Origin of the sequence: Streptococcus oralis (genome assembly GCF_022749195.1) — a bacterium.
GTDB lineage: Bacteria > Bacillota > Bacilli > Lactobacillales > Streptococcaceae > Streptococcus > Streptococcus oralis_CI.
Genome location: NZ_CP094226.1, coordinates 1,763,813 through 1,821,483, shown reverse-complemented (window position 1 = coordinate 1,821,483; position 57,671 = coordinate 1,763,813). Strand labels below are relative to the sequence as shown.

Below are 57,671 nucleotides of genomic sequence, written 5' to 3'. Positions count from 1 at the left end.
CTCAAACGAGTTCCTAAAAAGAAACCAAGAAAAACCTATCGATTGAAATAAAGAGGTCGGGACCAAAATCCCGACCTCTTTATTTATCATCATTTTTATGAATGGCTATCTTTCTTAGGATTACTCAACATGTGAGTAAAGAAGTCTTTATATCGATACTTGAGATAGTTCTCGTGCAAAAATAACAAAGCGATATAAACAATCAAAAAGATTGTAGTCAGATAGAAGACATCAAATGCAGTTCGCGCATAGTAAGTGGCTGATTGATAAGAGCCAATAGCTCCCAAAATCAACCAAGGAAGATACTTGTAATACTTATTTAGCATAAGAGTGCACCTCCTATATTCTATTTCAATGTTATTATATTCCTTTATCTAATACAATGCAAGCGATTACACAAAAGCGATGCAAAAAATAGGACTCTAATCTAAGAAATTTTCTATTTTTTCGTTTCAATTACGAATAGAAATAGTAGAGAGAAATTTTTTTAAAATAGTTTCTCTAAATAGTTGACAGATTCAAAGCTCAATGTTACAATTATATTACAAAAAGATTTCTTAACATTTCAAAAATGTTACAAAGGAGTAGAAAAATGAAAAAGAAAACCTATATCAAATTGATGGCAGCGACTGTATTGGCTTCTACCTTGCTACTGGGAGCTTGTGGAAATAAAAACGAAACCACTCAAACCAGCAGCTCTGCCAAGACAAGTCAATCATCAAGTTCTAAAGCAGCTTCTTCTAGCAAAGAAAGCAAGACACAAAAATCTTCAAGCTCAGCTTCATCTGAAAAGGCTCAGGCATCTTCTGGTCAGTCTTCTACAACGGCAGATCAGTCACAAGCGAAACCAGCACCTGAATCAAGACAAGAACAAGCAGCTTCTAGTCAACAAGCCCCATCTCAGGCACCTTCAACTCAGCAAGGTTCTCAAGCCCAGTCTAACCAGTCAGGCTATGATCCAACAACTGACCGCCAACTTCAAGACAAGCAAGCAGAACACAACAAACGCTACAAGGGTGTTTTAACCATGGTCGATGGTGATTTCTCAGCAGCTGCAGGCAACTGGAAGGGAGCAAATGGCGAAACTATTACGGTTTCATCAGGGGGCCAATTTACAGTAGAAACTGCAGATGGAAAGAAAGAAAACTATTCTATCAGAGGCTACTCTTACACCCTTGATGATGGCAAGTATAATGCCAAAATCGGTGGAGGAAAAATCATCCAAATTACAACAGGTGCGGATGGTAAAGTTTCGAGCGTTGCCTTGATTCAATAATAGTACCTAGGTTTTCCTAGGATCTAAAAAACCGTAAACTCCAAGTGAGTTACGGTTTTTTCTATTATGCTTTGTCTAATTGCAAGAGGGCTTCAATCTCTGCTAGGGTGCTAGCTTGTGAAATGGCTCCACGAAGTTTGGCAGCGCCAGATGTTCCCCGAAGGTAGTGAGGAGCGAGGCCGCGGAATTCACGAACGGCTACGTTTTCTCCTTTGAGGTTAATCAAGCGTTTCAAGTGCTCGTAGGCGATTTTCATCTTGTCTTCAAATGTCAAGTCAGGGAGAATTTCTCCAGTTTCAAAGTAGTGGTTGATTTGGTTGAAGAGGTAGGGGTTTCCCATGGCTGCGCGACCAATCATGACAGCGTCAGCCCCGACTTCTTCGATACGCTGTTTGGCTTCTTGGACCGTACGGATATCACCATTTGCGATAAATGGAATCTTGGTCAGAGCTTGAGCAACCTTGTGAAGGGTCTCGAGGTCTGCGTGACCTGTGTACATTTGTTCGCGGGTACGGCCATGCATAGCGAGAGCAGAAACACCTGCAGCTTCAGCAGCGAGGGCATTCTCCACGGCTAGGGATGGATCAGACCAGCCAGTACGCATTTTGACAGTGAGGGGGATATCAAGGACAGATTGGACCTTGTTGATAATAGAGTAGATCTTGTCTGGGTCCTTGAGCCACATAGCGCCAGCTTCATTCTTCACGATTTTGTTAACTGGGCAACCCATGTTGATATCGACGATATCAGTCTTGGTGTTTTCTTGGATGAATTCTGCTGCGCGTGCGAGGCTGTCTTCGTCGCTACCAAAGAGTTGGATAGAAACGGGGTTTTCGCCTTCATCGATGTGAAGCATGTGTAGAGTTTTTTCGTTGTTATATTGGATTCCCTTGTCAGAGACCATTTCCATTACAACGAGCCCCGCTCCGAGCTCTTTTGCGATGGTACGAAAGGCTGAGTTTGTCACGCCAGCCATGGGTGCTAAAACAGTACGATTGGGAATCTCAACATTGCCAATCATAAAAGGTGTATTAAGATTTGTCACGAATGAGTTCCTCCAGGTCGTTTTCATCAAAGTTATAAGTAGTTTGGCAGAATTGACAAGTGATTTCTGCCCCGTGGTCTTCCTCTTTCATTTCCTCCAGGTCTGAATTTGGAAGGCTGGCAAGAGCGTTCAAAAAGCGGTCTTTGCTGCAGTCACACTGGAAACGAATTTCTTCTTCAGATAGGCGTTTGTAGGATTCGTCACCATAGATAGCCTTGAGGAGGGCTTCGATATGGTCATCGCTTTCTAGAAGGGTTGAGATGGCTGGCATTTCTTGGATGCGTTTCTCAAAGCGGGCAATCTCTTCTTCCTTGGCCCCTGGCAATACTTGGAGAAGGAAACCTCCGGCAACTTTGACCTTGTCGTCTTTATCCAAAAGAACATTGAGGCCGACTGCTGAAGGGGTTTGTTGACTTTCTGTCAGGTAATAGGCCAAGTCTTCACCGATTTCCCCAGAGATGAGAGGAGTCATGGAGTTGTAGGGATTTCCAGTACCATAGTCTGTGATAACGAGGAATTGGCCATTGCCGACAAAAGGTCCAACGAGGACTTCACCCGTTGCAGTTTTTTTGATATCTACACCGGGATTTTGCACATAGCCTTTGACGTTGCCCTTGGTATCTGCGACTGTGATGATGGCACCGAGAGAGCTCGTTCCAAGAACTTTAACAGTTAGTTTGGTATTTCCTTTTTCATTGGCTGCGAGAATTTGGCTAGCGATAAGGGTGCGACCAAGTGCGACGGTTGAACTGGCTTGGGTTTGATGTTTTTCTTGAGCAGTGCGGACGGTTTCAGTGCTATCAAGGACAAAAGCACGAAAGGCTCCGCTTTCTGATATTGTTTTAATAATTTTATCCATAGCTACTATTTTAGCATAAAAATGCCCAAAGGGGGAGCTGTGTGTTTGCTGTTTCTGTGGAATAATGACGAGGAAATCAACCTTAAAATAAAATGAGAAACAGATTATTTCAGCATTTGAAAGATTTATGCTATGCTTGTAGGAGAAAATGAAAGGGGTAACAAATGTATTTAGGCGATTTGATGGAAAAAGCAGAATCTGGTCAATTTTTAGTCCTTTCCTTTCTATTACAAGATTCGCAGACAACAGTCAAGAAAGCCATGGAAGAAACAGGTTTTTCAAAGGCGACCTTAACTAAGTACATTTCTCTGATTAACGAAAATGCCTTGGAAAGAGGTTTAGAGCTGACCATCCACTTGGAAGATGAAAATCTGCGCTTGTCGATTGGTGCAGCTACCAAGGGGAGAGAGATTCGGAGCTTGTTTTTAGATAATGCCATTAAGTACCAAATTTTGGTTTACCTTCTCTATCACCAACAGTTTCTAGCTCATCAGTTGGCTCAAGAATTGATGATTAGCGAGGCCACGCTTGGTCGCAACTTAGCTGGTCTAAATCAGATTTTGTCAGAGTTTGACTTATCCATCCAAAATGGCCGTTGGCGAGGTCCGGAGCATCAGATTCGCTATTTCTATTTCTGCCTTTTTCGCAAGATTTGGTCCAGTCAGGAGTGGGAAGGTCACATGCAGAAAGCTGAGAGAAAACAAGAGATTGCTAGCTTAGAAGAAATCTGCGGTGCCAGCTTATCTTCGGGTCAGAAATTAGACTTGGTTCTCTGGAATCATATCAGTCAACAGCGCCTTCGGGTTAACGCCTGTCAGTTTCAAGTTATAGAAGAAAAAATGCGGGGGTATTTTGACAATATTTTCTATCTTCGTTTGCTTCGAAAGGCTCCGTCCTTTTTTGCTGGGCAACATATCCCTCTAGGAACTGAGGATGGTGAGATGATGGTATTCTTTTCATTTCTCCTTTCCCATCGTATCTTGCCCCTTCATACTATGGAGTATATTCTTGGTTTTGGAGGGCAATTAGCCGATTTGCTGACGCAATTGATTCAAGAGATGAAGAAAGAGGAGTTGCTGGGGGACTACACAGAGGACCATGTCACCTATGAACTCAGTCAGCTTTGTGGTCAAGTTTATCTCTACAAGGGCTATATCTTGCAAGATCAGTACAGATACCAGACAGAGAATCGCCATCCCTATTTGCTGATGGAACATGATTTTAGAGGGACTGCAGAGAGAATTTTTCATGCTATACCTGCCTTTCATCAGGGGACGGATTTGGATAAGAAAATTCTCTGGGAATGGCTCCAGTTGATAGAGTATATGGCAGAAAATGGTGGCCAACATATGAGGATTGGTCTGGATTTGACATCTGGTTTCCTTGTCTTTTCTAGGATGGCTGCCCTTTTGAAACGGTATTTGGAATACAATCGTTTTATTGCCATTGAAGCCTATGATCCCAGTCGACATTATGATTTGTTGATTACCAACAACCCTATTCATAAGAAAGAACAGACTCCGATCTATTATTTAAAAAACGACTTGGATATGGAGGATTTGGCAAAGATTCGTCAGATGCTCTTTGCCTAAAAGACCTGAGTTTTCAGGTCTTTTTTGTGAAATTCGCACAATCTCCTCACTTTTTTTTAAAATTTTAAAAAAATTGATAAACAAGAAAGCGCTTTATTTTGTATACTAGTTACTGTAAAGAGGGAACTCCCTCAAGATTTTATCAGGAGGACAGCACATGTCACAAGAAAAATACATCATGGCTATTGACCAGGGAACGACCAGTTCTCGTGCCATCATTTTTAACAAAAAAGGAGAAAAGGTCAGCTCTAGTCAAAAAGAGTTCACTCAGATTTTCCCTCAAGCAGGTTGGGTTGAGCACAATGCCAATGAAATTTGGAACTCGGTTCAGTCAGTTATTGCGGGTGCTTTCATCGAAAGTGGTGTGAAACCAAGTCAAATCGAGGCAATCGGAATTACCAACCAACGTGAAACTACTGTCGTCTGGGATAAGAAAACAGGACTCCCTATCTACAATGCTATCGTTTGGCAATCACGCCAAACTGCTCCTCTAGCTGAACAACTGAAAAGTCAAGGTTATGTGGAAAAATTCCATGAAAAGACTGGTTTGATCATCGATGCTTACTTCTCTGCTACCAAGGTTCGTTGGATTTTGGACCATGTAGAAGGTGCTCAAGAGCGAGCAGAAAAGGGTGAATTGCTCTTTGGTACCATTGATACTTGGTTGGTTTGGAAATTGACTGACGGCGCAGCTCACGTGACCGACTACTCAAACGCAGCTCGTACCATGCTCTATAACATCAAGGATCTTAAATGGGACGACGAGATTTTGGAAATCCTTAATATTCCTAAGGCTATGCTTCCAGAAGTTCGTTCTAACTCTGAAATCTACGGAAAGACAGCTCCATTCCATTTCTACGGTGGAGAAGTGCCAATTTCAGGTATGGCTGGGGACCAACAGGCAGCCCTCTTCGGTCAGTTGGCCTTTGAACCTGGTATGGTCAAGAATACTTATGGAACAGGTTCTTTCATCATTATGAATACTGGTGAAGAGATGCAGTTGTCTGAAAATAACCTTTTGACAACGATTGGTTATGGAATCAACGGTAAGGTTTATTATGCTTTGGAAGGTTCTATCTTTATTGCTGGAAGTGCCATTCAGTGGCTTCGCGATGGACTTCGCATGGTTGAAAATTCACCAGAGTCTGAAAAATATGCTCTCAATTCTCACAACAATGATGAAGTCTATGTCGTACCTGCCTTTACAGGTCTAGGGGCTCCATACTGGAACCAAAATGCTCGTGGTTCGGTCTTTGGTTTAACTCGTGGAACAAGCAAAGAAGACTTTATCAAGGCAACTTTGCAATCTATCGCTTATCAAGTACGTGACATCATTGACACCATGCAAGTGGATGCTCAGACAGCTATTCAAGTCCTCAAAGTTGACGGCGGTGCAGCTATGAACAACTTCCTCATGCAGTTCCAGGCTGACATTTTGGGAATCGATATTGCCCGCGCTAAAAACTTGGAAACAACTGCCCTCGGTGCAGCCTTCCTAGCTGGTTTGGCAGTGGGTTACTGGAAGGATTTGGACGAGTTGAAACTCTTGAACGAGACAGGAGAACTCTTTGAGCCATCCATGAACGAATCGCGCAAGGAACAACTCTACAAGGGATGGAAGAAGGCTGTGAAAGCAACGCAAGTCTTTGCGGAAATCGACGACTAATACTGTTTCTTGATGCAATGATCAGCTTAAGAATAAAGCGACTCAGTTAGAAAGTGTGTAAATATGGAATTTTCAAAGAAAACACGTGAATTATCAATTAAAAAAATGCAGGAACGCACCCTGGACCTTTTGATTATCGGTGGGGGGATTACAGGAGCTGGTGTAGCTTTGCAGGCAGCAGCCAGTGGTCTTGATACTGGTTTGATTGAAATGCAGGACTTCGCAGAAGGAACATCTAGCCGTTCAACAAAATTGGTCCACGGAGGTCTGCGTTATCTCAAACAATTCGACGTGGAAGTAGTGTCAGATACAGTTTCTGAACGTGCAGTAGTCCAACAAATCGCCCCACATATTCCAAAACCAGATCCAATGCTCTTGCCAGTTTACGATGAAGATGGAGCGACCTTTAGCCTTTTCCGTCTCAAAGTAGCCATGGACTTGTACGACCTTTTGGCAGGTGTTAGCAATACACCAGCTGCTAACAAGGTCTTGAGCAAGGATCAAGTCTTGGAACGCCAGCCAAACTTGAAGAAAGAAGGCTTGGTAGGAGGTGGGGTTTATCTTGACTTCCGTAATAACGATGCGCGTCTCGTGATTGAAAACATCAAACGTGCCAACCAAGACGGTGCTCTCATTGCCAACCACGTTAAGGCAGAAGGCTTCCTCTTTGACGAAAGCGGCAAGATTACAGGTGTTGTAGCTCGTGATTTGTTGACAGACCAAGTCTTTGAAATCAAGGCTCGTCTGGTTATCAACACGACAGGTCCTTGGAGCGACAAGGTACGTAATTTGTCCAATCAGGGAACCCAATTCTCACAAATGCGTCCAACTAAGGGAGTTCACTTGGTAGTGGATTCAAGCAAGATCAAGGTTTCACAGCCGGTTTACTTTGACACAGGTTTGGGAGACGGGCGTATGGTCTTTGTTCTCCCACGTGAAAACAAGACTTACTTTGGTACAACGGATACAGACTACACAGGTGATTTGGAACATCCAAAAGTGACGCAGGAAGATGTAGATTATCTGCTTGGCATTGTAAACAACCGCTTCCCAGAAGCAAATATCACAATTGACGATATCGAAAGCAGCTGGGCTGGTCTTCGTCCATTGATTGCAGGCAATAGCGCTTCTGACTACAATGGAGGAAATAACGGAACCATTAGCGATGAGAGCTTCAATAGCTTGATTGCGACTGTCGAAGCTTATCTCTCGAAAGAAAAAACGCGTGAAGATGTTGAATCTGCTGTCAGCAAGCTTGAAAGCAGCACATCTGAGAAACATTTGGATCCATCTGCAGTTTCTCGTGGTTCGAGCTTGGACCGTGATGATAATGGCCTCTTGACCCTTGCTGGTGGTAAAATCACAGACTACCGTAAGATGGCTGAAGGAGCTATGGAGCGCGTAGTCGATATCCTCAAAGCAGAATTTGACCGTAGCTTTAAACTGATCAACTCGAAGACTTATCCTGTTTCAGGTGGAGAATTGAACCCAGCAAATGTGGATTCAGAAATCGAAGCCTTTGCTCAACTTGGAGTTTCACGTGGTTTGGATAGCAAGGAAGCTCACTATCTCGCAAATCTTTACGGTTCAAATGCACCGAAGGTCTTCGCCCTTGCTCACAGCTTGGAACAGGCGCCAGGACTCAGCTTGGCAGACACCTTGTCCCTTCACTATGCAATGCGCAATGAATTGGCTCTTAGCCCAGTTGACTTCCTCCTTCGCCGTACCAACCACATGCTCTTCATGCGTGATAGTTTAGATAGCATCGTTGAGCCAGTTCTGGATGAAATGGGACGATTCTATGATTGGACTGAAGAAGAAAAAGCAGCCTACCATGCGGATGTCGAAGCAGCTCTTGCTCAAAACGATTTAGCAGAACTAAAAAATTAAGAAAAACTAGAAGAGAGGGAGGGCAGCATTCCTTGTCGCTCGCCCCTTCTTTTAAATGGAGACAAAGATATGATGAAAGAATTATTTGGAGAATTTTTGGGGACCTTAATCCTGATCCTCCTAGGAAATGGTGTTGTTGCAGGTGTGGTTCTTCCCAAAACCAAGAGCAACAATTCAGGATGGATTGTGATTACTATGGGATGGGGAATTGCTGTAGCTGTTGCAGCCTTTGTATCTGGCACGCTCAGCCCAGCCCACCTAAATCCAGCTGTGACGTTTGCTATGGCCTTAAAAGGAACGCTCTCTTGGGCTTCTGTTTTCCCTTATATCCTAGCCCAATTCGCAGGAGCGATGGTGGCTCAGATTCTGGTTTGGTTGCAATTCAAACCACACTATGAGGCGGAAGAAAACGCAGGAAATATCCTAGCGACATTTAGTACTGGACCAGCCATCAAGAACACAGTATCGAACTTGGTTAGCGAAATCCTTGGAACTTTTGTTTTGCTCTTGACAATCTTTGCCTTGGGACTCTATGACCTTCAAGCCGGTTTAGGGACTTTTGCAGTAGGGACCTTGATTGTCGGTATCGGCCTTTCACTAGGTGGGACAACGGGTTATGCCTTGAACCCAGCTCGTGACCTAGGACCTCGTATCATGCACAGCATCTTGCCAATTCCAAACAAGGGAGACGGGGACTGGTCTTATGCTTGGATTCCTGTTGTAGGACCTATTGTTGGTGCGGCCCTAGCAGTTCTCGTATTTTCACTTTTCTAAGATAAAAGAGTGATTGGCAACAGAGTTTGAGATGAAAATCTCAGGCTCTTTTTTGATGGGCAAAACATTAATATTTTAACTTATCTTAAAATAAGCTAAAACCAATTTTTAAGTTATGGTAAACAGTTGAAAAAAAGGTTGATAAAGTGGTAAAATGTTAGGAAGATAAGATGCTAACAATACGTACTGATAGTTAATAGAAACAATATATTAATGGATAGCTTATGAAAAAACAACGAAATTTACATGTATTCTTAGGCCGGACGGCTCTATATTTTGTAATCTTACTTGGTTTGCTTTATTTTTTTAGTTACCTTGGTCAGAGCCAAGGCACCTTTATTTATAATGAGTTCTAGTTTAAAGGAGAAGAGGAACAGTGTCTAATAAACCGATAAAAGATATGATTGAAACGATTGAGCACTTTGCTCAAACGCAACCAACATATCCTGTCTACAATGTTTTAGGCCAAGAACATACTTATGGTGATCTGAAGGCTGATTCGGATAGTTTGGCTGCAGCTATCGACCAACTAGGCTTACCTGAGAAATCTCCAGTCGTCGTTTTTGGCGGACAGGAATATGAGATGCTGGCTACCTTTGTTGCGCTGACTAAGTCGGGACATGCCTACATTCCAATTGATAGCCATTCGGCCTTGGAACGAGTTTCTGCTATCGTAGAAGTTGCAGAGCCAAGCTTGATTATTGCTATCTCAGATTTTCCATTAGAGCAAACTAGCACACTGATGCTGAATTTAAAGCAAGTCCATGAAGCTTTTGCTCAAGCTTCCAGCTACGAGATGACCCATCCAGTCAAGGGAGATGACAACTACTACATCATCTTTACTTCTGGAACGACTGGTAAGCCTAAGGGAGTGCAGATCTCCCATGATAATCTCCTCAGCTTTACCAACTGGATGATTACAGATAAAGAGTTTGCGACGCCAAGTCGTCCACAAATGCTGGCTCAGCCCCCTTATTCTTTTGACCTATCTGTCATGTACTGGGCACCGACCTTAGCACTGGGTGGTACACTTTTCGCTCTTCCATCTGCCATTACTCAGGACTTCAAAAAACTCTTTGCGACGATTTTTTCCTTGCCAATCGCTATCTGGACATCAACACCGTCCTTTGCAGATATGGCCATGTTATCAGAAGACTTTAACAGTGAGAAATTGCCTGGCATCACGCATTTCTACTTTGATGGTGAAGAATTGACGGTCAAAACAGCTCAAAAACTACGTGAGCGATTCCCAAATGCTCGTATTATCAATGCCTACGGTCCAACAGAAGCGACAGTAGCCCTGTCAGCAGTTGCCGTGACAGACGAGATGTTGAAGACTCTCAAACGCCTGCCAATCGGCTATACCAAGGCGGATTCTCCGACCTTTGTCATTGATGAGGAAGGTAAGAAAGTTCCGAATGGTGAACAGGGAGAAATCATTGTTTCTGGGCCAGCTGTTTCAAAAGGCTATATGAATAATCCTGAAAAAACGGCAGAAGCTTTCTTTGAGTTCGAAGGTCTTCCAGCCTACCACACAGGGGATGTAGGAACCATGACAGATGAGGGCTTGCTTCTCTATGGTGGACGCATGGATTTCCAGATTAAGTTTAATGGTTATCGCATTGAGCTTGAAGATGTCTCTCAAAACCTCAACAAGTCTCGCTATATCGAGTCGGCAGTTGCTGTCCCACGTTATAACAAGGACCACAAGGTACAAAATCTACTGGCCTATGTCATCCTAAAGGACGGTGTCCGTCAGCAGTTTGAACGCGATATCGATATTACCAAGGCTATCAAGGAAGACCTAGCAGATATCATGATGTCTTATATGATGCCGTCTAAGTTTCTCTATCGAGACAGTTTACCACTAACACCTAATGGTAAAATTGATATCAAGGGTTTGATTAACGAGGTAAACAGCCGATGATGGAGCTTTATAAACAGCTACCTCATTTGGAACCTTATGGTGATCTTCAGTACTTTTTATACGTAATTGCTGCGACTTTACCTATCTTTATTGGTCTTTTTTTCAAGAAACGTTTTGCCTTGTACGAGGTGCTCGTTAGTCTCTTTTTTATCGTCACCATGTTGGTCGGTGGAAAGACGAATCAAATAAGCGCTCTTATCTTTTATGTTATCTGGCAAGTACTTCTTGTATCTTTCTACAGAAGGTACAGGAAACAACGGGATAGTAAATGGATATTTTACCTGGTTAGCTTTCTATCCCTATTGCCTATCGTCTTTGTGAAAGTATCTCCTGCTATTCATGGACCTCAATCTTTGTTTGGCTTTTTAGGGATTTCTTACTTAACTTTTCGTGCAGTTGGGGTTATCGTTGAGTTGAGAGACGGTGTTATCAAGGATTTAACGATTTGGCAATTCTTACGTTTTCTTCTCTTTATGCCGACTTTCTCAAGTGGCCCCATTGATCGTTTCAAACGCTTCAATGAAAATTACGAGACCATTCCTGAACGGGATAAGTTGATGGACATGCTAGAAGAGGCTGTCAAATATATCATGCTTGGCTTCCTCTACAAGTTTATCTTGGCTCACATTTTAGGAGAGACATTATTGCCTCCGCTGAAAAATTTGGCCTTGCAGACAGGTGGTTTCTTTAATCTCTACGCTTTAGCGGTCATGTACACCTTTGGTCTGGAGCTCTTCTTTGACTTTGCGGGCTACTCTATGTTTGCCTTAGCTATTTCAAACTTGATGGGTATTCATAGTCCTATCAACTTTAACAAGCCCTTTTTGTCAAGGGATTTAAAAGAGTTTTGGAATCGCTGGCACATGAGTCTGTCTTTCTGGTTCCGTGATTTCGTCTTTATGCGGATGGTCATGGTGTTGACCAGAAAGAAGGTCTTTAAAAATCGCAATGTGACCTCAAGTGTAGCCTATATTCTCAATATGCTGATTATGGGATTTTGGCATGGTGTGACCTGGTACTACATCGCCTATGGACTTTTTCATGGGATTGGGCTAGTCATCAATGATGCATGGCTTCGTAAGAAAAAAGCACTCAATAAAGAACGGAAAAAAGCTGGAAAGGGTTCCTTACCTGAGAATCGCTGGATTCAGTTGCTTGGCATGGTTGTCACCTTCCATGTCGTGATGGTTTCATTCTTAATCTTTTCTGGATTTTTGAATGATTTATGGTTTAAAAAATAAAAGGATATAAAAAATGGATATCAAATCAGAAGTTATTGAAATTATTGATGAGTTGTTTATGGAAGATGTTTCTGACATGATGGATGAAGATCTTTTTGATGCCGGTGTCTTGGATAGCATGGGAACGGTTGAATTGATTGTTGAGATTGAAAACCGTTTTGACATTCGTGTTCCAGTGACGGAGTTCGGTCGTGATGACTGGAATACGGCTAATAAAATCGTAGCAGGTATTACGGAGTTGAAGAATGCTTAAACGCTTGTGGCTGATCTTCGGGCCTATCTTCATTGCTGGATTTTTGGTTCTTCTACTCATCTTTTTTTATCCAAGTACAACAAGCCATAATCTGACGGAGGAGAAATACTCGGCGGCTTCTGTTAGTGCAGAGAGTTTTAAAGAGAGAAGCCAAAAAGTAAGGGCTCTTACGGATCCAAATATGCGTTTTATTCCTTTTCTAGGGTCCAGTGAATGGATTCGATTTGATAGTGTCCATCCAGCTGTTTTAGCAGAAAAATACCATCGTCCCTATCGTCCTTATTTTCTAGGTCAAGCAGGAGCAGCCTCTCTCAATCAATATTTTGGTCTACAGCAAATTTTGCCAGAAATAGAGAATAAGCAGGCTGTATTTGTGATTTCGCCTCAGTGGTTTACGGAGACAGATTATGAACCCGCAGCGTTTCAGAGATTTTTTAACAGTGACCAATTGACAGCTTTTTTGGGAAATCAATCTGGTGACATTGCTGCAAAGCATGCGGCTATTCGATTGTTAAAGCAGAATCCTAATGTTGCATTAAAAAACATTGTTCAAAAACTGTCAAAGGGTGAAGAATTATCAGATGTTGATCAGGTTGCTATTGATATTTTTGCGCGATTCAACGAAAAACAATCCGCTCTCTTTGGACAATTCTCCATTCGAGGACAACTCAAGTACAAGGAACACGTGGAGAACTATTTAAAAGATCTTCCGGATCAATTTTCTTATGATGAGTTAGAAAAAATTGTTCGTAAGGACGCAGAAGCAAATACGACCAATAACGATATGGGGATGGAAAATCATTTCTATACGAGAGAGATTCAAAAGGATTTAAAAAAATGGGAAGGATATCAAAAAAATTACAACTTCCTCAAGTCCTCTGAGTACAATGATTTGCAGCTGGTCCTCAATCAATTTGCTAAGTCGAATGTCAATGTGCTCTTTGTCATTCAGCCGGTTAACAAGAAGTGGATGGAGTACACAGGGCTCAGCGAAGAGATGTACCAACATGCAGTGGAGAAAATTCGTTACCAATTAGAGAGTCAGGGTTTTACCAATATTGCTGATTTTTCAAAAAATGGAGGGGACCCTTATTTTGTTAAAGATACCATTCATCTAGGATGGTTAGGTTGGCTAGCTTTTGATAAGGTTGTCAATCCTTTCTTGACGGATCCGAAACCAGCTCCAGACTACAAGATGAATGACCGCTTCTTTAGCAAGGACTGGGCGACCTATGATGGGAATATCAAAGATTTCCAATAAAAAGAGTTAAAAGTTTGGGATTTGAACCCAGACTTTTTTGTTTAAATGGCGAATATTTAAGATAAAAATAGGTCAAAAGTTTCAAAATTTTTAGAAATAGCGTATAATATAAAAGAGAAAAAGAAAAGAAAGGGATTTTAAAATGAACAAACGTTCTTTGATACCTGTCTTGTCGACAGCCCTGTTAGCTCCAGCCTTCTTAGCTGGACAAGTCTATGCTGAAGAAGCAACGACTCCTGCAGAAAGTTCAGCTGTTGTAGCGACTCCTGCTACGTCGGCGACTCCAGCTCCTGTTGAGAGCCCTGCGGTACCGGAAACTTCGGCAACTTCAGAAGCGGTTGCACCTGCAGAAACTCCGACAGCTCCTGCTGAATCTCCTAAAAGCGAAGAAAAGGACACCGTTATCTTACACACCAATGATGTCCATGGTCGTATTGTAGAGGAAAAGGGAGTAATTGGAGATGCCAAGTTAGCGACTGTCATTGAGCAGGAGCGTGCAAAATCAAATCAAAATACTCTGGTTGTTGATGCGGGAGACGCTTTCCAAGGTTTACCGATTTCCAACTCTACGAAGGGTGAAGCACGCGCTGAAATTCTCAATCAGATGCAGTATGATGCCATGGCAGTAGGAAACCATGAGTTTGACTTTGGTTTGGACGAAGCTAAGAAATACAAGGAAATCTTGAAATTCCCATTACTTAGCTCAAACACCTATGTCAATGGAGCTCGTCTTTTTGAAGCTTCCACAATCGTTGATAAAGATAAGACAGTGGATGGTGATGAATTTGTTGTAATCGGTGTGACAACACCTGAAACTGCTACAAAAACCCACCCTAAAAACATTAAAGGGATAACTTTTACAGATCCAATCTCTGAAGTCAATAAGGTCATCGAAGAAGTTCAAGCTAAGGCTCGTGCAGAAGGTAAGGACTACAAACACTATGTTGTGCTCGCTCACTTGGGTGTGGATACCACAACTCCAGTCGAGTGGCGTGGTTCAACCTTGGCAGAAGCTCTCTCTAAAAATCCTCGTCTCAAAGGCAAACGTGTGACAGTTATTGATGGGCATTCTCATACAGTAGCTTCCACAACTTATGGCGATAATGTTACCTATAATCAAACAGGAAGTTACCTTCATAATGTTGGGAAAGTTATCTACAAATCACGTCAGCTTTTGGGCAATCCAACTCAGATTCCGGCTGCTGATGCTAAAAAATTACCAGCCAATCCAACAGTTGAAAAACTAGTCAAAGATATTAAACAAAAATACGATGCTGAAAATGCAGTTGAGATTGTTTCAAACAGCCCTGTAGAACTAAACGGTAATCGTGAAAATGTTCGGGTTCGTGAAACTAACCTCGGAAACGTCGTGGCAGACTCTCTCTATCAATATGGTCAAACAGGATTTAGCCATCCGACAGACATCGCTGTGACAAATGGTGGTGGCTTGCGTGAAACCATTGCAAAAGGCAAACCAATCACTAAAGGAAATGTCATTGCCGTTCTTCCATTTGGAAATACCATTTCACAAATCCAAGTGACGGGGCAACAAGTTTTGGATATGTTTGAAAAGTCACTCGGATCTATCTTGCAGGTCGATAAGGATGGCAGGAAGGTCTTGGATGAGAACGGGCAACCATTGTTAGAGCCAAGTGGTGGTTTCTTGCAAGTTTCGGGTGTGAAGGTTTACTATGATACCAACCTACCATCAGGCAAACGTGTCTTGGCCATCCAGGTCAAAAACCGCACGACTGGTCGTTATGATCTCCTAGACCTCGCAAAAACTTACTATCTTGCAACCAATGATTTCTTAGCTGCGGGTGGTGATGGATACACTATGTTGGGTGGTGCGCGTGAAGAAGGTCCTTCTATGGATGCAGCCTTTGAAGAGTATCTGAAGACTGCTGATTTGACCCAGTATGAAAAGATCAATCCGAACTCACGGACGATTTCTGTGGATTCTACAACTTTTAGTCTGCCGGTAGAAACGCCTCAAACGAATGCGGCTGCTAATGATGCGACTACAAATGTACCATTGACTTATGAGGTGGCAGGTCAATTTAGCAAGAAGGCGGTTGTCTCAGAAAAAGCTCTCCCAAATACAGGAAGTGAACAGTCCATCTTCTTGCTCTTGATGGGAATGGTAGCTGGTTTGGCAGGTATCTTATCGAGTCGAAAACCAAAGCAAAAATAGGTTAAATTTTACATCTAGAAGAGTCTAGGGAAACGTTTTTACGCCTTTTTCCCTTGACTCTTTTTTGGTTTATGATATAATTAACCAGTAAAGAATCGGTGGCTATCTAAGTTTTTTATGGAAAAGATAGCTAGGGAAGGAGTAACACATGAGACAGCTTGCACAGGAAATCGATAACTTTTTAAACGAGGTGATCTTGAGATCTGAGAACCAGCATGAAATTCTGATTGGGCATTGCACGAGTGACGTTGCCTTGACCAATACTCAGGAACACATCCTCATGCTCTTGTCAGAAGAATCCCTAACCAACTCGGAGTTGGCTCGTCGCCTCAATGTCAGTCAGGCGGCAGTGACCAAGGCTATCAAATCTTTGGTCAAAGAGGGCATGTTAGAGACATCCAGAGATCCAAAGGATGCGCGTGTGATCTTTTATCAACTGACAGAGCTAGCTCGACCGGTGGCAGAGGAACACCACCATCATCATGAACACACTCTCTTAGCCTATGAACAAGTAGCAAGTCAGTTTACTCCAAATGAACAAGAAGTTATCCAGCGGTTTTTAACTGCTTTAGTAGGAGAAATTAAATAATGCGGTATATTACAGTAGAGGACTTGTCTTTCTATTATGACAAGGAACCTGTCCTCGAGCACATCAACTATAGTGTTGATAGTGGGGAGTTTGTCACCCTGACTGGTGAAAATGGGGCTGCCAAGACAACGCTTATCAAGGCGAGCCTAGGCATCTTGCAACCAAGATTTGGCAAGGTAACCATCTCAAAGACAAATACTCATGGGAAAAAACTTAGGATAGCCTATCTTCCCCAGCAGATAGCTAGTTTTAATGCTGGCTTTCCAAGTACGGTTTATGAATTTGTCAAGTCGGGTCGCTATCCGCGAAAGGGCTGGTTCCGTCGCTTGAATGCTCATGATGAGGAACATATCAAGGCCAGTCTAGACTCAGTTGGTATGTGGGAACACCGTGACAAACGAATTGGCTCCCTCTCAGGAGGGCAAAAGCAACGAGCAGTGATTGCGCGGATGTTTGCTTCTGACCCGGATATCTTTGTCCTGGATGAGCCAACGACAGGGATGGATGCTGGAAGCAAAAATGAATTTTACGAACTCATGCACCACAGCGCTCATCATCATGGCAAGGCCGTTTTGATGATTACCCATGATCCTGAGGAGGTTAAGGACTATGCGGATCGCAATATTCATCTAGTCCGTAACCAAGACTCGCCATGGCGTTGTTTCAACGTTCACGAAAGCGACCAGGAGGTGGAACATGCTTAGTTTGTTATCTTATGACTTCATGCAGCGTGCCTTCTTGGCGGTCATTGCCATGAGTCTCTTTTCTCCAGTTCTTGGAACCTTCCTTATCTTGCGTCGTCAGAGTCTCATGAGTGATACACTCAGTCACGTTTCTCTATCGGGGGTAGCCTTTGGTCTGGTTTTGGGGATTTCTCCAACCATTTCAACCATTGCTATCGTCTTGATCGCTGCGGTCTTTCTAGAGTATCTCCGGACAGTCTATAAGAACTTTATGGAAATCGGAACTGCCATCCTCATGTCTACAGGGCTTGCAGTCTCCCTTATCGTGATGAGTAAGGGTAAAAGTTCTAGTTCCATGAGTTTGGACCAATATCTCTTTGGTTCGATTGTGACCATTAGCCAGGAGCAGGTGATTTTCCTCTTTGCCATTGCGGCGGTCGTTTTACTCTTGACTTTCTTGTTCTTGCGACCGATGTATATCCTGACTTTTGATGAGGACACGGCCTTTGTAGATGGGTTACCTGTCCGCACTATGTCCATCCTCTTTAACATGGTGACAGGGGTGGCCATTGCCCTTATGATACCAGCAGCAGGAGCTCTTCTGGTGTCGACTATTATGGTCTTGCCGGCTAGTATTGCCCTTCGTCTGGGGAAAAACTTTAAATCCGTTATGTTACTAGCCAGCGCTATTGGTTTTTTGGGAATGGTGGCAGGACTTTATATTTCCTACTATGCGGAAACCCCTGCCAGCGCTAGTATCACCATTATCTTTGTAGCTGTCTTTTTGTTAGTCAGTCTATTGAAACGTTTTATCAAATAGGAGAATGAAATGAAAAAACTGAGCTTACTACTAGCTAGTCTATGTGCCCTGTTTTTAGTGGCTTGTTCCAATCAAAAACAGGCAGATGGGAAGCTAAATATCGTAACAACCTTTTACCCTGTCTACGAATTTACCAAGCAAGTCGCAGGAGATACTGCTAATGTAGAACTTCTAATCGGTGCTGGTACAGAACCCCATGAGTATGAACCATCTGCCAAGGCAGTTGCCAAAATCCAAGATGCAGATACCTTCGTTTATGAAAATGAAAATATGGAAACTTGGGTTCCAAAATTGCTAGAATCCTTGGATAAGAAAAAAGTGAAAACCATCAAGGCGACAGGTGATATGCTCCTCTTGCCAGGTGGTGAGGAAGAAGAGGAAGGGCATGATCATGGCGGTGAGGGTCACCATCACGACTACGATCCCCACGTTTGGCTTTCACCAGCACGCGCCATCAAACTGGTAGAGCATATCCGTGACAGTTTGTCAGCAGATTATCCTGATAAAAAAGAGACTTTTGAAAAGAATGCGGCTGCCTATATTGAAAAATTGCAAGCCTTGGATAAGGCCTATACAGATGGTTTGTCTCAAGCCAAACAAAAGAGCTTTGTGACGCAACACGCAGCCTTTAACTACCTTGCCTTGGACTATGGACTTAAACAAGTCGCCATCTCAGGTCTCTCACCAGATGCAGAACCATCAGCTGCTCGTCTTGCTGAATTGACCGAGTATATCAAGAAAAACAAGATTTCTTATATCTACTTTGAAGAAAATGCCTCACAAGCCCTAGCTAATACACTCTCAAAAGAAACGGGCGTCAAACTAGACGTGCTCAACCCGCTAGAAAGTTTGACAGAAGAAGCAACCAAGGCTGGTGAGGACTATATCTCCGTGATGGAGAAAAACCTCAAGGCTTTGAAACAAACAACGGACCAAGAAGGACCAGAAATCGAGCCAGAGAAGGAAGAAAACACTAAGACAGTTCACAATGGTTACTTTGAGGATGCAGATGTCAAGGACCGTACCTTGAGTGACTATGTTGGCAACTGGCAGTCGGTTTATCCTTTCCTTGAAGATGGGACCTTTGATCAAGTCTTTGACTACAAGGCTAAGTTGACTGGTAAGATGACCAAGGATGAGTACAAGGCCTACTATAGAAAAGGTTATCAGACAGATGTGACCAAGATTAACATCACGGACAACACTATGGAATTTGTTCAAGGTGGCCAAAGCAAGAAATTTACCTACAAGTATGTCGGCAAGAAAATCTTGACTTATAAGAAAGGCAATCGTGGCGTGCGCTTCCTCTTTGAAGCGACGGATGCGGACGCTGGACAGTTCAAGTATGTTCAGTTTAGTGACCACAATATCGCCCCAGTTAAGGCAGAACATTTCCATATCTTCTTTGGAGGTACCAGCCAAGAAGCCCTCTTTGAAGAGATGGATAACTGGCCAACCTACTATCCAGATAACCTATCTGGTCAAGAAATCGCCCAAGAAATGTTGGCGCATTGATGCAAGAGAAAATCCCGCAAATCTGCAGGATTTTTTGCTAGAAACGATTAGGTTGTTAGGTATTATAGTATCACAGATGTACTGTTCACAATGTGATAAAGAAGTCATTATCTATTGGCTGATTCTCACTAGCTGGCGAATGCAAAAGCTACGATTGTACAAATTATAGAATCTTTTCAGGGGATTTAGGAAGGAATCTTAGTCATATTGACGCTGCTATCGCTTTTTGTTATAGTCAAAGAGAGAGCGGTCTGGAACAATAGTTTATTCACAGTCTGTGGATAAGTCTAGGCGTGAATGACATACAACTCAGGACGTTGAAGTATCCTGATAATAGTTCCGTATATTAGTGACTTGCTAGAGAGCTAGCAGAAACCCTAGTACAGAGCTATTTGACAAAGGTCTGTTTAGGGTGACAGGTGAGCTAGAGACTGAAAAAACTAGTTTTTAGGTATGTTTTCTTATCCACAAGTTGTGGATAACTTTGTGAACAAGAGAAAGAGATACGAGATGATGACGAAAATAAAACCGCATGGACCATTACCAAGTCAGGCCCAGCTGGATTATTTAGAGGATGAACTAGCTGCCTTTATCCATTTTGGTCCCAATACCTTTTATGACCAGGAATGGGGAAGTGGGCAAGAGGATCCTATGCGTTTTAACCCGACTAAGTTGGATGCGCGTGAATGGGTTCGAGTGCTTAAAGAAACGGGTTTTAAAAAGCTGATTTTGGTGGTGAAGCACCACGATGGCTTTGTGCTCTACCCGACAGCCCATACAGACTATTCGGTCAAGGCTAGTCCTTGGAGGGATGGAAAGGGGGACTTGCTTCTCGAGGTTTCTCAAGCTGCAACAGAGTTTGACATGGACATGGGAGTGTATTTGTCTCCTTGGGATGCTCACAGTCCCCTCTATCACGTGGACCGAGAAGCGGACTACAATGCCTACTATCTGGCTCAATTGAAGGAAATCTTGTCAAATCCTGCCTATGGGAATGCCGGTAAGTTCGCTGAGGTGTGGATGGATGGTGCTCGAGGCGAAGGGGCCCAGAAGGTCAACTATGAGTTTGAGACTTGGTTTGAAACCATTCGTGACTTGCAGGGCGATTGTTTGATTTTCTCAACTGAAGGGACCAGTATCCGCTGGATTGGAAATGAACGGGGCTATGCAGGGGATCCCTTGTGGCAAAAAGTCAAGCCAGACCAGTTGGGGACAGAGGCGGAATTAGATTATCTACAGCACGGAGACCCCTTTGGGACGCTATTTTCAATCGGTGAGGCAGATGTTTCTCTTCGGCCGGGCTGGTTTTACCATGAGGATCAGGACCCCAAATCTCTCGAGGAATTGATCGAAATCTACTTTCACTCGGTGGGTCGGGGTACACCTCTCTTACTCAATATTCCGCCAAACCAAGATGGACTCTTTGACGAAAAGGATATCCGGCGACTGTATGAATTTGCTGCCTACCGTGACACACTCTATAGGGAAGATTTAGCTCTGGGAACCAAGGTATCTGGCCCTGCTCTATCACCAGACTTTGCTTGTCATCATCTGACAGATGAACTGGAGGCTAGTTCTTGGGCAAGTGATGCAGAGTTGCCAATCCAATTAGAGCTCAATTTAGGATCACCTAAAACTTTTGATGTGATTGAGCTGAGAGAAGATTTGAAGCTGGGGCAACGCATCGCTGCTTTCCATGTTCAGGTAGAGTCGAATGGTGTCTGGCAGGAGTTTGGATCTGGTTATACTGTTGGCTACAAACGTCTCTTACGAGGATCAGTCGTTGAGGCTCGGAAGATACGCGTGACCATTACAGAGGCACAGGCTTTGCCTTTGTTGACCAAAATTTCACTCTATAAAACACCTACCTTGTCGAAAAAAGAAGCTGTTCAGCAACTAGAGTTTTCAGAAAAAAGTCTAGCTGTGACCAAGGGAGAAAATGTCCACTTTACAGTGAAGCGCACAGAATCTAGCAGTCCTTTAGAAGCTAAGATTTCGATTCAACCAGGGACGGGTGTGCATGGTGTCGCTTATCGGGACGAGATTCAAGTCCTTGCGTTTCAAGTTGGCGAGACTGAAAAAAAGCTAACGCTACCAACCTTGTATTTTGCAGGAGATAAAACCTTGGACTTTTATCTGAATCTGACGGTAGATGGGCAGCTGGTTGACCAGCTTCAGGTCCAAGTTTCATAAAAGAAGAACCTTTGCGCGATGCAAAGGTTCTTTTGGTTATGAGTGATTTGGTAACCAACTGAGGGTGAAGGACAGTTGCTCAGCTTTCAAGAGGTTTTGGTGTTGAATGCTAGATACTGGCACCTTGTCCAATCGGCATTCTTTGACAAAGTTGAAGTGGTTGTGGTTTTGCTCGGCATGGATATCCAGCCATTTACCTTCTTTAGCCAGGTAGATACGGAGATGGTCAAAGAGAGGGATTCCGAGATCATAGCTGGGCTTGCCCGGACAGGTCGGATAAAAACCAAGAGCTGACCAGATGTACCAAGCCGAGAGACTGCCATTGTCCTCATCGCCAGGATAGGCTTGCCAGCTTGGGTGAAAGGCCTTCTGACGTAGGCTCTTGATGAGAAGGGCAGTGTAGTCTGGATAGTTGCTATAGCGAAAGAGATATGGAATTTGGAAGCTAGGCTGGTTAGAGATGGCGAGTTGTCCAAAGGGAGCTGTTGCCATCTCGCTCATTTCATGAATCTCGTAACCATAGCTTGTCGTCTCAAAGAGAGGAGCGTCCTGACAGGCTTTCAAAAGGTAGCGGCTAAAGACTTCTTTTCCACCCATAAGCTGGATTAAGCCTGGGATGTCATGGAGGACGCCTAAAGTCGCTTGAATGGCAGAGCATTCGGCGTAGTCGCGTCCCCAACTATAGGGGGAGAAGTCAGGGCGGAAGTTGCCTTGGCTATCTCGCGCTCGCATGTAACCTGTTTCAGCATCAAATAGATGACGGTAATTTTGAGACGCAACCTTATAAGTCTGGGCGATGTCATTCTGACCAAGCTTTTCGGCACAGCTGGCGATACAAAAGTCACTATAGGCGTAGTCTAGAGTGTGGCTGACGCTTTCGTGGTGGTCGGTAGAGAGGTAGCCAAGCTCTTGGTATTGGGTTAGTCCGTGGCGACCATTGATGCCGAGAGGGTCGGACTTGCTGGCTGTTTCAAGCATAGCCTGGAGGAGTTCTTCTTCTAGGTCGGGGGCCATGTCCTTGCAGGCGCTATCTGCGATAATGCCATCTAGCAGGGTACCAGGCATCATACCACGTTCATCTGGAGCCAGCCATTTTGGAAGGAATCCAGTATCGCGGTAGCTATTGAGGAAACCTTCTAGAAAGCGGTGATAGTGTTCCGGTATGACAAGCGCAAAGAGGGGGAAGGTGGTGCGGAAGGTATCCCAGAAGCCATTATTGCTAAAGAGGACACCGGGCTTTACAGTACCAGTAGTCAGGTCCATATGGATGGCTTGCCCTGACTCGTTTACTTCATAAAAAGTCTGCGGGAAGAGGAAGAGTCTGTAGAGGCAGTGGTCAAAGAAGGTCCGGTCAGCCTCTCCTGTCTCTAGTATGTCAAAACGATGGAGGAGATTTTCCCAGTCCGCTTTCGCACTTGCTTTACAGCTATCAAAGTCCGTTTGAGGTAGATTAAGCAGAGCTTGAGAAGGCGAGATGAAAGAAGTTGCTAGCTGGATTTCAGCATGACTGCTTGCTAAGTCAATTCGCCAGTCTCTACTTTCTTGGCTGATAGCAAGAATATCCGTGTTCATTTGTAGGGCAGTAAACAGTATCAGTGGATTTTTGGTAGTCTCAGTTTCACCTTCTTGTCTTAGGGCAAGCATTCGCTTATCTACTTGCTCCACTGTCAGTTCATCTGCTGCGTGAAGATAGAGGGAGAGGTCTTTGCCTTGCTTTTGCTCCAAACGAATAGAAGCGCCATAGCAAGTCGGTGTAAGCTGGGTTTCAATCTGATAGCGCAGGGAGAAAATCTTCAGATAATGAGGTTGGAAGGAGGCCTTATCCATATCATAGGAGGATTGACGGTGAAAGAGGCTATCTCCCCCAAGCTGGCCGGTGACAGGTGTCAGAAGCAGCCAAGAGTAGTCCCCAATCCAAGGACTAGGCTGGTGGGTTAAGCGAATCCCCTGAAAGATGGGCAGATGCGGATCGAAAAACCAAGCTCCCTCCTGGTCACTGGTCTGAGGCACAAAATAATTCATCCCAAAAGGTACGCCTGTGTAGGGCAGGGTATTTCCTCGAGAAAAGGCATGCTTGCTAGCAGTCCCAAAGCGGGTATCGATGGTTTCAAGTAGTGGTTTCATAAAAAAGCTTTCTGTGGGAGTTTTTGTTTAGTATAACATGAAATTGCCAATAAACGAATTTTAAAAAGTAAATACTCCTATAAATTTCGGTTAATAATTTACAAATATTCATTCTTTTGTTAGAATGGAGACAATAAAAAGAAAAGGGGATTTTTTATGAGTGATTCGGTAAATAATGTGAATAACGAAGAATCTGTAGAGAAGGTTGAAAACGCGCCAGTAGAGGATGTGGAGTCAGTTGTTACTCAAGAACCGGAAACTGTAGAAGAAACTGCTTCTGAGCAAGCAAAAGATGACCAATCTGAAGAAGTGTTGGAAGAGAAAGATTCTAAGCCAGAACAGAAAGAAGATGCAAAAGCTTCAGCTGAGGCTTCAGCTCAACAAGTAGCTGAAAAAACCAAAGGATTGTTTGCAACGAAACGCAAAGAAATCATTGCAGCTCTCGTGGCAGTAGCCGTTATTATTGCGGCATTTGTGGGATACAATGTTATCCAGTCACAACCAAAAAGCTTAATTGGTGACGTCAAAGTTGAGTTTTCAGGTTATGAAGAATCTGGAACGGTAACTTATAATAGTCAAGATATTGCTGAGAAAGTAGCAGAAATAGCATACCAAAAAGTAGGCTTTAATAAAGATCAGGCAGCTGGTTTGGCAAAAAAAGATCCTATTATTTACGCAGAGGTATCAAGAGATGGCAAGTTGGCGTCTAAATTGATACAAGCAGAAGCGATGATTAGTAGTGTCCATTATGAATTTGACAAAACAAATGGTCTCAAAAATGGGGATGAAGTTACGTTCACTGTAACAACAAGCTCAAAAAACTCACCATTTAAAGCTGAAAAGAAAACTTTCAAAGTTGAAAACTTGAAAGAATATGAGAAGGTATCAACGGCTGATTTGCTTAAGGAAACACCAGTAACCTTCTCAGGATTTAATGGTTACGGTACCATTTCTATTGCCAAAAACTCTAAAGACGACACGTATTTCGGTTTTGAAAATGCTGATCGTCCAACTAATCTCAAAAATGGCGATAAAGTAACCTTGCTTGTCAGCCCAGCCTATATCAATACTTTGAAAGCATCAGGGAAAATGGTTGATAGTGAGAAAGTTGAAGTAACGGTCGAAGGTTTGAAAGAGTTGAAAGATGTGAAAAACTTTGGGGATCTTTTGAAGAAGAACGAAGATTTCAGTAAGTCTCAACATAAGAGCGACTCCTATAATACTTATGCCTTGGAATCACAAGGTAGTTACTTGAAAGTCATTCCAGCAGAAGATAAAAAATCAAGCGGGAAAGTTGCCCTTGTCACTGTTTATAAGGTGACACACACTGGAATCGGTGGCTCAACTGATGTCCGTTACAGATATTATGGCTATGAAGCGTACTTATTGAAAGATGGAAACTTAGACCTTGAAACTGCAGGTAAAATTTCTAACTGGGGAACTCAAGATTTTGAAGGTTTGAAAGCAGAGCTTGCAACTGAAGGATACAAAGAATATTCGGAGAAGAAAAATTAAAAAAGTTGGGGAAAGCCCCAACTTTTTTTCATAAGTTTGTTTCAAAACGCCTTTAGTTTGTGTATATCTTTTGGAGACGTTTTTTTTTATACTGAACATGAAACTTGTTTGAAAGAGGAAATTGCACGATGATTTATTCGAAAGAAATTGTTAGAAAATGGCTAGACGAAGTAGCAGAGCGGGCTAAGGACCATCCGGAGTGGGTGGATGTCTTTGAGCGTTGCTATACAGACACCTTGGACAATACGGTTGAGATCCTAGAAGATGGTTCAACCTTTGTACTCACAGGGGATATTCCTGCCATGTGGCTTCGGGATTCGACAGCCCAACTTAGACCCTACCTGCATGTGGCAAAAAAAGATCCTCTCTTGCGTCAGACCATTGCAGGTTTGGTTAAGCGTCAGATGACCTTGGTGCTCAAGGATCCTTATGCCAACTCCTTTAACATTGAGGAAAACTGGAAGGGGCACCATGAGACTGACCATACCGACCTTAATGGCTGGATTTGGGAACGCAAGTATGAGGTGGACTCACTTTGCTATCCTTTGCAGTTGGCCTATCTCCTTTGGAAAGAAACAGGAGAAACCAGTCAGTTTGATGAGACTTTTGTCGCAGCTACCAAGGAAATTCTTCATCTCTGGACAGTGGAACAAGACCACAAGAACTCTCCTTATCGTTTTGTCCGTGATACAGACCGCAAGGAAGATACTCTGGTAAATGATGGTTTTGGACCTGACTTTGCAGTGACAGGTATGACCTGGTCAGCCTTTCGTCCGAGTGATGACTGCTGCCAGTATAGCTATTTGATTCCGTCCAATATGTTTGCCGTAGTCGTCTTGGGGTATGTGCAAGAAATCTTTGCAGAACTAGACCTAGCTGATAGCCAAAACATCGTGGCAGACGCTAAACGTCTGCAAGCAGAGATCCAAGAAGGAATCGAAAATTACGCTTACACAACTAACAGCAAGGGCGAAAAGATTTACGCCTTTGAAGTGGATGGCCTAGGAAATGCTAGTATCATGGATGATCCAAACGTACCAAGTTTGTTGGCGGCGCCTTATCTGGGTTATTGCGACATTGAAGACGAAGTGTATCAAGCCACACGCAGCACCATTCTAAGCCCTGAAAATCCATACTTCTACCAAGGTAAACATGCTAGTGGTCTCGGAAGTTCCCATACCTTCTATCGCTATATCTGGCCAATCGCCCTTTCTATCCAAGGTTTGACAACAAGAGATAAGGCAGAGAAAAAATTCTTGCTGGATCAGCTGGTTGCTTGCGATGGTGGCACAGGTGTTATGCACGAAAGCTTCCACGTGGACGACCCAACTCTCTACTCTCGTGAATGGTTCTCTTGGGCCAACATGATGTTTTGTGAATTAGTCTTGGATTACCTGGATATTCGCTAATACTCTTCGAAAATCAAATTCAAACCACGTCAGCTTCGCCTTGCCGTACTCAAGTACAGCCTGCGGCTAGCTTCCTAGTTTGCTCTTTGATTTTCATTGAGTATAAGGAGCGCTTTAGTTTCACCGATTCGTGTCAGAATCACACCTTTACATTTAAAACGTTAAAATTTAAATTTAGAATGAGGTTTTACTTCATGGAAAATGTTGTTGTACATATTATCTCACATAGTCACTGGGACCGTGAGTGGTACTTACCTTTTGAAAGCCACCGTATGCAGTTGGTGGAATTGTTTGATAATCTTTTTGATCTCTTTGAAAATGACCCTGAGTTCAAGAGTTTCCACTTGGATGGACAAACTATTGTCCTAGATGACTATTTGGAAATTCGCCCTGAAAATCGCGACAAGGTCCAACGTTACATTGACGAAGGCAAACTCAAAATTGGTCCCTTTTACATCTTGCAGGATGATTACTTGATTTCCAGTGAAGCCAACGTCCGCAATACCTTGATTGGTCAAGCAGAATGTGCAAAATGGGGCAAATCAACTCAGATTGGTTACTTCCCAGATACCTTTGGAAATATGGGACAAGCTCCTCAAATCCTTCAAAAATCAGGCATTCACGTGGCAGCCTTTGGCCGTGGTGTCAAGCCGATTGGATTTGACAACCAAGTTCTCGAAGATGAGCAATTTACTTCCCAGTTTTCAGAAATGTACTGGCAGGGTGCAGACGGAAGTCGTGTCCTCGGTATCCTCTTTGCCAACTGGTATAGTAATGGGAATGAAATCCCTGTTGATAAGGATGAAGCCCTAGCCTTTTGGAAACAAAAACTGTCAGACGTGCGTGACTATGCTTCAACCAACCAATGGTTGATGATGAACGGCTGTGACCACCAGCCTGTACAGCGCAATCTGAGTGAAGCCATTCGTGTTGCAAATGAACTCTTCCCAGATGTGACCTTTGTACATAGTTCTTTTGATGACTATGTCCATGCAGTAGAAAGTGCTCTACCAGAGCAGTTATCAACGGTTACAGGTGAGTTGACAAGTCAGGAAACAGACGGTTGGTACACACTTGCCAACACTTCTTCATCACGCATTTACCTCAAACAGGCCTTCCAAGAAAATAGCAACTTGCTAGAACAAGTGGTGGAACCATTGACTGTCATCACTGGTGGGCACAACCATAAGGATCAGTTGACCTATGCTTGGAAAGTCCTTCTACAAAATGCGCCACATGACAGTATCTGTGGCTGTAGTGTGGACGAGGTTCACCGTGAGATGGAAACACGTTTTGCCAAGGTCAACCAAGTTGGAAATTTCGTTAAGACCAATCTTCTCAACGAATGGAAGGGTAAAATCGCAACCCACGAAGCGCAAAGCGACCATCTATTTACCGTCATTAACACAGGTTTGCATGACAAGGTCGATACGGTCAGCACAGTGATTGATGTGGCGACTTGTGATTTCAAAGAATTGCACCCAACAGAAGGCTATAAGAAGATGGCAGCCTTGACCTTGCCAAACTACCGTGTCGAAGACTTGGAAGGGCATGCTGTAGAAGCGAAAATCGAAGATCTGGGAGCTAACTTTGAGTATGATTTGCCAAAAGATAAGTTCCGTCAGGCTCGTATCGCTCGACAAGTGCGCGTGACAGTGCCTGTTCATCTGGCACCACTTTCTTGGGCAACTTTCCAATTGCTCGAAGGAGAACAAGAACACCGTGACGGTATTTACCAAAACGGAGTGATTGATACGCCATTTGTAACGGTAAGTGTGGATGAAAACATCACAGTCTACGACAAGACAACTCATGAAGCGTATGAGGATGTTGTTCGCTTTGAAGACCGTGGTGACATCGGAAATGAGTACATCTATTTCCAACCAAAAGGAACAGAACCTATCTATGCAGAGCTTAAGGGCTATGAGGTCTTGGAAAATACAGCTCGTTTTACCAAGATCTTGCTCCAGCATGAATTGACAATTCCAGTAAGTGCAGATGAAAAACTGGATGCGGAACAGAGGGGCATCATCGAGTTTATGACGCGTGAAGCTGGGCGCTCAGAAGAATTGACAAGCATTCTTCTTGAAACAGAGATGACCGTCTTTGTTGATAATCCACAAATTCGCTTCAAGACTCGCTTTACTAACACAGCCAAGGACCACCGTATCCGTCTCTTGGTCAAGACTCATAATACGCGTCCAAGCAATGATTCGGAAAGCATTTATGAGGTGGTGACACGACCAAATAAACCAGCGGCTTCATGGGAAAATCCTGAAAATCCTCAACACCAACAAGCCTTTGTCAGTCTGTACGATGATGAAAAAGGGATGACAGTGGCCAATAAAGGATTGCACGAGTATGAAATCATTGGAGACGACACCATTGCTGTGACCATTTTGCGTGCCTCAGGTGAACTAGGTGACTGGGGTTACTTCCCAACACCAGAGGCTCAGTGCTTGCGCGAGTTTGAAGTCGAGTTTACACTTGAATGCCACCAAGCAGGGGAGCGCTTCTCCGCTTTCCGTCGTGCCAAAGCCTTCCAAACACCATTCACTAGTCTTCAGGTTGCTAAACAAGAAGGAAGTGTGGCAGCGACTGGTAGCCTCTTGAGTCATGCGGCACTCAGCTTGCCACAAGTCTGCCCGACAGCCTTTAAGGTAGCTGAAAATGAAGAAGGATATGTCCTCCGTTACTACAATATGAGTCAAGAAAATGTACGCATATCAGAACACCAACAAACCATTTTGGACTTGCTTGAGCGACCATACCCCGTTCATTCAGGACTCTTAGCGCCACAAGAAATTCGCACAGAATTGATCAAAAAAGAAGACATTTAACAGTTTTAAAAAATACTATGAGATAGAAAGGAGGGGCGAAAGAGTAAGGATAAACTACTGATTCGCCCCTTTTTACGGTAAAGAACAATGACCATTGCAACCATTGATATCGGAGGGACTGGGATTAAGTTTGCCAGTCTGACTCCTGATGGAAAAATACTAGATAAGACAAGTACTCCGACGCCAGAAAGTTTGGAGCATTTACTAGCTTGGCTAGACCAACGTCTGTCGGAGAAAGATTATAACGGTATTGCTATGAGTGTTCCAGGCGCGGTCAATCAAGAAACAGGTGTGATTGAGGGAATCAGTGCCGTACCTTACATCCATGGCTTTTCTTGGTATGAGGCCCTTGCTCATCATCAGCTACCTGTCCATCTAGAAAATGATGCCAACTGTGTTGGACTAAGTGAACTGCTGGCTCACCCAGAGATTGAAAATGCAGCCTGTGTCGTTATTGGGACAGGGATTGGTGGGGGCATGATTATCAATGGCAAGCTTCACCGAGGTCGTCATGGCTTGGGGGGAGAGTTTGGCTACATGACAACTATTGCACCAGCTGAAAAACTCAACAACTGGTCGCAACTAGCATCAACTGGCAACATGGTACGGTATGTGATTGAAAAATCTGGTCAGACTGACTGGGATGGTCGCAAGATTTACCAAGAAGCTGCAACAGGAAATGCCCTTTGCCAAGAAGCTATTGAGCGCATGAACCGTAATCTGGCGCAAGGCTTGCTCAATATTCAGTATCTCATCGACCCAGATGTCATTAGTCTGGGAGGCTCTATCAGTCAGAACCCAGACTTCATCCAAGGTGTCAAGAAGGCTGTCGATAACTTTGTCGAGACCTACGAAGAATACACGGTCGCACCAGTTATCCAGGCTTGCACCTATAATGCAGATGCCAATCTTTACGGTGCCCTTGTCAACTGGCTGCAGGAGGAAAACCAATGGTAACATTTACAGGACTTAGTTCCAAACAAGCTCAGGCAATCGACTTGCTGACAAAGCGTATCTCTTTACCAGATGTTGAAGTTGCAGTCACTCAGTCTGACCAAGCATCTATCTCTCTCAAGGGTGAGGGTGGACAGTATCACCTGACTTATGACAAACCTCACCAACTATACCGCGCCTTGTCCTTATTGGCAACAGCTCTAGTAGAAGGGGATAAGGTAGAGATTGAAGAAGAAGCTGCTTACGAAGAGTTGGCCTACATGGCAGACTGTTCACGAAATGCAGTGCTCAATGTCGCTTCTGCCAAACAGATGATTGAGGTCTTGGCTCTCATGGGCTACTCAACATTTGAGCTTTACATGGAAGACACCTACCAGATTGAGGGACAGCCTTACTTTGGCTATTTCCGTGGTGCCTACTCGGCTGAGGAGTTGCAGGAAATCGAAGCCTACGCTCAGCAGTTTGACATGACCTTTGTGCCTTGCATCCAGACCTTGGCCCACTTGTCAGCCTTTGTCAAATGGGGTGTTAAGGAAGTGCAAGAACTCCGTGATGTGGAGGACATTCTCCTTATTGGCGAAGAAAAGGTTTATGACCTGATTGATGGCATGTTTGCCACTCTATCTAAACTGCAGACTCGCAAGGTCAATATCGGGATGGACGAAGCCCATTTGGTTGGTTTGGGGCGCTACCTCATTTTGAACGGTGTTGTGGACCGTAGTCTCCTCATGTGCCAACACTTGGAGCGCGTATTAGATATTGCTGACAAGTATGGTTTCCATTGTCAGATGTGGAGTGATATGTTCTTCAAACTCATGTCAGCAGATGGCCAGTACGATCGCGATGTGGAGATTCCTGAGGAAACTCGTGTCTACCTAGATCGTCTCAAAGACCGTGTAACCTTGGTTTACTGGGACTATTATCAGGATAGCGAGGAAAAATACAATCGCAATTTCCGCAACCATCACAAGATTAGTCATGACCTTGCCTTTGCAGGTGGTGCTTGGAAGTGGATCGGTTTCACACCCAACAACCATTTCAGCCGTCTTATTGCTCTTGAAGCCAACAAAGCCTGTCGTGCTAACGACATCACAGAAGTCATTGTAACGGGTTGGGGGGACAATGGTGGGGAAACTGCCCAGTTTTCTATTCTACCAAGTCTGCAAATCTGGGCAGAACTCAGCTACCGCAATAACCTCGACCGTTTGTCTGCCCACTTCAAGACCAATACAGGTCTATCAGTTGAGGAATTCATGCAGATCGACCTAGCCAACCTCTTGCCAGAGCTGCCAGATAATCTCAGTGGTATCAATCCCAACCGCTATGTCTTTTATCAGGATGTTCTCTGTCCGATTCTTGACAGACACATGACACCTGAACAGGACAAACCACACTTCGCTCAGGCAGCTGAGACGCTTGTTGCTATCAAAGAAAAAGCAGGAAATTATGCTTATCTCTTTGAAACTCAGGCCCAGTTGAACCAGATTTTAAGCAGTAAAGTGGATGTGGGACGACGCATTCGTCAGGCCTACCAAGTAAACGATAAAGAAAGTCTGAGAAAAATCGCAAGACAAGAATTACCAAAACTTAGAAGCGAGATTGAAAACTTCCATGCTCTCTTTAGCCACCAATGGTTGAAAGAAAATAAGGTCTTTGGCTTGGATACAGTCGATATCCGTATGGGCGGACTCTTGCAACGTATCAAACGAGCAGAAAGTCGTATCGAAGCCTATCTGGCAGGGCAGATTGACCGCATCGACGAGCTAGAAGTTGAAATCCTACCATTTACTGACTTCTACGCAGACAAGGACTTCGCAGCCACAACAGCTAACCAGTGGCACACTATTGCGACCGCATCTACGATTTATACGACTTAATACTCTTCGAAAATCTCTTCAAACCACGTCGGCTTCGCCTTGCCGTATAGATGTTACTGACTTCGTCAGTTTTATCTGCAACCTCAAAGCAGTGCTTTGAGCAACCTGTGGCTAGCTTCCTAGTTTGCTCTTTGATTTTCATTGAGTATAAAAACAAGAACAGTGTCCCTTGTTCAGAGTGTTTCTCGTGAAACCTATTTCTTATAAAAAACTTCTCCACAAAAAATAATTTGTGGAGTTTTTTCTATAATTAGTAGTTTAACCTGACCTTCAAATAGGAGTATACTAATAATGTAATCGTTATCAAACCTAAAAATTCGATGAAATCAGTTTTTAGGAATAAAAAGGGAGGAAATTATGAAAAAGTTTTCAAAGACCTTGAGAGATAACTGGATCTTTCTCTTGATGGTTTTACCAGGGGCACTCTGGTTGATTCTATTCTTTTACATTCCAGTATTTGGGAATGTGGTCGCCTTTAAAGACTACCATATGACTAGTAATGGTTTCATAGATAGTATTGTGAATAGTAAATGGGTCGGGTTAGATAATTTCAGATTCTTGTTTAGTTCAAAAGATGCCTTTATCATCACTCGAAATACCGTTCTTTACAATCTCGGGTTTATCTTTATCGGTTTGATTGTATCAGTAGGGATTGCCATTATCCTCAGCGAGCTCCGCTCTAAGAGAATGGTTAAAATTTTCCAAACGTCTATGTTGTTCCCTTACTTCTTGTCATGGGTTATCATCAGTTTCTTTACAGATGCCTTCCTAAACATTGACAAAGGGGTTTTCAACCATTTCCTAACATCCATTGGCATGAAGGAAGTCAACTTCTACGCTGACTTAGGTATTTGGCCATACCTTCTCCTTTTCCTAGGTATTTGGAAAGGCTTTGGATATAGCAGTGTCATGTACTATGCGACGATCATGGGAATTGACCCAACCTACTACGAAGCAGCAACAGTGGACGGGGCTAGCAAGTGGCAACGTATTCGCAACGTAACCATTCCTCAGTTGACTTCACTTGTGACAGTCTTGACCATCCTTGCAGTCGGAAATATCTTCCGTGCAGACTTCGGTCTCTTCTATCAAATCCCACATAATGCTGGTCAGCTTTACAATGTAACCAACGTTTTGGACGTATATGTCTTTAATGGTTTGACTCAGACAGCAGATATCGGTATGGCTTCAGCAGCCGGTCTTTACCAATCCGTAGTCGGTTTGATTCTGGTTATCCTATCAAACTTGCTTGCAAGACGAGTTGATCCAAACTCAGCTTTGTTCTAGAAAGGAGGAGAATATGGCAGAAAAGAAAATTAAAAAAGAAAAAATCGATAATGTCGGCATTCACTCCTTCAGTAAGAAAGCAGATATCTTCTTTAGTATTATCTCTGGTTTGATCGCTCTTTCTTGTATCTTGCCCTTTATCTTCGTTATCATCATTTCGGTGACAGATGAAAAGAGCATCCTCCAGTATGGATATAGCTTTTTCCCTTCGAAGTTCGGTGTAGATGGATTCCAGTTCCTAGCTCAGTTTAAAGATAAGATCCTCCAAGCGCTCTTTATCTCAGTTTTTGTAACCGTAGTCGGAACAGTGACCAACGTCTTCATTACAACCACTTATGCCTACGCCATCTCACGTACAACCTTTAAGTACCGCAGATTCTTTACGATCTTCGCTCTTCTTAGTATGTTGTTCAATGCTGGTTTGGTACCAGGCTATATCGTGGTTACTCGTCTGCTTCAACTGGGTGATACCGTTTGGGCCTTGATTGTTCCAATGCTCCTCTCACCATTCAACATCATCTTGATGCGTTCCTTCTTCAAGAAGACCATTCCAGAAGCTATTCTCGAATCTGCTCGTATCGATGGTGCTAGTGAAGCTCGGATCTTCTTCCAGATCTGTTTGCCATTATCACTTCCAGGTATCGCAACCATCACGCTTTTGACAGCTCTTGGTTTCTGGAACGACTGGTTCAACGCCCTTCTTTACATCAAGAGTGATAACTTGTATCCATTGCAATATTTGCTCATGCAAATCCAACAAAATATGGACTACATTGCAAAAGCAGTCGGCCTATCTGGCCAACTGGGAGTCGCTCTTCCAAAAGAAACAGGTCGTATGGCCATGGTTGTGGTTGCAACCCTTCCAATCGCGATTCTGTATCCATTCTTCCAACGCTACTTTGTTAAAGGTTTGACCATCGGTGGTGTGAAAGAATAGCACTTGCTGAGAAACACTGTTTCTCCCTTCCCAACTTCATCATAGCGATTGAAGTTAAAAATCATTAAATCGTTTATAAGTTTAAAAATAAAAAAAGGAGTTTTTATCATGAAAAACTGGAAAAAATATGCTTTTGCATCTGCTAGCGTAGTCGCTTTGGCTGCTGGTCTTGCTGCTTGTGGAAACCTTACAGGTAATAACAAAAAAGCTGCTGATACTGCTTCAGGTGAAAAACCTGTAATCAAAATGTACCAAATCGGTGACAAACCAGACAACTTGGATGAATTGCTAGAAAATGCAAACAAAATCATCGAAGAAAAAGTCGGTGCTAAATTGGATATCCAATACCTTGGATGGGGTGACTATGATAAGAAAATGTCTGTTATCACATCATCTGGTGAAAACTATGATATCGCATTTGCATCTAACTATGTTGTAAATGCTCAAAAAGGTGCTTATGCTGACTTGACAGAATTGTATAAAAAAGAAGGAGCAGAGCTTTACAAAGCACTTGACCCAGCTTACATCAAAGGGAACACTGTAAACGGTAAGATCTATGCAGTACCAGTTGCAGCTAACGTTGCATCATCTCAAAACTTTGCCTTCAACGGAACTCTTCTTGAAAAATATGGTATTGACATTTCAGGTGTCACTTCATACGAAACACTTGAACCAGTCTTGAAACAAATCAAAGAAAAAGCTCCAGACGTAGTACCATTTGCGGTTACGAAGAACTTTATCCCATCTGATAACTTTGACTACCCAGTACCAAACGGACTTCCATTTGTTATCGACCTTGAAGGAGACACTACTAAGATCGTAAACCGTTACGAAGTGCCTCGTTTCAAAGAACATTTGAAGACTCTTCACAAATTCTATGAAGAAGGATACATTCCAAAAGACGTAGCAACAAGCGACACTTCATTTGACCTTCAACAAGACACTTGGTTCGTTCGTGAAGAAACAGTAGGACCAGCTGACTACGGTAACAGCTTGCTTTCACGCGTTGCGAACAAAGACATCCAAATCAAACCAATCACTAACTTTATCAAGAAAAATCAAACAACACAAGTTGCCAACTTTGTTATCTCAAACAACTCTAAGAACAAAGAAAAATCAATGGAAGTGTTGAACCTCTTGAACACGAACCCTGAACTCTTGAACGGTCTTGTTTACGGTCCAGAAGGCAAGAACTGGGAAAAAATTGAAGGTAAAGAAAACCGTGTACGCGTCCTTGATGGCTACAAAGGAAATACTCACATGGGTGGATGGAACACTGGTAACAACTGGATTCTTTACATCAACGAAAACGTTACAGACCAACAAATCGAAGATTCTAAGAAACAATTGGCTGAAGCTAAAGAATCTCCAGCACTTGGATTCATCTTTAACACTGACAATGTGAAATCTGAAATCTCAGCAATTTCTAACACAATGCAACAATTCGATACAGCTATCAACACTGGTACTGTAGACCCAGATAAAGCTATTCCAGAATTGATGGAAAAATTGAAATCTGAAGGTGCCTACGAAAAAGTATTGAACGAAATGCAAAAACAATATGACGAATTCTTGAAAAACAAAAAATCATAAGATTGATTGATTTCGTGTATTCATTCCTAATTCCTAAAAATGTGATCACTGCCTTCCTTAGTTCTCTAGGGGAGGTAGTGATTTTTGGGATGTAAAAATGAAAACAGTAGTTCTGAGGGGTTATGCGATGTGATACACATACATCTATAGGGGATTTATTATGAAAAAATATCGCCTTCTTTTCAAAATGAGTGCTGTCTTCTCTTACTTATTTTTCGTATTTGGACTTTCCCAGCTGACGCTTATTGTCCAAAACTATTGGCAATTTTCTTCCCAGATTGGCAATTTCTTCTGGATTCAAAATATCCTGAGTTTGCTATTTATCGGAGTCATGATTTGGATTCTGGTTAAGACAGACCATGGTTATCTCTTTCGCATTCCAAGAGAAAAATGGCTTTGGTATTCGATTTTGACAGTATTAGTGGTAGTGCTCCAGATCTCTTTTAACGTTCAGACAGCTAAATATGTTCAGTCAACTGCGGAAGGTTGGGCTGTATTGATTGGTTATAGTGGGACTAACTTTGCAGAGCTAGGTATCTATATAGCCCTGTTCTTTTTGGTTCCGCTGATGGAAGAGTTAATCTACAGAGGATTACTGCAACACGCCTTTTTTAAAGATTCGCGATTTGGTCTTGATTTGCTTCTTCCGTCCATTTTATTTGCTCTCCCTCATTTTTCAAATTTTCCTAGTCTGTTAGATATCTTCGTCTTTGCAACACTTGGAATCATCTTTGCTGGTTTGACCCGTTATACCAAGAGCATTTATCCTTCCTATGCGGTGCATGTGATCAATAATATTGTAGCGACCTTGCCATTTTTGCTGACTTTTTTACATAGGGTATTTGGGTAAAATACTGGCTGGAGAGTTAGGAATTATAGTTTTTCAATTTATAAGCGAATTTCAGGAGAAAAATGAGAATGACACCATTAAAATGGTTCGCTGGAGGTAGAGAAAGGCGTTGTGAAGCGATGACCATCATTGATCATCTATTGGAAGATATAAAGGCTGCGCCTCAACTTACTCCCTTGAAAAATCAGTTAGTGATTTATAAAAAACGATTAAAGGATGATGGAACCTCTACTCCATTTATTCTGAGCCAAATGAACGTTGACATCTCACGTGTGTTGATTGATAATAAGCTGGGTTTGTCAGAAAGTCAAGCTAAGCAAATCAAAAAATTGAGAGAATTATCTGCGATTCGCTATGGTTACTGATGAAGTGCAGGGGTAGGACTCTTTCTACAATTTCCGGTCAAATAAATTGCATTCGTTTTCCCAAGTGGGTATACTAGTATAGTTGAATGAAAAATTCTGAAAATTTAAGAATAGAAAAGAGAACAAATCTTATGGCAAAAGATATTCGTGTCTTACTTTACTACCTTTATACTCCAATTGAAAATGCAGAGCAATTTGCGGCAGACCACTTGGCTTTCTGTAAATCAATCGGCCTTAAAGGCCGTATCCTAGTCGCTGACGAGGGGATTAACGGGACTGTTTCAGGTGACTACGAAACAACTCAAAAATACATGGACTACGTTCACAGCCTCCCAGGCATGGAAGACCTCTGGTTCAAGATTGACGAAGAAAATGAACAAGCCTTCAAGAAGATGTTTGTTCGCTACAAGAAAGAAATTGTCCACCTTGGTTTGGAAGACAACGATTTTGACAACGACATCAACCCACTTGAAACGACGGGTGCTTACTTGTCTCCAAAAGAGTTCAAAGAAGCCCTTCTTGACGAAGATACAGTGGTTCTTGACACACGTAACGATTATGAGTACGACCTAGGACATTTCCGTGGGGCTATCCGCCCAGACATCCGCAACTTCCGTGAGTTGCCACAATGGGTTCGTGACAACAAGGAAAAATTCATGGACAAGCGTGTCGTGGTTTACTGTACAGGTGGAGTTCGCTGTGAGAAATTCTCAGGCTGGATGGTCCGTGAAGGCTACAAAGATGTCGGCCAATTGCACGGAGGAATCGCAACTTACGGTAAAGATCCAGAAGTTCAAGGTGAGCTTTGGGATGGGAAAATGTATGTCTTTGATGAGCGTATCGCAGTCGATGTCAACCATGTTAACCCAACCATCGTAGGGAAAGACTGGTTTGATGGAACACCATGTGAACGCTATGTCAACTGTGGAAATCCCTTCTGTAACCGTCGTATCCTAACATCAGAAGAAAATGAAGACAGGTACCTTCGTGGATGCTCACACGAGTGTCGTGTTCACCCACGCAACCGCTATGTTTCAGAAAAAGAATTGACACAAGCAGAAGTAATCGAGCGCCTAGCAGCTATCGGTGAAAGCTTGGAAACAGTGGTAGCTCAGTAATAAGGAGAGATCCTAATGGAAAAATTTTGTGTTTATGGGAAATTAATGGCCCAAGAAGGAAAGGTGCAGGAACTTACTGCTTACATGCAAGAAGTTGTCAAAGAAATGCAAAATCTTGACACTTGTTTCTGCTATATCTTAGGTGAGAAGGCAGATGAACCCAACAGCATCTATATTTACGAAGTTTGGGAGAGCGAGCAAGCTCACAATGACAGTCTGACCTTGGAAGTTTTTCAAAATCTCATTGCAAAAGCTAGACCCATTATTGCAGGCATGGAAAATTTACATAAGCTGACAATTTTTGATGGTAAGGCAAGTTTCTAAATTCCTAAGAAAAACTAAAAACTTTAGGCGATTCAAACGTCTAAAGTTTTTTTCATCATTTATCTACAGGTAAAAGTCTTGTTGGACAGAGATTTGGGAAAGCAGACTATTTCTGTCGATTCTTGGGACATCTCGCGGAGTATCACTTGATTTCTGCTGTTTCGATGTTTTGTCCTTTCTTTTTGATTTGATATAATGAGCTTAAATAAATGGGAAAGGAGCAAGTCTATTTCTAAAGCTATCATGGAAAAAGTGGCAACTTATCTGCGTCAGCATGCAGATGAAGAACTGAGTCTGACTGATTTGGCTCAGTATTTCTATTATAGTCCTTCCCATCTATCCAGAACTTTCGAGAAAAAGATGGGCTTTTCTATCAAGCAATATGTGGAAGCTCTTAAGATGGAAAAAGGGATTCAGGAGATTGTAGAAAGCCGGCAAAATGTGACCGAGACCTCTATGGAAGCTGGTTATGATAGTCTAGGCAGTTTTTCCAATACTTTTAAGCGGCATACTGGACTTTCGCCTAAAAAATATTATCAGGAATCAACCAAGGTTTATGATTTTATGGTCAAACAGTTGGATGAAAAGGGAGCTTTGTTGCATCAGGATCCTGACCACAAAAGTGGCAATCGGTTGACTGCGGCGCTATCTTATCCTGAGGGGTATGAACCACGCCTTAGCTGTGTCGGGTTGTTTAAAACCCGAATACCCAAAGAAGAGCCGGTTATCGGAGTAGCACTGAGTCAGGAGAGCCGGTTTACTTTTGAAAATGTACCAGATGGCCACTACTATCTTTTGGCCTGTGAATTGCTGGAGGATTTACGCCTAACTAAAAACTATGTTTTGAAGCATAACTTTCGCTGGGGCAGCGATGAGCCTCTCACTTTTGCAGGCGATAGCATCTATCAAGAGGAAATCAGCATGCGGAGGCCATTGCCCAGTGATCCACCTATTACAGTTAATCTTCCAGTTTTAATCATGCGTTCCCTAGCCAAACAAGTGCAATTGAGAATAAGAAAATTTTTATCCTAATTGATAAACTGATACTAGAGATTTATTCTCAGATATAAAAAATTGGAGGAACAATAATGAAATTAGACGTGTTTTTAAGTTTTAATGGTCAGGTCGAAGAAGCTTTTCGTTTTTATGCTGACCTTTTTCAGACAGAGATTAAGGGACTTGTCCGAGCCAGTGAGATGATGGATCCAGCTGACCTTCCTGCAGAAAAACGGGATAAGCTTGCTTGGATTGCCTTAGATACGGAAAACTTGACCCTGAATGGTGAGGATGTAGGCATTTTTAACGACCTATCTATTCCCAGCAATCATCAGCCCAATCAATGGTTAGTTCTGAGCCCAGACAGTAGAGAAGAAGTCGATGAGCTCTTTGCTAAGCTTGCTGAAGGTGGGCAAATTCTCTATCCTTTAGAGGAACAAGCTTTCGCAGAGTTTTATAGCCGCTTGATTGACCGTTTTGGTATCGGCTGGGATGTGATGAAATGAGGTAGAAGGATGGCATATAGTGAATCCTTAGCCCAGCAAGTCCGTGCCATTTTAGCTACTGAACTTCCTCCTCATATTTTTGAAGAAGAGGTAGAAGAGAAGAAGATGTTTGGTGGTTTGGCTTTTATGATCCAAGGTAAGATGACAGTGACTGTGAGTTCAGAAAAGGGTCAAGAGCTTGTCATGGTCCGCATCGGTAAGGAACTGGAAAAGCAGACTCTGCCTAAAAATGGTGCCAGTGTGACTTTAATGAAGGGTAGGCTTTATCATGGCTATATTGATTTAGATGGTGAAGCACAAAAAGAACTGTCTTACTGGATCAATCTAGCTTTGTCCTACAATCAGGAGATGGCACAGCAGGATAAAAAGTAAGAAGAGCTCAGAATGAGTTTTTGCTTTCTTAGAAGTTCATTCATTGCTTTTCTATGAAATTCAGATATATTCTCAGAATATGTATTGATTTTGTGACTTTAATTAGAAAGATTTTATGAAAATAAATCCTATACGAAGAAATGATGCTAAGAAGGAACATGTAGGCAATTAAATTGATAGGCAAATTCAAAAGATATATGAGATTATAAAGAAATACTTACCCTTAGTTATAAGCGTAATATGGACGAAATGCTTGAACATCTAAGTTACGATTCCAATTATTCGTGTAGATACTTTGATAATAAGGAAGAAAAAATAAAATTTTCAAAGATCCAATTTGTAATAATTGATAAGGAAGAGGTTATTTTTGTCTCATCATCTTATGCGTCTTATCCATATTCTTTGAAAGGAATTGGTGGGGCTATTTAGAAAATATTTTGAACAAGCATGGCAGTTAGCTACAAATTAAAGTCGGATAGCAATATAGATCAGGACAGTATAAGCTATATAGAATTTACTTACAGAAAATAAAGACGATTCCTTTGGTCGTCTTTATTGCATTTCTAGGGTATGTGAATACCGATTACTTTTAGTCTGCTGAATGTCAAGCAATTTTCAAGGGCTGTTTTTCTATGCTTTTTACCAAAAAATCTAAAATTTGTTTCTGTATCTTTCAGGAAAATAGGGTATACTATGTGTAAACGATTTCAAAGGAGGCCAGTTATGGCGAAAACATTTTTTATCCCAAATAAAGAAAGCATTCTAGGACAACAGGAGGTCTTGACTGCCAAGTCCATCTTGGCCTTGGTGGAGGGCTTGGAGTCGCATAGTTATGATGCCGTCTATCTCCGTCAGCCCCTCAATCGTCTCGAGTACATGGAGTGTGGGATTGTAGGTCAGTCGCAATTTCTCTTCAAGGTCAACTATGCGGATAGTCGAAAAGGCTATCAAGTGGTGATTCCAGACTTCCTTACCAGAGCAGACTGGGAGATTGTAGAAGCTCTCCTCCAAGCCCTATCAAACAAGTTGTGGCAAGTGGTAGAAGGGTTAGAAGGATTTGACTTTGAAGCTTATTTCCGAGAAACAGTCAAGAATTATCTAGCTGATAAAGCGACTCGTCTAGTCTATTGCCAAGGGCTCTTGTCCCTTATCTATCTCAACAAGGAATACCTCGAGAGCTTTTTGGCTGAGGATGGATTGGCACGTTTTGAAGAACTAGTCAAGAAGGTTCAAGGATCTGATGCCTACCTTGCCAGTGTAAAATTTTACCCAGACGCCCAAGGCAAGGTACACGGTATCTATCACCTAGCCCAGGGAGTCAAGACGATTTTGCCAAAGGAACCCGTTGTACCAGCTCCTTATACCGAGCAGCTGGCAGGCAAGGAGCTTGTTTGGGAGATTGACCTAGTGACGATTTCTGGTGATGGCTCAAAAGCAGAGGACTATGAAGCCATCGCTCGCTTGGATTATGAAAAATTCCTAGAGTCACTACCAACAGCATTTTATCAGCAACTAGATGCTAATCAATTAGAAGTACAACCCATCCTAGGACAAGATTTTGAGGAATTGGCAAGCATCGAGTAGGCCTTGTTTAAAAAATAGTTAGTATAAAAAATCCCTGTCATTAATAAATGGCAGGGATTTTGATTAAAAGAAGGTCAGGATGCGAAGGTAGTCTACTGTTAGCGCAAGCTCTGCAATGAAGAAGGGTAAGAGAATAGCGCCATCAAGTAAGACAGCTAGCAAGAAACGATAAAATGGGTCAAGGCTACTGGTCTTACTTGGCTTGCTAATCACAAAGAGATTGCCGAGGGCAAAGATGGCCATGCTTAGAAGAGTGAGGATACCAGCAAATCGTAAGCCACCAAAGAGTGCAAAGAAACTTGCTAGAGCTGTTAGGACAAGTGGGATAGCAAAGAGTCTGCTATACCGATCGCAAGCTTCTTGTAAGGTGAAGTCGCTCTCCTGGTCCAGTACACGTCGGACAGTAAAGCCTCCCAGAATGATAGAAAAGTAAAATAGAGCGCTAGCGACCAAGATAGAAAGTCCAGCAAAGAGATCTAAAGGAGGGAGCTGGTTAGGTAAACTATTGGCAATAGAGGCCATATAGCCGTAGTAGAGGTGCTTGATATGATAGATACTAAAGAAAAGGTTAATCGAGGATAGCAAGGTGAGTAGGGCAAAGACACTATAACGATGCCTTTGGTCCGTAGTTTTGCTGGTAGTTGGTTCTTGGATAGCATCCAGCAGCCAAGTCCAAAATAGTGCGATTTCTTCTTTGAATCGGGCTGTTTTACGAGGGTCAATATCTGGGATATAGGGGCTTTCTAAAGCCTTGCTGAGGATACTTTTCTCTTTTGCAGGGGTTTCTTGCTTGTGTTCCTCTTCAGCTTTCCCTTCTCCCTCTTCCTTGGTTTGGGCTTCCTCAATCATTTCGGGAGCTTCCTCCTCATGTATTTCTAACTCTTTAGGTGAGACAGAAGTTTCTTCGCTTACTTGTGGTTCATCTTCCACAGTTTCCGAAGTCTCTGGCTCGTTGGGCTGGATTTCTGATTTTGTCTGAGGTGATTTCTTCTCAAGATCGGCACTTTCAAACCATTCTTGTGTCATGGTGGAACCTCCTTTTTTATGGTCGTTTTCTATCTTTAGACTAGCAGATGAAAGCGTTTTTGTCAATGGTTTCTAGACGGAGCAGAGTGCTCCTCTTTAGGTAGGTAGATATCCTGGTTGGCTTTTGCAATGAGTAAATCCTTGATATCTGCTTTTTCGGTTTTATAAGGGTTGGCAAGTACATTCTCTTTTTGTCCACGATGTTCTTCTTTGGGTTGACGATAGATACCACCATGCTGAGAAGAAATTTCTAGATTGATACGGTCGGTCTCTTTCTGGGAGAGAATGAGTGTTAGAGTGGAATGGGCCTCTAGCTCAACCTTGCCGTGGACCTTGATATTCTCAGCATAGATGTGTTCCCTTTCCGTCTTGACCTGGCTATCTGTAAATTCGGTATCAAAGATATTGATGATATGAGGTGTCGTTAGTGTACTATTCTTGATAGAGCTTTCTGTTATTCTTAAGAGGTAGCCTTTTGTTTTGATTGTCGCATTTTCAAGATTGGCTTGACGAATATTGGTTTGTCCACGATTGGCTGAAACGGTGATTGCTTGCAGCTTTCTTCCTTTAGGTAGGGAGAGAATGACTTCGTCAAAACGGTGAGAATAACTGCTGGCAATACGAAGTAGACCTTCGATTCCTGAACCTAGAAAGCGATGTTGGGAGGCTTGTTTGTCAGTGACGCTCAGTGTTTTGTCACTCATGCCAGTAGTCAGATCGTGACGACCAGACACGGAAGGATGATAGGTGATATGGATCTTGTCATCTACAGACTCTGTGATGGTTAGGCTATGTTCCTCAAGGGTCAAATCAAGTTTTTCCACTTCATTTCCAAAGGTCACTTCTTCGATACGATTGTCATAGACGGGGTCTTTTGACATGGCAAGCAAACTTTGAATACCATTGGACTGGGCGCCTACAATGATCATGATAAAACCAAGGATTGTAGAAACCACACCAAAAATGAGAAATCCTTTTGTCAATTTACGCATGTCTGTCACCTCTCTTTCCTTTTTTAAGAATCCATTGCACCAAGCGGACGATCAGGAGCCCAAAGAAACGAGCTACATAGGAGATGCCCAGTAGAACAAGAGAAGAAGCACCGATAGAAAGCAAACCGGCCCCCAAAATCAAGATAAAGGCAGATTTGGCTTCGACTAGGACGCTAAAGCTCTCTACGATAAAGAGTCCACCTAGCAGGATACCCGTCACAGAGACGGTAAAGAAGGCTAGAATGACGGAGGCAGCCGCGATAAAAATACCGATGATAGCCATGAGGATGCCAATCCCGACCGGAATTCCGATAGGAGCTACTAGCAGGGCCAGGAGGGCAATGTGTAGCAGTTGACGGCCATTCTTTTGAGCAGGGGCTTCATTGACTTTTTTATCGAGAAGATCAGAGAGGACATCATGGGCAGCTTCTTTTGGTGTTCCTAGACTGGCAATGAGTTCTTCTTCGCCCTCTGGACCTGCATCGTCAAATAGTTCCTTAAAGTAGTCCATGGCTTCGATGCGGTCAGCTTCAGGCAGTTTATTGAGATAGGTTTCTAACTGAGTCAGATAGTCAGTTCTTGTCATGGCGGATACTCCCTTCTATAATGCCGTTGACGGTGTCGGTATAGAGCGTCCACTCTTCCTTTAGAGTAACGAGCTGCTCTACGCCCCGATTGGTCAAGGAGTAGTATTTGCGCATACGCCCCTGAAACTCTCTAGAGTAGGTGGTCAGAAAGCCACTGGCTTCCAATTTTTTGAGAATGGGATAGAGCGTAGATTCTTTGATATTGGCGATGAGTTTAATGGTTTGGCTAATCTCATAACCATAAGAATCCCCCTGCTCCAGTACAGCCAAGATGAGAAACTCAATCAAGGCAGAGGATGTTGGGAAGTACATGGGAAACCTCCTTTATATTATATAAAAATTTTATATATACTCTTTTCAAATATATTGTATCTCAAGTTGAAAGCCCTGTCAAGAAATATGTGTAAAAATTTTATATATAAAAAAACTCCTAGTAAAAACTAGAAGTTTAGAGGATTTTATCAGCTCGATCCACCATAAAGAGTGAGATGGTCATGAGGATATCGATGACTAGAAGGGCAAGGACAGCTGGGATCCAAGATTGGAAAAGGTCAAAACTATAACCAAACAAGGCAGGACCAAAGGCCGCCAAGATGTAGCCCCCTGTTTGCGCTAGTCCTGATAGCTGAGCGGTCTTTTCAGGAGAACTGGTTTTAAGAGAAAAACAAACCATGAGGTAGGGGAAGAGGGCACTGCATGCCGTTCCAATCAAGAGATGGACGACTAGCCAGTAGAGGAAATTATTGGTTGGATACAAGAGCATGGCAATTCCTGTCATCCCAGCGATAGAGATAATTGCCAGCATGATTCGACGGTGGGCATCTGATAGACGAGTCGTCAGACTTGGAACAGTCATTGAAAAAGGAATGCTGATGAGTGAGAAAATAGAAGCGAGGAGAGCCGCATCACTATTAGAAATACCAGCACTAACAGCCATAGTTGGCAACCAAGTCATACTTGTATAAAAGAGTAAGGACTGAAGCCCGCCAAAGATAATGATAGCCCAGACATCTTTACTTTTTAGAATATTCTCTTTGACTTGCTTTTCTTTTTGGCTTTCTAGGTGGTGGTTGTGGCGATGATTTGGCAACCAGACTAGCAGAGTGACCAGACAGAGAAAGCTGAGAACGAGGATGAGTCCCTTCCAAGAACTAGCTTGGGTGATAGGGACCGAAAGATAAGAAGCGATGGCTGTCGAAATTCCCATGGCAGTGACATAGAGAGTTGTTAGGAAACTAATCTTTTGAGGCTGATTTGCCTGGATCATACTTGGGAGGAGTACATTGAAGATCGCAATGCTTGCTCCCACAATTAGGGTCCCTAGATAGAGAAGGGGAAGATTGAAAATCCGAATGACAGAGCCAACAGTTAAGAGGAGGAGACAGTATGTAAAGAGGTGTTCCAACCCGATTTTTTGTGCCAAGCGGCTTGCAAAAGCAGAGAAAAGAGCAAACATCAAGAGAGGGAGACTGGTTAAAATCCCAAGAGAGCTAACCTCCACTCCTAGTCCCTGAGCGATATCTCCTAAAATAGTTGGAAGAGCAGTAAAAGGAGAGCGTAAAACAGTTCCGATTAAGACAATTCCTAGAACAAAAAAGAGTGATTGTTTTTTCATAAAAACCTCGATAGGATGATTTTAATAACAGCTTATTTTAAGGTTTTTTCCTTATAATGTCAAGTAATGACAGCCAAGACAGATCAATCAATGAAAGTGAAAATAAAGTGAAAAGGGACGGATTTCTTTACTAGAATTTTCCTTGATTTGATATAAAAATAGGAAACTAGGAAATTTTGTGATAAAATAGTGGAAGGAAATCTATACATTGGAGAAAAACTGTGCCTGAAAAGCAAAAAATCAGCGTCTTGATGTCGGTCTATGTAAAGGAAAATCCGACGTTTTTAAGAGATGCTATCAAAAGTGTTCAAAACCAAACCTTGAAACCGAGCGAACTTGTTCTTGTTGAGGACGGCCCGCTCACACCCGAACTCTATCAGGTGCTAGATGAAGTGGAAGCTCAGTCAGACATTCCAGTTAAACGATGCCCCTTAGAACAAAACCAAGGTTTAGGCTTGGCTCTTCGATACGGTGTTTTACAGTGCCAGTATGACATTATTGCTCGCATGGATACGGATGATTTAGCTGTTCCGGATCGTTTTGAGAAACAGCTTCAGCTAATGGAGAAAGAAGATCTCGATCTCTTAGGCGGCCATATCGCAGAGTTCATTGACAATCCAGATGAGATTGTATCTTATCGTCGTGTTCCAACTCAGCACGCAGACATTGTGGCTTATCAGAGAATGAGAAGCGCTTTTAACCATATGACAGTCATGTTTAAAAAGGACATGGTCCTCAAGGCGGGCAACTATGAAGATGGCCTTTACATGGAGGATGACCTCCTTTGGCTCAATATGATTGCTGCAGGTGCCAAGACTGGGAACCTAGATCAAATCTTGTGTAAGGTTCGTGTCGGTGCAGGGATGTTTGAGCGTCGAGGTGGCTTGCATTACCTCAAACTCTATCGTCAAGCTCGCCAACGGATGCTTGAGCGAGGGCAAATTTCTTACATGGAATATGCTAAAAGTGTAGCCATTCAGGCAATTGTTGCACTTTGTCCAGGCTTTGTACGTCAGTTTATCTTCGTCAAACTTTTAAGAAAGAGAAAGTAAGCCCCGATAGACTGAATGATTCAGGTTATCATAACAACAGTATCATCTGACTCTTTTAAGGGGGAGTAAATTCCTATGAATAAAAAACTAACAGATTATGTGATTGATCTGGTTGAAATTTTAAATAAACAGCAAAAACAAGTGTTTTGGGGGATATTCGATATTCTGAGTATGGTGGTTTCCATCATCGTATCTTATATCTTGTTTTATGGCCTTATAAATCCTGCGCCTGTGGATTACGTGATCTACACTCTTTTAGCCTTCCTCCTCTATCAAATCATGATTGCTTTTTGGGGGCTAAATGCTAGTATCAGTCGTTATAGCAAGATTACGGATTTTATGAAAATCTTTTTCGGAGTGATGCTCAGCAGTGTTCTTTCTTATGGAATCTGCTATGCCTTCCTTCCATTGTTTTCTATCCGTTTCATCGTACTCTTCATTTTGTTGAGTACCTTCCTCATCTTGCTTCCTCGTATCACTTGGCAGTTGATTTATTCTAAACGTAAAAAAGGTAGTGGAGATGGAGAACACCGTCGGACCTTCTTGATTGGTGCTGGTGATGGTGGTGCCCTCTTTATGAACAGCTACCAACACCCAACTAGCGACCTTGAGCTAGTGGGGATATTGGATAACGATGAAAAGAAAAAGGGACAAAAACTAGGTGGCATCCCAGTTTTGGGTTCTTATGATAATCTGCCTGAATTAGCTAAACGTCACCAAATCGAGCGTGTCATCGTAGCGATCCCTTCGCTCGACCCATCAGAGTACGAACGCATCTTGCAGATGTGTAATAAGCTAGGCGTCAAATGTTACAAGATGCCTAAGGTTGAGACAGTCGTTCAAGGACTCCATCAATCAGGCAGTGGCTTCCAGAAAATTGATATCACAGACCTTTTGGGCCGTCAGGAAATTCGTCTTGACGAATCGCGTCTAGGTACTGAGATTACAGGCAAGACCATCTTGGTGACAGGAGCTGGTGGTTCGATTGGCTCGGAGATTTGTCGCCAGGTTAGTCGCTTCAATCCCGAGCGTATTGTCTTGCTTGGACATGGTGAAAACTCAATCTATCTCGTTTATCATGAATTGATCCGTACATTCCAAGGGATTGATTATGTTCCTGTTATTGCAGATATTCAGGACTATGACCGACTCTTGCAGGTGTTTGAGCAGTACAAACCAGCCATTGTCTACCATGCTGCAGCCCACAAGCACGTTCCGATGATGGAGCGCAATCCAAAAGAAGCCTTCAAGAACAATATCCTCGGGACTTACAATGTTGCCAAGGCTGTTGATGAGGCCAAAGTACCTAAGATGGTCATGATTTCGACTGACAAAGCGGTCAATCCACCAAATGTTATGGGTGCGACTAAGCGCGTGGCAGAATTGATTGTCACTGGCTTTAACCAACGTAGCAAATCAACCTACTGTGCAGTCCGTTTTGGGAATGTTCTCGGTAGTCGTGGTAGTGTGATTCCTGTCTTTGAACGTCAGATTGCTGAAGGCGGTCCTGTAACGGTGACAGACTTCCGTATGACACGTTACTTCATGACCATTCCAGAGGCTAGCCGTCTAGTAATCCATGCTGGCGCTTATGCCAAGGACGGAGAAGTCTTTATCCTTGACATGGGCAAACCAGTCAAGATCTATGACTTGGCTAAGAAAATGGTTCTTCTAAGTGGGCACACGGAAAGTGAAATTCCAATCGTTGAGGTCGGTATCCGACCCGGTGAAAAACTCTATGAGGAACTCTTGGTTTCGACCGAATTGGTTGATAACCAAGTCATGGACAAGATTTTCGTTGGTAAGGTAAACGTCATGCCGCTAGAAGCCATCGATCAAAAGATTGAAGAATTCCGTTCACTCAGTGGAGATGAGCTCAAAGAAGCGATTATTTCCTTTGCAAATGAGACAACCCATGCTGAGTAAGAGTGTCCATCTACCTTCATAATGAAACAACTATCGCCAGTTTTCTGAGAGAATCGGAAAGCTGGTTTTTAGAATAGCAAACTAGAGATGGATCCACCTACCACATGAAAATTTCCCTCATTAAAGAAATCCGTGGCAGTTGGAAGATGTATAGATATGCGACAGTGTGATAAAGCGTTTTCTAATTCGAGAAAAATTATAGAATAGTAACTGTTGAGATCGAGAGAAATCCTTGCATACTCCATTGACTTGGTGTCCCAATAGACCTTGTAAATTATGATAAATTATGATAAACTATACAAATAAAAATAAAGGAGATTATTGTATGTTTAATGCTTATAAGAACTTTTGGAAGGGTTATGTAAACTTTACTGGTCGTTCGACTCGTTCGGAGTACTGGTGGATTTATTTTACGAACTTATTAATCTGTCTTCCTGCTTATACGAAATATCATGCTGCAGTGTCAACTCGTCCGTATAACATGGAGGCAATTCGTAGTTTACAAGCTATGGGTGGTTTTTACCTCTTTTTAGCGGCTATTCTCATGTTGCCTTCTATCGCTGTGACTGTTCGCCGCTTACGAGACGCTGGTTTCCACTGGGCCTTTATCTTCATTGCTTTGGTTCCTATCGTTGGACCGATTGCTCTTATTGTGATGCTTGCTTGGCCAAGTAAGAAGGATGAAGATGCAGATACTGAAGAACAGGATCAAATTACTGCTTAAGCATAGAGTTGATTCCTTCTGATAGTAACAACATATAAAAAATACTCCTCAACCTAGTTCACTAGTGTTAGGAGTATTTTTGTATGGTTAGAGCTGGCTAATGATATCGTCAATGGTACGGGCAATCCAGTCAGGCTGATAGCTGAGTAAATCATCCTCTTCTCCAAATCCCCAAGTAACAGCAAACTTTTTAATGCCAGTTTCTTGGGCTCCGATCATATCAAACTTGGTGTCGCCAATAATGAGAACTTGGTCTGCATGGAGTTGATGCGTTTGCAAGGCGTAACGGATGACATCCGCCTTATGTAGCGTTTCAGGACTAGAGCCGTAAATGCCGTCAAAGAAATGATGAATTCCCAGATTTTTAGTCATATCATGAGCAGTAGGAGTATTCTTTGTTGTAGTGATGTAGAGAGGGTAGTTTTGTGAAAGTTCTCGGAGTAATTCCGTTATTCGGGGGAAGAGTTGGGCTTCGTGAATCCCTTTTTCCTTGTAGTAAGAACGATATATTTGGACAGCTTCTGAGATTTGTTCCTGGGGAAGGCATGTTGCAAAACTACTTTCAAGGGGCGGTCCCATAAAACCACGAATGGTTTTGGCATCAGGGCGTGGAACTCCTAGCTCTTTAAAGGTATGGGTAAAGGCATTGTGGATCCCGAGGGAACTGTCAACCAGGGTTCCGTCTAGATCAAAAAAGATTGCTGAGATAGAGGGCATAGTTTCTCCTAATAGATAAGCTTATTCTCCGAAGATTTCTTTTTGTAGGCGGCGACCAGTAGGTGTAGCGGCGAGTCCACCCTCAGCCGTTTCACGAAAGGCAGTTGGAAGGCTCGATCCGACTTGGTACATGGCATCGATGACTTCGTCAACAGGGATCTTAGACTCGATACCTGCCAAGGCCATGTCTGCTGCGATAAAGGCAAAGCTGGCTCCCATGGCATTGCGCTTAACACAGGGAACTTCAACCAAACCAGCGACGGGGTCGCAGATGAGGCCCAACATATTTTTAATGACAAAGGCGATGGCTTGGCTAGCTTGATAGGGCGTTCCACCTGCAGCCAAGGTCAAGGCTGCGGCACTCATGGCAGAGGCAGAGCCAACCTCGGCCTGACAGCCACCTTCAGCACCTGAGATAGAGGCATTGTTTGCGATAACTAGTCCAAAGGCACCAGCAGCAAAGAGGAAATCCAGCTGTTCTTTGTGGCTGAGGTCTAGTTTTTGGATAGCAGCAGTGAGAACGGCTGGCAAACAACCAGCACTTCCTGCGGTTGGAGTAGCGCAGACCAATCCCATCTTCGCATTGTGTTCATTGACCGCGATGGCATTACGGGCTGCTGATAGGATGGTAAAGTCCGACAAGGCCTTGCCACTTTTGAGATGGCGGTCTAGTTTGGCTGCGTCTCCACCCGTTAGGCCACTACGGGATTTATTTTCACTGAGACCGAGCTCGACAGAGGCTTTCATAACTTCTAGATTGCGTTCCATGAGGAGGAGAACTTCTGGCCGTTCTCGACCGGTTAGTTGATATTCTGTCGCAATCATGAGTTCGGCGACATTTCCTTGGAAGTCTAGATCTGCTTGCTCAACCAATTCTTTGATAGAATAAAACATGTTTCCTCCTACTTAAAGAAATTGACATTGTGGAGATGAGGGATTTTTCGGATTTCTTCAATCGCCTCTTCGCAACTTCGACTATCGACTTCGATAATCATAATGGCTTTTTCTCCAGCTTTTTCTCGAGTCACATTCATCTGAGCGATGTTGATATCGAAACGAGAGAGGGCTTCAGTAACATGGGCAATCATACCTGGGACATCCTGATGCACGATGATAATGGTTGGTGTGTTCATGTTGAGAGAGACAGCAAAGCCGTTAAGCTCCGTAACTTGGATATTTCCTCCACCGATGGAAATTCCTGTCACACTGATGGACTTGTGTTCATTTTTCACAGTAATTTTAGTGGTGTTAGGATGAGGAGCGTTGCTGTCCTTCTGAATGGTCCAGACAATCTTGATACCACGTTTATGGGCAATCTCTAGGCTATTTGGAATATCAGGATCATCCGTATCCATACCTAATATACCAGCGACGAGAGCAAGGTCAGTTCCATGACCACGGTAGGTTTTGGCAAATGAGTTAAATAATTGGAATTCGACTTCTGTCGGCGTATCATCAAAGATGGAAGAGACGATTTTCCCGATGCGAACAGCTCCAGCAGTATGGCTACTTGATGGCCCAATCATAACTGGTCCGATAATGTCAAAGACAGATTGAAAACGAAGTGAGTGCATCTGTTTCCCCTTACAAAGATTCTTATATCTATTATATCAAAGAATGGACCTCTGCGCTTATTTCCCTTATCAAAAGCTTAAAATGATTAAAGATAGTATAAAATAAGGTCTTTTGTGACAAAAATCTACTTAAAACGGTAAATATAAAACATTTTTGTAATATTTCTACATAAAACCGTTAAACAACGGTAACATTTAAAAGGTATCATAGATATATCCAATGGAAGGAGAATTTTTAGATATGTCATTAACAACTAAAAAAATTAAAACAACTATCGCAGGAGTAGCAACTTTGCTTGCTTTCTTTGCTCCATCACTTGCATCTGCCCAAGAAACTGTAACTTACACAGTTAAATCAGGTGATACTCTTTCAGAAATCGCTGAGAAGTACAACACAACTGTTGAAAAATTGGCAGCAAAAAATAACATCAAAGATATTCACCTTATCTATGTTGACCAAGTTTTGGTTATCGAAGGAACAGCTTCAACTGTAGCTCCAGCAGCAACAACGGAAGAAACAGCTCCAGTAGCTACAGAAACAGTTGAAGAAGCTCCAGCAGCAACAACTTATGAGGCCCCAGCTGCACCTGCAACTCCAGCAGCTCCAGCAACAGAAAGCAACACTGCAGCAGCTTCTACTGTAAGTGGTTCTGAAGCAGAAGCCAAAGAATGGATCGCTCAAAAAGAATCAGGTGGTAGCTACACTGCTACAAACGGACGTTACATCGGACGTTACCAATTGACAGATTCATACTTGAACGGTGACTACTCAGCTGAAAACCAAGAACGTGTAGCAGATGCCTACGTTGCAGGACGTTACGGTTCATGGACAGCTGCCAAGAACTTCTGGCTTAACAACGGTTGGTATTAAGAACTAGCTAACAGAAAAATATGTAAAAGTCGAGGAAATCCCTCGACTTTTTTATATTTCCTTTGGTTGATGATAGGTCTCTACTTCTTTTTTGAGATGAGATAGCATGGAGGTTTCATCGGTTAGTTCCAGAAGGGAGAAACCTTTTTGGATAAGTTTAGAATCATCCGTACAAATCCCAATACGGACATAGCAGATAGCAAGCCTATCGTAGCTTTTCTTGTTCTTGGCATCCTCCAGTAAAGTGTAGCAGATTTGTTGGCACATGTTTTTATCTTGATTGTATAAGTAAATGGTAGAGAGGTTGAGTAGGATTGCCATTCGCAAGTCATATAAATGTTGGTAGTTTTTATAGACTTCTAAGCGTTGCAAGATTTTTCCAGTGATGAGATGGATATGTTCTATAGGAAAGGTAAAGAGAACGGTATTGAGAATTTTTAAGTCATTCTCGTACCAAGTGTCCTGCTTTTCTATCTTCTTCCATAGCTTCTTTACAGTATTGTTAACTTCGATTGACAGTTTTTTAGTCCCATTTTGGCGGGTATAGATAACAATTTCCAGCATATCTCGTATCTCTTTGATGGGGAGGTCGTGGTGAGTTTTGAGGTAGTCTTGACATTTTTGAAATAGTTTTTCGAGTTCACTAGTCCCTAGGATTGAGCTCATATTGAGATAGGTTTGCATAATTTCTGTGCGTTGACTTGGTTGATAAAGTTGACAGATATATTCAAACTCTTCAAAACTCATATTGACTTGTCGGAGAAGAAACTCCATATTTTCATATTTAGGAGTTGTTTTTCCACTTTCGATTTTTGATAGGCTGGTTCTTGAAAGGACGCTACCACAGACATCTTCTTGGGTTAATCCTTTTGACTCACGGATTTCTTTATAAACATTTCCAAAATCGTAGCGCATGATCTCCTCCTTGTTCGTGAAAAAAGTTAACAGAAAATAGAAACTGATTAAAAATATTGTATCATAGTAGTATAAAAAGTAAAAAAGAAATCTAAAATAAATTTGTGAAAAAAGGGAATAAATTCTACGACTAAGATGATAAAGTACTAAGGAGGTACTTTTATGAAAAAAATCAGTAATTTCTGTATGTTACTCCTGCTTTTGTGTACCACTTTTTTTGTTTTTAATATAAACTACACACGTGAAGTGGTTCGGATTCGGGAAATGGGAAAGACTGTAGATTCTTTGGATTTGTATTTGAAAGATATTAACGAACCTGAAGCATCTGTACTTCGATTTTTTGAGGATGTATCAAAGGAGTATAAAGTCTCCATCATCAAAACAGACAGTGGTGATGAGGTGGTCAAGTCTGGTGTTTTTGATAAAGATACCTTCCCCTACCAAGAGTTTGGGATTTCTTCTCTTGATTTTACCACAGATGGTGAGGGAGTTTACAGTAATAAAGAAATTTCCAATAAACTTGGTACGATTCCGACTTTTCTAAAAGCCAAGCCTATTCAGCTTATGACTTTTCAAACCTATATCAAGGATACATCTCGTAGTTTAAATGGTCGCTATACGATAACTTCTACACAAGAGATGGACAAGGATAGGATTGTACAGAAATGGAGCGATTTTTTCAAGATAGACCAGGCTACCTTGCTAGAGCCGACCTACAAAAGTGCAGTGGAAGTCATAAATCGAGATTTGCTTTTATCTGCCGTTGTTTTTGTCTTGGCTATTTTACTTCTTGTGTTAGTGACAGTGTATCAACCGATGATGGAGATGAAAAGAGTTGGGGTACAAAAATTACTTGGTTTTCAAGATAGGGCTGTTTTAGCTGATGTTGTAAAAGGCAACCTTTACCTCCTCCTAGGTGGGACGCTTGTGATCAATCTAGGAGTGTTTTTCTTGCTTGATTACAAGCCAAAAGATTTGTTCCCTATGTTATGGTTGTCGCATTTTTTGCTTTTGCAACTTTATCTCTTTATCAGTTGGTTGACCTATCTCTTGATCCAAAAAATGACAATCAGCTCTCTGCTGAAAAGTTTTTCATCTTTCAAATTTGGTCTACTCTTTAATTATTTGATGAAAATTGGAACTACTATTTTACTGACAGTCTTGCTAGTTGGGGTAGGAAAAAGTTTGGAGCAAGAAAACAAAGAGTTGGATTACCAGAAACAGTGGATCAGTCAAGGAAATTATCTGACCTTGGAAACTTTCCAACTCAATGATAACTTGTGGCAAGAGCAGTTGGCAGGCTCAGGGCAGGCAGTGGATTATTTCTATCGATTTTATCTGGATTTGGTAGAAAAAACGCAGGCGGGCTATGTGCAAAGTAGCAGTCTTCCTGTAAAAAATTTTGTCAAATCAGAACAGATTCAGCGATATCAGTTAACAGATACAGTGGATGTTTACTATGCTAATCGCAATTTTCTAAAGAGCAAGGGATTCAAGTTACCCGATACCGGCACTAAAAAAGTTATTTTGATGCCAGCAAGTACGAAAGGTGAAGAAGATAAAAATCAGCTCTTGGGGAAATTAATTGCCTATCTTTCTATGAAGTATGAAGAGCAGCAAAAACGAACGATAGAGGAGATGGATATCGAGATTGCTTACTATGAAGGTGATTGGTCATTCTTCCCTTATAACGAGAAACGAAAGGAAAATCTCTACAATCCAATTATTAGCTTGGTCAATGATTCCGATATGATGTGGGATGAAAAAGCCTCCCTGTCTACAACAGGTTTAAATAATCCGATTAAAATCGAAAATACGGCTCAACATCAAAAAGAGGTGACAGCGTTAGTTGAGAAATTATCAGATGGGAATTATTTAAAATTTTCATCTATTCAAGTCATTCAACAAGATAAAGTAGATTCTTATCGAGATGCTGTTCGGAATTTCAATATACTCTTTGCTTTGGTTGGTCTTCTTAGTATGATGATTTCCTACTTCTTACTAGTAACAACTTTCTTATTGAAGCGAACAGATATTATCACCAAGAAGTTTATGGGCTGGAAATTGATAGATCGGTATCGCTCCTTGCTGGGTCTTCTATTAGCTGTTTATAGCCTTCCTTTTATGGTTTTGCTATTCTTTACACAGGCACTTTTCCCGCTCCTACTTTTTGCAGGATTTACAGGCTTAGATATCCTGTTTGTGCTTTTCTTGGGTTCTAAGATGGAAAAACGAAATGTAGTGCAGTTATTGAAAGGGGATCACTTATGATAAAGTTGGAAAATGTTACGAAAACCATTGGGAAAAAAGTTATTTTGGAGAACTTATCTCTAAGAATTAACCAAGGAGATTTAGTTGCCATTGTTGGAAAAAGTGGCAGTGGCAAGTCAACCTTGTTAAATCTCTTGGGTTTGATAGATGGCGATTACAGTGGACATTATGAAATTTTCGGTCAGCAAAATGTACCTGTCAATTCTGTTAAGTCGCAAGCGATTATCCGCGAACATATCTCCTATCTGTTTCAAAACTTTGCTCTGATTGATAATGAAACGGTAGAGTATAATCTCATGCTCGCTCTAAAGTATGTAAAATTATCCAAGAAGGACAAAGTCAAAAAGATAGAAGAAATTTTAGAGAGAGTGGGGTTGCCATCAATTCTACATCAAAAGGTTTCAGAGTTATCTGGAGGGGAACAGCAGCGAATCGCAGTTGCTAGAGCCATTTTAAAACCCAGCCAGCTCCTTTTAGCAGATGAACCAACCGGTTCTCTAGATCCTGAAAATCGAGATTTGGTTTTGAACTTTCTCTTAGATATGAACAAGGAAGGTAAAACGGTCATTATCGTTACCCACGATGCCTATGTGGCTCAACAATGCCATAGAGTTATTGAATTGTGAAAGAGAATGTGGAGAGTTCGTTGATCTCTTCATCTTACCTGTAATTGGACAATTGTATTTTTAAAACTCAAATAGTATAAATAAGCTTATTATGTGTAAAAATATATCATATAATAAGCTTTTTCTTGATTTAAATGAAATAAAATACAGTTTTTCCTTGACAAACGAGAATGAGAAGAGTATTATTTATACAATAATACAGTATAAAAATAAAAGGAGGCTCTTCTATGAATAAAGTGAAGAAGGTGTTGATGACGATGTTTGGTTTGCTTATGTTTCCCTTATTATTTGCTTGTAGTAACACTCAATCCCAAGGTGTTGAAGCCATTAAGGCTAAAGGAAAATT

Annotated in this window: 53 protein-coding genes (2 of these 53 running past the window's edge); 40 read left to right on the top strand and 13 right to left on the bottom strand. The window is 42.4% G+C overall.

The features are described from left to right. Window positions 1-51, top strand: the final stretch of a protein-coding gene (locus MP387_RS08865) for an NUDIX domain-containing protein (protein ID WP_242746512.1). 723 nt of this gene lie to the left of the window's left edge; 51 of the gene's 774 nt are visible here — the last part of the coding sequence; the start codon falls outside the window, past its left edge; its stop codon occupies window positions 49-51. A gap of 44 nt (window positions 52-95) precedes the next feature. Here the strand turns inward: MP387_RS08865 and MP387_RS08860 are convergent, their stop codons facing one another. Continuing rightward, a complete protein-coding gene (locus MP387_RS08860; RefSeq protein ID WP_000933129.1) occupies window positions 96-326 on the bottom strand; it encodes a hypothetical protein in 231 nt (76 codons plus the stop codon). A gap of 266 nt (window positions 327-592) precedes the next feature. On the opposite strand from MP387_RS08860, the gene MP387_RS08855 reads away from it, so the two are divergent. Then, window positions 593-1,276 carry a hypothetical protein gene (locus MP387_RS08855; protein WP_242746509.1) on the top strand — a complete coding sequence of 228 codons (684 nt, stop codon included), beginning with the start codon at window positions 593-595 and terminating at the stop codon, window positions 1,274-1,276. A gap of 64 nt (window positions 1,277-1,340) precedes the next feature. Here the strand turns inward: MP387_RS08855 and dusB are convergent, their stop codons facing one another. Continuing rightward, the gene (gene dusB, locus MP387_RS08850) at window positions 1,341-2,321 is read right to left on the bottom strand and encodes a tRNA dihydrouridine synthase DusB (protein ID WP_000183317.1); all 981 of its coding nucleotides are present in this window, start codon (window positions 2,319-2,321) and stop codon (window positions 1,341-1,343) included. Further along, on the bottom strand, window positions 2,308-3,180 hold the full coding sequence (gene hslO, locus MP387_RS08845; protein WP_139659048.1) for an Hsp33 family molecular chaperone HslO: 873 nt from the start codon (window positions 3,178-3,180) through the stop codon (window positions 2,308-2,310). Before hslO ends, dusB begins: the two co-directional genes overlap by 14 nt. Before the next feature lie 164 nt (window positions 3,181-3,344). On the opposite strand from hslO, the gene MP387_RS08840 reads away from it, so the two are divergent. The 15 genes from MP387_RS08840 (at window position 3,345) to MP387_RS08770 (ending at window position 21,778) form a co-directional block, all read left to right on the top strand. Then, complete coding sequence (locus MP387_RS08840) at window positions 3,345-4,772, top strand: AcpB/EbpR/MafR family transcriptional regulator (RefSeq protein ID WP_242746506.1); 1,428 nt, start codon at window positions 3,345-3,347, stop codon at window positions 4,770-4,772. A gap of 157 nt (window positions 4,773-4,929) precedes the next feature. After that, window positions 4,930-6,438: a glycerol kinase GlpK gene (glpK, locus tag MP387_RS08835; RefSeq protein WP_000076793.1), complete on the top strand. Its 1,509-nt coding sequence runs from the start codon at window positions 4,930-4,932 to the stop codon at window positions 6,436-6,438. 63 nt (window positions 6,439-6,501) lie between these two features. Then, window positions 6,502-8,328: a type 1 glycerol-3-phosphate oxidase gene (gene glpO / locus MP387_RS08830; protein ID WP_242746503.1), complete on the top strand. Its 1,827-nt coding sequence runs from the start codon at window positions 6,502-6,504 to the stop codon at window positions 8,326-8,328. A 69-nt stretch (window positions 8,329-8,397) separates the two neighbouring features. After that, entirely contained in the window at window positions 8,398-9,102 is a 705-nt protein-coding gene (locus MP387_RS08825) for an MIP/aquaporin family protein (protein ID WP_049490531.1), read from the top strand. Between the two features lie 224 nt (window positions 9,103-9,326). After that, complete coding sequence (locus MP387_RS08820) at window positions 9,327-9,458, top strand: teichoic acid D-Ala incorporation-associated protein DltX (RefSeq protein ID WP_008276434.1); 132 nt, start codon at window positions 9,327-9,329, stop codon at window positions 9,456-9,458. A 20-nt stretch (window positions 9,459-9,478) separates the two neighbouring features. Beyond that, window positions 9,479-11,029 (top strand): D-alanine--poly(phosphoribitol) ligase subunit DltA, encoded by a 1,551-nt coding sequence (gene dltA, locus MP387_RS08815; protein ID WP_242746501.1) that lies wholly within the window; start codon window positions 9,479-9,481, stop codon window positions 11,027-11,029. Then, the gene (gene dltB, locus MP387_RS08810; protein WP_242746498.1) at window positions 11,026-12,270 is read left to right on the top strand and encodes a D-alanyl-lipoteichoic acid biosynthesis protein DltB; all 1,245 of its coding nucleotides are present in this window, start codon (window positions 11,026-11,028) and stop codon (window positions 12,268-12,270) included. Before dltA ends, dltB begins: the two co-directional genes overlap by 4 nt. Window positions 12,271-12,283: 13 nt before the next feature. Beyond that, window positions 12,284-12,523 carry a D-alanine--poly(phosphoribitol) ligase subunit DltC gene (gene dltC / locus MP387_RS08805; RefSeq protein ID WP_000351968.1) on the top strand — a complete coding sequence of 80 codons (240 nt, stop codon included), beginning with the start codon at window positions 12,284-12,286 and terminating at the stop codon, window positions 12,521-12,523. Continuing rightward, entirely contained in the window at window positions 12,516-13,784 is a 1,269-nt protein-coding gene (gene dltD / locus MP387_RS08800; protein WP_242746495.1) for a D-alanyl-lipoteichoic acid biosynthesis protein DltD, read from the top strand. The genes dltC and dltD overlap by 8 nt, the downstream gene beginning before the upstream one ends. A 142-nt stretch (window positions 13,785-13,926) precedes the next feature. Then, window positions 13,927-15,978 carry a cell surface ecto-5'-nucleotidase Nt5e gene (gene nt5e, locus MP387_RS08795; RefSeq protein WP_242746490.1) on the top strand — a complete coding sequence of 684 codons (2,052 nt, stop codon included), beginning with the start codon at window positions 13,927-13,929 and terminating at the stop codon, window positions 15,976-15,978. A gap of 148 nt (window positions 15,979-16,126) precedes the next feature. Next, complete coding sequence (adcR, locus tag MP387_RS08790; RefSeq protein WP_001249328.1) at window positions 16,127-16,567, top strand: zinc-dependent transcriptional regulator AdcR; 441 nt, start codon at window positions 16,127-16,129, stop codon at window positions 16,565-16,567. Continuing rightward, complete coding sequence (locus MP387_RS08785) at window positions 16,567-17,271, top strand: metal ABC transporter ATP-binding protein (protein WP_001269483.1); 705 nt, start codon at window positions 16,567-16,569, stop codon at window positions 17,269-17,271. The genes adcR and MP387_RS08785 overlap by 1 nt, the downstream gene beginning before the upstream one ends. Beyond that, on the top strand, window positions 17,264-18,070 hold the full coding sequence (locus MP387_RS08780) for a metal ABC transporter permease (RefSeq protein WP_000950023.1): 807 nt from the start codon (window positions 17,264-17,266) through the stop codon (window positions 18,068-18,070). The genes MP387_RS08785 and MP387_RS08780 overlap by 8 nt, the downstream gene beginning before the upstream one ends. 9 nt (window positions 18,071-18,079) lie before the next feature. After that, entirely contained in the window at window positions 18,080-19,585 is a 1,506-nt protein-coding gene (adcA, locus tag MP387_RS08775) for a zinc ABC transporter substrate-binding lipoprotein AdcA (protein WP_242746487.1), read from the top strand. A gap of 513 nt (window positions 19,586-20,098) precedes the next feature. After that, window positions 20,099-21,778, top strand: coding sequence for an alpha-L-fucosidase (locus MP387_RS08770; protein ID WP_242748066.1), 1,680 nt, complete (start codon window positions 20,099-20,101; stop codon window positions 21,776-21,778). Window positions 21,779-21,814: 36 nt separating this feature from the next. Here MP387_RS08770 and MP387_RS08765 read toward each other — a convergent pair whose 3' ends face one another. After that, window positions 21,815-23,902: a GH92 family glycosyl hydrolase gene (locus tag MP387_RS08765; protein WP_242746484.1), complete on the bottom strand. Its 2,088-nt coding sequence runs from the start codon at window positions 23,900-23,902 to the stop codon at window positions 21,815-21,817. A 156-nt stretch (window positions 23,903-24,058) separates the two neighbouring features. Between MP387_RS08765 and MP387_RS08760 the strand changes: the two genes are divergently transcribed. The 16 genes from MP387_RS08760 (at window position 24,059) to MP387_RS08685 (ending at window position 42,429) form a co-directional block, all read left to right on the top strand. Continuing rightward, window positions 24,059-25,417, top strand: coding sequence for a hypothetical protein (locus tag MP387_RS08760; protein WP_242746479.1), 1,359 nt, complete (start codon window positions 24,059-24,061; stop codon window positions 25,415-25,417). Window positions 25,418-25,545: 128 nt separating this feature from the next. Further along, window positions 25,546-26,826: a glycoside hydrolase family 125 protein gene (locus tag MP387_RS08755; RefSeq protein WP_242746476.1), complete on the top strand. Its 1,281-nt coding sequence runs from the start codon at window positions 25,546-25,548 to the stop codon at window positions 26,824-26,826. A gap of 194 nt (window positions 26,827-27,020) precedes the next feature. Beyond that, window positions 27,021-29,666, top strand: a complete 2,646-nt coding sequence (locus tag MP387_RS08750) for an alpha-mannosidase (protein ID WP_242746474.1) — start codon at window positions 27,021-27,023, stop codon at window positions 29,664-29,666. Window positions 29,667-29,753: 87 nt separating this feature from the next. After that, complete coding sequence (locus MP387_RS08745; protein ID WP_242746471.1) at window positions 29,754-30,623, top strand: ROK family protein; 870 nt, start codon at window positions 29,754-29,756, stop codon at window positions 30,621-30,623. Beyond that, window positions 30,617-32,497: a beta-N-acetylhexosaminidase gene (locus tag MP387_RS08740; protein WP_242746468.1), complete on the top strand. Its 1,881-nt coding sequence runs from the start codon at window positions 30,617-30,619 to the stop codon at window positions 32,495-32,497. The genes MP387_RS08745 and MP387_RS08740 overlap by 7 nt, the downstream gene beginning before the upstream one ends. 357 nt (window positions 32,498-32,854) lie before the next feature. Next, a complete protein-coding gene (locus MP387_RS08735) occupies window positions 32,855-33,784 on the top strand; it encodes an ABC transporter permease (RefSeq protein WP_242746465.1) in 930 nt (309 codons plus the stop codon). A 13-nt stretch (window positions 33,785-33,797) separates the two neighbouring features. Next, entirely contained in the window at window positions 33,798-34,721 is a 924-nt protein-coding gene (locus MP387_RS08730) for a carbohydrate ABC transporter permease (protein WP_000818344.1), read from the top strand. 108 nt (window positions 34,722-34,829) lie between these two features. Continuing rightward, a complete protein-coding gene (locus tag MP387_RS08725; protein ID WP_242746462.1) occupies window positions 34,830-36,314 on the top strand; it encodes an ABC transporter substrate-binding protein in 1,485 nt (494 codons plus the stop codon). Between the two features lie 160 nt (window positions 36,315-36,474). Next, entirely contained in the window at window positions 36,475-37,164 is a 690-nt protein-coding gene (locus MP387_RS08720) for a CPBP family intramembrane glutamic endopeptidase (RefSeq protein WP_242746456.1), read from the top strand. A 68-nt stretch (window positions 37,165-37,232) separates the two neighbouring features. After that, complete coding sequence (locus MP387_RS08715; protein ID WP_049520551.1) at window positions 37,233-37,529, top strand: bacteriocin immunity protein; 297 nt, start codon at window positions 37,233-37,235, stop codon at window positions 37,527-37,529. A 131-nt stretch (window positions 37,530-37,660) separates the two neighbouring features. Then, a complete protein-coding gene (gene trhO / locus MP387_RS08710; protein ID WP_242746453.1) occupies window positions 37,661-38,647 on the top strand; it encodes an oxygen-dependent tRNA uridine(34) hydroxylase TrhO in 987 nt (328 codons plus the stop codon). A 15-nt stretch (window positions 38,648-38,662) separates the two neighbouring features. Then, window positions 38,663-38,971, top strand: coding sequence for a putative quinol monooxygenase (locus MP387_RS08705; protein WP_002903981.1), 309 nt, complete (start codon window positions 38,663-38,665; stop codon window positions 38,969-38,971). Between the two features lie 195 nt (window positions 38,972-39,166). Beyond that, window positions 39,167-40,003: a helix-turn-helix transcriptional regulator gene (locus MP387_RS08700; protein ID WP_242746450.1), complete on the top strand. Its 837-nt coding sequence runs from the start codon at window positions 39,167-39,169 to the stop codon at window positions 40,001-40,003. Window positions 40,004-40,059: 56 nt separating this feature from the next. Then, on the top strand, window positions 40,060-40,473 hold the full coding sequence (locus MP387_RS08695) for a VOC family protein (RefSeq protein ID WP_242746447.1): 414 nt from the start codon (window positions 40,060-40,062) through the stop codon (window positions 40,471-40,473). A gap of 9 nt (window positions 40,474-40,482) precedes the next feature. Continuing rightward, entirely contained in the window at window positions 40,483-40,845 is a 363-nt protein-coding gene (locus tag MP387_RS08690; protein ID WP_242746439.1) for a TfoX/Sxy family protein, read from the top strand. Window positions 40,846-41,568: 723 nt separating this feature from the next. Next, window positions 41,569-42,429, top strand: a complete 861-nt coding sequence (locus tag MP387_RS08685) for a DUF4299 family protein (RefSeq protein ID WP_242746436.1) — start codon at window positions 41,569-41,571, stop codon at window positions 42,427-42,429. A 63-nt stretch (window positions 42,430-42,492) separates the two neighbouring features. Here MP387_RS08685 and MP387_RS08680 read toward each other — a convergent pair whose 3' ends face one another. The 5 genes from MP387_RS08680 to MP387_RS08660 form a co-directional block, all read right to left on the bottom strand. Beyond that, a complete protein-coding gene (locus MP387_RS08680; protein WP_242746422.1) occupies window positions 42,493-43,455 on the bottom strand; it encodes a DUF6574 domain-containing protein in 963 nt (320 codons plus the stop codon). 62 nt (window positions 43,456-43,517) lie between these two features. Beyond that, window positions 43,518-44,447, bottom strand: a complete 930-nt coding sequence (locus MP387_RS08675) for a DUF4097 family beta strand repeat-containing protein (protein WP_242746420.1) — start codon at window positions 44,445-44,447, stop codon at window positions 43,518-43,520. After that, the gene (locus MP387_RS08670; RefSeq protein ID WP_242746418.1) at window positions 44,440-45,033 is read right to left on the bottom strand and encodes a DUF1700 domain-containing protein; all 594 of its coding nucleotides are present in this window, start codon (window positions 45,031-45,033) and stop codon (window positions 44,440-44,442) included. The genes MP387_RS08675 and MP387_RS08670 overlap by 8 nt, the downstream gene beginning before the upstream one ends. Beyond that, entirely contained in the window at window positions 45,020-45,346 is a 327-nt protein-coding gene (locus tag MP387_RS08665; RefSeq protein ID WP_000273860.1) for a PadR family transcriptional regulator, read from the bottom strand. Before MP387_RS08665 ends, MP387_RS08670 begins: the two co-directional genes overlap by 14 nt. Window positions 45,347-45,482: 136 nt before the next feature. Then, the gene (locus MP387_RS08660) at window positions 45,483-46,649 is read right to left on the bottom strand and encodes a CynX/NimT family MFS transporter (RefSeq protein WP_242746416.1); all 1,167 of its coding nucleotides are present in this window, start codon (window positions 46,647-46,649) and stop codon (window positions 45,483-45,485) included. 221 nt (window positions 46,650-46,870) lie between these two features. On the opposite strand from MP387_RS08660, the gene MP387_RS08655 reads away from it, so the two are divergent. From MP387_RS08655 to MP387_RS08645, 3 genes are all read left to right on the top strand, one after another. Further along, window positions 46,871-47,701, top strand: a complete 831-nt coding sequence (locus tag MP387_RS08655) for a glycosyltransferase (RefSeq protein ID WP_242746414.1) — start codon at window positions 46,871-46,873, stop codon at window positions 47,699-47,701. Window positions 47,702-47,776: 75 nt separating this feature from the next. Further along, window positions 47,777-49,627, top strand: coding sequence for a nucleoside-diphosphate sugar epimerase/dehydratase (locus MP387_RS08650; protein ID WP_042903043.1), 1,851 nt, complete (start codon window positions 47,777-47,779; stop codon window positions 49,625-49,627). Window positions 49,628-49,952: 325 nt separating this feature from the next. Further along, window positions 49,953-50,351, top strand: coding sequence for a DUF805 domain-containing protein (locus MP387_RS08645; protein ID WP_242746412.1), 399 nt, complete (start codon window positions 49,953-49,955; stop codon window positions 50,349-50,351). 87 nt (window positions 50,352-50,438) lie between these two features. On the opposite strand, the gene MP387_RS08640 is transcribed toward MP387_RS08645, so the two are convergent. From MP387_RS08640 to sdaAB, 3 genes are read right to left on the bottom strand one after another with little or no spacing between them, the layout of a single operon-like run. Next, on the bottom strand, window positions 50,439-51,068 hold the full coding sequence (locus MP387_RS08640; protein ID WP_242746410.1) for an HAD-IA family hydrolase: 630 nt from the start codon (window positions 51,066-51,068) through the stop codon (window positions 50,439-50,441). Window positions 51,069-51,089: 21 nt separating this feature from the next. Then, window positions 51,090-51,962, bottom strand: a complete 873-nt coding sequence (gene sdaAA / locus MP387_RS08635; RefSeq protein ID WP_242746408.1) for an L-serine ammonia-lyase, iron-sulfur-dependent, subunit alpha — start codon at window positions 51,960-51,962, stop codon at window positions 51,090-51,092. An 8-nt stretch (window positions 51,963-51,970) separates the two neighbouring features. Beyond that, complete coding sequence (gene sdaAB, locus MP387_RS08630) at window positions 51,971-52,642, bottom strand: L-serine ammonia-lyase, iron-sulfur-dependent subunit beta (protein ID WP_000555868.1); 672 nt, start codon at window positions 52,640-52,642, stop codon at window positions 51,971-51,973. 241 nt (window positions 52,643-52,883) lie between these two features. Here sdaAB and apf point away from each other — a divergent pair, with 241 nt between their 5' ends. After that, a complete protein-coding gene (gene apf, locus MP387_RS08625; RefSeq protein WP_242746405.1) occupies window positions 52,884-53,513 on the top strand; it encodes an aggregation-promoting factor in 630 nt (209 codons plus the stop codon). A 51-nt stretch (window positions 53,514-53,564) separates the two neighbouring features. On the opposite strand, the gene MP387_RS08620 is transcribed toward apf, so the two are convergent. Next, window positions 53,565-54,428: a helix-turn-helix domain-containing protein gene (locus MP387_RS08620; RefSeq protein WP_242746401.1), complete on the bottom strand. Its 864-nt coding sequence runs from the start codon at window positions 54,426-54,428 to the stop codon at window positions 53,565-53,567. A 162-nt stretch (window positions 54,429-54,590) separates the two neighbouring features. Here MP387_RS08620 and MP387_RS08615 point away from each other — a divergent pair, with 162 nt between their 5' ends. The 3 genes from MP387_RS08615 to MP387_RS08605 all read left to right on the top strand — a co-directional run. Then, window positions 54,591-56,699: a bacteriocin-associated integral membrane family protein gene (locus MP387_RS08615; RefSeq protein ID WP_242746387.1), complete on the top strand. Its 2,109-nt coding sequence runs from the start codon at window positions 54,591-54,593 to the stop codon at window positions 56,697-56,699. Next, window positions 56,696-57,325, top strand: a complete 630-nt coding sequence (locus MP387_RS08610) for an ABC transporter ATP-binding protein (protein WP_242746385.1) — start codon at window positions 56,696-56,698, stop codon at window positions 57,323-57,325. Before MP387_RS08615 ends, MP387_RS08610 begins: the two co-directional genes overlap by 4 nt. Before the next feature lie 227 nt (window positions 57,326-57,552). Beyond that, on the top strand, window positions 57,553-57,671 hold the 5' portion of the coding sequence (locus MP387_RS08605; RefSeq protein WP_242746383.1) for an ABC transporter substrate-binding protein. Its footprint extends 688 nt past the window's final position; 119 of the gene's 807 nt are visible here — the first part of the coding sequence; it begins with the start codon at window positions 57,553-57,555; the stop codon falls past the right edge of the window.

Excerpts from the sequence above, each read along its gene's own strand:
- MP387_RS08860 (WP_000933129.1), bottom strand. The coding sequence starts at position 326 with ATGCTAAATAAGTATTACAAGTATCTTCCTTGGTTGATTTTGGGAGCT.
- MP387_RS08855 (WP_242746509.1), top strand. The coding sequence starts at position 593 with ATGAAAAAGAAAACCTATATCAAATTGATGGCAGCGACTGTATTGGCT.
- hslO (WP_139659048.1), bottom strand. The coding sequence starts at position 3,180 with ATGGATAAAATTATTAAAACAATATCAGAAAGCGGAGCCTTTCGTGCT.
- MP387_RS08840 (WP_242746506.1), top strand. The coding sequence starts at position 3,345 with ATGTATTTAGGCGATTTGATGGAAAAAGCAGAATCTGGTCAATTTTTA.
- glpK (WP_000076793.1), top strand. The coding sequence starts at position 4,930 with ATGTCACAAGAAAAATACATCATGGCTATTGACCAGGGAACGACCAGT.
- glpO (WP_242746503.1), top strand. The coding sequence starts at position 6,502 with ATGGAATTTTCAAAGAAAACACGTGAATTATCAATTAAAAAAATGCAG.
- MP387_RS08825 (WP_049490531.1), top strand. The coding sequence starts at position 8,398 with ATGATGAAAGAATTATTTGGAGAATTTTTGGGGACCTTAATCCTGATC.
- MP387_RS08820 (WP_008276434.1), top strand. The coding sequence starts at position 9,327 with ATGAAAAAACAACGAAATTTACATGTATTCTTAGGCCGGACGGCTCTA.
- dltB (WP_242746498.1), top strand. The coding sequence starts at position 11,026 with ATGATGGAGCTTTATAAACAGCTACCTCATTTGGAACCTTATGGTGAT.
- dltC (WP_000351968.1), top strand. The coding sequence starts at position 12,284 with ATGGATATCAAATCAGAAGTTATTGAAATTATTGATGAGTTGTTTATG.
- dltD (WP_242746495.1), top strand. The coding sequence starts at position 12,516 with ATGCTTAAACGCTTGTGGCTGATCTTCGGGCCTATCTTCATTGCTGGA.
- nt5e (WP_242746490.1), top strand. The coding sequence starts at position 13,927 with ATGAACAAACGTTCTTTGATACCTGTCTTGTCGACAGCCCTGTTAGCT.
- adcR (WP_001249328.1), top strand. The coding sequence starts at position 16,127 with ATGAGACAGCTTGCACAGGAAATCGATAACTTTTTAAACGAGGTGATC.
- MP387_RS08785 (WP_001269483.1), top strand. The coding sequence starts at position 16,567 with ATGCGGTATATTACAGTAGAGGACTTGTCTTTCTATTATGACAAGGAA.
- MP387_RS08780 (WP_000950023.1), top strand. The coding sequence starts at position 17,264 with ATGCTTAGTTTGTTATCTTATGACTTCATGCAGCGTGCCTTCTTGGCG.
- adcA (WP_242746487.1), top strand. The coding sequence starts at position 18,080 with ATGAAAAAACTGAGCTTACTACTAGCTAGTCTATGTGCCCTGTTTTTA.
- MP387_RS08770 (WP_242748066.1), top strand. The coding sequence starts at position 20,099 with ATGACGAAAATAAAACCGCATGGACCATTACCAAGTCAGGCCCAGCTG.
- MP387_RS08765 (WP_242746484.1), bottom strand. The coding sequence starts at position 23,902 with ATGAAACCACTACTTGAAACCATCGATACCCGCTTTGGGACTGCTAGC.
- MP387_RS08760 (WP_242746479.1), top strand. The coding sequence starts at position 24,059 with ATGAGTGATTCGGTAAATAATGTGAATAACGAAGAATCTGTAGAGAAG.
- MP387_RS08755 (WP_242746476.1), top strand. The coding sequence starts at position 25,546 with ATGATTTATTCGAAAGAAATTGTTAGAAAATGGCTAGACGAAGTAGCA.
- MP387_RS08750 (WP_242746474.1), top strand. The coding sequence starts at position 27,021 with ATGGAAAATGTTGTTGTACATATTATCTCACATAGTCACTGGGACCGT.
- MP387_RS08745 (WP_242746471.1), top strand. The coding sequence starts at position 29,754 with ATGACCATTGCAACCATTGATATCGGAGGGACTGGGATTAAGTTTGCC.
- MP387_RS08740 (WP_242746468.1), top strand. The coding sequence starts at position 30,617 with ATGGTAACATTTACAGGACTTAGTTCCAAACAAGCTCAGGCAATCGAC.
- MP387_RS08735 (WP_242746465.1), top strand. The coding sequence starts at position 32,855 with ATGAAAAAGTTTTCAAAGACCTTGAGAGATAACTGGATCTTTCTCTTG.
- MP387_RS08730 (WP_000818344.1), top strand. The coding sequence starts at position 33,798 with ATGGCAGAAAAGAAAATTAAAAAAGAAAAAATCGATAATGTCGGCATT.
- MP387_RS08725 (WP_242746462.1), top strand. The coding sequence starts at position 34,830 with ATGAAAAACTGGAAAAAATATGCTTTTGCATCTGCTAGCGTAGTCGCT.
- MP387_RS08720 (WP_242746456.1), top strand. The coding sequence starts at position 36,475 with ATGAAAAAATATCGCCTTCTTTTCAAAATGAGTGCTGTCTTCTCTTAC.
- MP387_RS08715 (WP_049520551.1), top strand. The coding sequence starts at position 37,233 with ATGACACCATTAAAATGGTTCGCTGGAGGTAGAGAAAGGCGTTGTGAA.
- trhO (WP_242746453.1), top strand. The coding sequence starts at position 37,661 with ATGGCAAAAGATATTCGTGTCTTACTTTACTACCTTTATACTCCAATT.
- MP387_RS08705 (WP_002903981.1), top strand. The coding sequence starts at position 38,663 with ATGGAAAAATTTTGTGTTTATGGGAAATTAATGGCCCAAGAAGGAAAG.
- MP387_RS08700 (WP_242746450.1), top strand. The coding sequence starts at position 39,167 with ATGAGCTTAAATAAATGGGAAAGGAGCAAGTCTATTTCTAAAGCTATC.
- MP387_RS08695 (WP_242746447.1), top strand. The coding sequence starts at position 40,060 with ATGAAATTAGACGTGTTTTTAAGTTTTAATGGTCAGGTCGAAGAAGCT.
- MP387_RS08690 (WP_242746439.1), top strand. The coding sequence starts at position 40,483 with ATGGCATATAGTGAATCCTTAGCCCAGCAAGTCCGTGCCATTTTAGCT.
- MP387_RS08685 (WP_242746436.1), top strand. The coding sequence starts at position 41,569 with ATGGCGAAAACATTTTTTATCCCAAATAAAGAAAGCATTCTAGGACAA.
- MP387_RS08680 (WP_242746422.1), bottom strand. The coding sequence starts at position 43,455 with ATGACACAAGAATGGTTTGAAAGTGCCGATCTTGAGAAGAAATCACCT.
- MP387_RS08675 (WP_242746420.1), bottom strand. The coding sequence starts at position 44,447 with ATGCGTAAATTGACAAAAGGATTTCTCATTTTTGGTGTGGTTTCTACA.
- MP387_RS08670 (WP_242746418.1), bottom strand. The coding sequence starts at position 45,033 with ATGACAAGAACTGACTATCTGACTCAGTTAGAAACCTATCTCAATAAA.
- MP387_RS08665 (WP_000273860.1), bottom strand. The coding sequence starts at position 45,346 with ATGTACTTCCCAACATCCTCTGCCTTGATTGAGTTTCTCATCTTGGCT.
- MP387_RS08660 (WP_242746416.1), bottom strand. The coding sequence starts at position 46,649 with ATGAAAAAACAATCACTCTTTTTTGTTCTAGGAATTGTCTTAATCGGA.
- MP387_RS08650 (WP_042903043.1), top strand. The coding sequence starts at position 47,777 with ATGAATAAAAAACTAACAGATTATGTGATTGATCTGGTTGAAATTTTA.
- MP387_RS08645 (WP_242746412.1), top strand. The coding sequence starts at position 49,953 with ATGTTTAATGCTTATAAGAACTTTTGGAAGGGTTATGTAAACTTTACT.
- MP387_RS08640 (WP_242746410.1), bottom strand. The coding sequence starts at position 51,068 with ATGCCCTCTATCTCAGCAATCTTTTTTGATCTAGACGGAACCCTGGTT.
- sdaAA (WP_242746408.1), bottom strand. The coding sequence starts at position 51,962 with ATGTTTTATTCTATCAAAGAATTGGTTGAGCAAGCAGATCTAGACTTC.
- sdaAB (WP_000555868.1), bottom strand. The coding sequence starts at position 52,642 with ATGCACTCACTTCGTTTTCAATCTGTCTTTGACATTATCGGACCAGTT.
- apf (WP_242746405.1), top strand. The coding sequence starts at position 52,884 with ATGTCATTAACAACTAAAAAAATTAAAACAACTATCGCAGGAGTAGCA.
- MP387_RS08620 (WP_242746401.1), bottom strand. The coding sequence starts at position 54,428 with ATGCGCTACGATTTTGGAAATGTTTATAAAGAAATCCGTGAGTCAAAA.
- MP387_RS08615 (WP_242746387.1), top strand. The coding sequence starts at position 54,591 with ATGAAAAAAATCAGTAATTTCTGTATGTTACTCCTGCTTTTGTGTACC.
- MP387_RS08610 (WP_242746385.1), top strand. The coding sequence starts at position 56,696 with ATGATAAAGTTGGAAAATGTTACGAAAACCATTGGGAAAAAAGTTATT.